Here is a 56,795-nt window from a genome sequence, read left to right on the forward strand (position 1 = left end):
GGTGCGGTGCATCGCAAGGCGGAGAATCGCCCTCGTACTGGATGTACTTGGGTGATGCGACAACGCGGCGAGGTGCCGTGCCGGGCGTCGCGAGCCGGTGAACCTTTCCGGTCGCAGCACTAGATGAACTTCTGGCTCGCGAGGAACTCGGCGAGCTGCTTGCCGCCCTCGCCCTCGTCCGTGACGATCGTGCCCTTGGTGCGCGCGGGGCGCTCGTCGGCCGAGTCGACCTTGGTCCAGGCGGCCTCCAGGCCGACCTCGTCGGCGTCGATGCCGAGGTCGTCCAGGTCCAGGGACTTCACCGGCTTCTTCTTGGCGGCCATGATGCCCTTGAAGGACGGGTAGCGGGCCTCGCCCGACTGGTCCGTCACGGAGACGACGGCCGGCAGCGAGGCCTGCAGCTGCTCGGAGGCGGTGTCGCCGTCACGGCGGCCGGTGACCGTACCGTTGGGGCCGCCCTCGACCTTGACCTCGGAGAGCAGGGTGACCTGCGGGACGCCCAGGCGCTCGGCCAGGATCGCCGGGAGGACACCCATGGTGCCGTCGGTGGAGGCCATGCCGGCGATGACGATGTCGTAGCCGGTCTCCTCGATCGCCTTGGCGAGCACCAGCGAGGTGCCCATGACGTCGCTGCCGTGCAGGTCGTCGTCCTCGACGTGGACGGCCTTGTCGGCACCCATGGACAGTGCCTTGCGCAGGGCGTCCTTGGCGTCCTCGGGACCGACCGTGAGGACGGTGACCTCGGCCTCGTCCGCCTCCTCGGCGATCTGGAGCGCCTGCTCGACCGCGTACTCGTCGAGCTCCGAAAGGAGACCGTCGACGTCCTCACGGTCGACCGTCAGGTCGTCGGCGAACTTCCGGTCGCCAGTGGCGTCCGGCACGTACTTCACACAGACAACGATCCTCAAGCTCACGCCGGCTCTCCTACTGCATCGTCATAACTGGGCTGCGGTTGTTGCTCGCAGCATAGGCGCCTGAAGGGCGGGTTTCCGGTCGGGGCGGCTGACGCCCCTGCCGGAATATTACTCGTCAGTACAGCCAGTCCGTTACCCGTGAGCAAGCGCTCACCCCTGTGAGCTTGCCAACGCCTCCGGACCGGCCCGTACGGGAACTCTCAGTCACGCAGCGCGTTGAAGCGCCCCCGGTGGTACAGGAGCGGACGGCCCGCGCCGGCGGGGTCGCCGGCGACGGCCTCGGCGATGACGATCCGGTGGTCCCCGGCCGGGATCTTCGCCCGCACCCGGCACACCAGCCAGGCGAGCACGCCGTCGAGGACCGGGACGTCCTCGGGGCCGTGGTGCCAGCGGGTGGGCGGGGCGAACCGGTCGGCGCCGCCGCGGGCGAAGGTGGCGGCCAGCTCCCCCTGGTGCTCGCCGAGTATGTGGACGCCGATGTACTCGGCCTCGGCGAGGACGGGCCAGCTGGAGGAGCCCGTACCGGCGCCGAAGGAGATCAGCGGCGGTTCGGCGGCTACGGAGTTGACCGAGGTGGCGGTGAAGCCGACGGGCCGGCCGTCCCCGTACGCGGTGACGACCGCGACGCCGGCGGCGTGCCGACGGAAGACCGCCTTCAGCAGCTCCGGCGAGCCCGGCCACGGTGCGGCGGGGGCGCCGGGGACGTCACCGGCGCCCGCCGGGGCGGGGAGGTCGTCGGCCGCGGCACGGGGCTCGGGAGCCGTCGGAAGCGTACGGAGCTGGGACGAGACCGTCATGGAGTTGTCCTTCTGCGGGGTGGCGGGCAGGGGGGTGCGGGGCGTCGAGGGTGCGTCAGACTCGGACACCCGGACCACACGCACGCGCCGTGCGGACCGGGCCTTGCGGGGCCTGACCGGGAAGAAGGAGTTCCGGCAGCATGCCGTCAGCCTGACGATCGCCACCGTGCGCAGTCAAGCGCGCACCGGCATCTGGGAGATGCGTCACCGCGTCACACCGCCTGCCCGAGCGCGGCGATGACGTCGGCTTTACGGGGCTGTCCGGAGGCTCTGCGCACGATCCGGCCGGCCCGGTCGAGGACCAGCACCGTGGGCGTACGGACCACGCCGAGCGCGCGGACGAGCTCCAGGCGCTCCTCGGCGTCGATCTCGACGTGCGCGACGCCGTCGACCAGGGCGGCCACTTCGGCGAGGACGCGGCGGGTGGCACGACAGGGCTGACAGAAGGCCGTGGAGAACTCCACCAGGGTGGCCCGCTCCCCCAGCTCCGCGCCCAGCGTCGCCGCGTCCAGGAACCCGGTCATCTCCCCTGCCTCCACTCGTCGGTCCACAAGGAATGCAGCAGCCCGGGGCGCCGATCGATTCCCGCCACGGCCGACTTCGACCACCCGGAGTGACGAGAATCTCCCCTCACGACGGCGTCTGGACTGGTCAGGGGCTCTCACATAGGGCACGATCTGCCCAAAGCCGAAAACCTACGGCCGCGTAACTTCGCCGGGAGAACCCTCCCCGGGCACACACGTAAGGGGTTCCTCCCAGATGGCAGAACTCGTCTATCGACCGGTCATCGGCGCCGCACTCACCATGTTCAAGGCGCTGGACCTGAAGATCGACACCCAGGGGTCGCACCACATCCCCCGCCAGGGCGGGGCCGTGCTGGTCAGCAACCACATCAGCTATCTGGACTTCATCTTCACCGGCCTGGCCGCACTGCCGCAGAAGCGCCTGGTGCGCTTCATGGCGAAGGAGTCGGTTTTCCGCCACAAGGTGTCGGGGCCCCTCATGCGCGCCATGAAGCACATCCCGGTGGACCGCGCGCAGGGCGAGCACGCCTACGAGCACGCGCTGAAGGCGCTGCGCTCGGGCGAGATCGTCGGCGTGTTCCCGGAGGCCACGATCTCCCAGTCGTTCACGCTCAAGGGCTTCAAGTCGGGCGCGGCGCGGCTGGCGCAGGAGGCCGGGGTGCCGCTGATCCCGATGGCGCTGTGGGGCACCCAGCGCGTCTGGACCAAGGGCCGGCCGCGCAACTTCAAGCGGGACCACATCCCGGTGACGATCCGGGTCGGCGAGCCGGTGGAGGCGCCGGCCGACCAGTACGCGGGCGCCATCACCCGGCGGCTGCGCGAGCGGGTCCAGGAGCTGCTCGAGGCGGCGCAGCGCGCGTATCCCGTACGCCCCAAGGACGCGGCGGACACCTGGTGGATGCCGGCGCACCTCGGCGGCACGGCCCCGACGCCGGAGGAGCTGAAGGCCGCCGGCAAGTAGGCGCGCGGCAGCCCGGCTTCCGTGACATCCCGCGGACCCCCGACGCGACAGGCGTCGGGGGTCCGTCGTGTTTCGTGGAGTTTTCGGAGGCCGATCCGTTTACAGGGAATTGACGCAGCCCTATCGTCCGGAGTGGGAGCGCTCCCATCCATTCACGTATGTCATGCCCACGCCAGACTACGGCCTCCGCTCGTCCCGAGGGCCGCGCTCCGGCTCCTCGGCATGACCGGCGAAAGGTCAGCGATCCATGGTCAGACACACCACGTCCGGAGCCGGCACGGCCGGACGCGTCAAAGCCGGCCTCGCCAAGGCCGGGCATGTGAAAACGGCGGTGCTCGCCGCCGCGGCGATGCTGGTCTCGGCACTGGGCCTGCTCTTCCTCGGCCAGGGCTCCGCCGAGGCGCACGGCGTCGCGATGACACCGGGCTCCCGTACCTACCTCTGCATGAAGGACGCCATCACCGACACCGGCGCGGTCTCCCCGACCAACGCCGCCTGCGCGGCGGCCATCGCGCAGAGCGGCGCCTCGTCCCTCTACAACTGGTTCGCGGTGCTCGACTCCAACGCCGGCGGCCGGGGCCAGGGGTACGTCCCCGACGGCACGATCTGCAGCGCCGGCGACCGCTCCCCGTACGACTTCCGGGGCTACAACCTGGCCCGTTCCGACTGGCCCCGGACCCACCTGACCTCGGGCTCCACGATCCAGATGAACTACAGCAACTGGGCCGCCCACCCGGGCGACTTCCGGGTGTACATCACCCGCCAGGGCTGGTCCCCGACCGCCCAGCTGAAGTGGTCCGACCTGGAGCAGGTCCACACGGTCACCAACCCGCCGCAGACCGGCTCGCCCGGCACCGACGGCGGCCACTACTACTGGAACACCCCGCTGCCCTCCGGCCGGTCCGGTGACGCGCTGCTGTTCGTCCAGTGGGTGCGGTCGGACAGCAACGAGAACTTCTTCTCCTGCTCCGACATCGTCTTCGACGGCGGTCACGGCGAGGTGACCGGCATCCGCGGCAGCGGCACCACGCCGCCCACGAACCCGCCGACCACACCTCCCACCACCCCGCCCACCACACCCCCGACCACGCCTCCGACCACTCCCCCGGCCGGGGACGGCAGCTGCATGGCGCAGTACAAGATCGTCGGCTCCTGGGGCGGCGGTTTCCAGGGCGAGGTCGAGGTCATGAACCACGGCACCAGCCCCCTGACCGGCTGGCGCGTCGGCTGGACCCCGGGCAGCGGCACCACGCTCACCAGCGTCTGGAACGGCACCCTGGGCGGCGGCTCGAACGGCGCGGTCACCGTGTCCAACGCCGCCTACAACGGCACCGTCCCCGCGAACGGATCCACCACCTTCGGCTTCACGGCCGACTCGACCGGCAACAACCTCCCGGTCGGATCCGTGTCCTGCACCGTCTCCTAGGCCGGCGCGCACAGGACACGGAAAGCGGCCGGAGGGAAAGTCGGCGACTTTCCCTCCGGCCGCACGTCCGTACAGCCGCCGAGTGGCTAGCGGGACATCTCTTCCTTCAGCGCCTGGAGGAACGCGTCGACGTCGTCCTCCGTCGTGTCGAAGGAGCACATCCAGCGCACGTCGCCGGCCGCCTCGTCCCAGAAGTAGAAGCGGAAGCGCTGCTGGAGCCGCCGGCTGACCTCGTGCGGCAGCCGCGCGAAGACCGCGTTGGCCTGCACCGGGTAGAGGATCTCCACCCCGTCCACGCCCTGGACGCCGTCCGCGAGGCGCCGGGCCATCGCGTTGGCGTGGCGGGCGTTGCGCAGCCACAGGTCCTTGGCGAGCAGCGCCTCCAGCTGCACCGACACGAAGCGCATCTTCGACGCGAGCTGCATGGACAGCTTGCGCAGGTGCTTCATGTGGCTGACGGCGTCCGGGTTGAGGACGACGACGGCCTCGCCGAAGAGCATGCCGTTCTTGGTACCGCCGTACGACAGGACGTCGACGCCCACCGCGTTGGTGAACGCCCGCATCGGGACGTCGAGCGAGGCCGCCGCGTTGGCTATCCGGGCGCCGTCGAGGTGGACCTTCATGCCCTTGGCGTGGGAGTGGTCCACGATGGCGCGGATCTCCTCGACCGTGTACACGGTGCCCAGCTCGGTGTTCTGGGTGATCGAGACGACCTGGGGCATGGCCCGGTGCTCGTCCTCCCAGCCCCAGGCCTGCCGGTCGATCAGCTCGGGGGTGAGCTTGCCGTCCGGGGTGGGCACGGTGAGCAGCTTGAGGCCGCCCATCCGCTCCGGGGCACCGCCCTCGTCCACGTTGATGTGCGCGGACTCGGCGCAGATCACCGCGCCCCAGCGGTCGGTGAGCGCCTGCAGGGCGGTCACGTTCGCGCCGGTCCCGTTGAAGACCGGGAACGCTTCGGCCGTGGGGCCGAAGTGGCTGTGCATGATCCGCTGGAGGTGCTCGGTGTACTGGTCCTCGCCGTAGGAGACCTGGTGGCCTCCGTTGGCGAGCGCGATGGCCGCGAGGATCTCCGGATGCGCTCCGGCGTAGTTGTCGCTGGCGAAGCCCCGGACCGACGGGTCGTGGTGACGACGGGCGTCGGTCCTGGGGCCCAGGGCCGCGGTCACGGCTTGGGGGTCAGCCACAGGCGCTGTCCATTCACTTCCTGTGCGGGCTGGTCCCAGAGTCCGGCGATGGCCTCGGCCAGGTCCTTGACGTCCGTGAAGCCCGCGAACTTCGCATTCGGGCGCTCGGCGCGCATCGCGTCGTGCACCAATGCCTTGATCACCAGGATGGCAGCAGCCGCCTGCGGGCCGTCGTCGCCCCCCAGCTTGCGGAAGGAGTCCGCCATGGCGAGGGTCCACGCCTCGGCGGCGGCCTTGCCGGCGTTGTACGCGGCGTTGTTGGCCACCGGCTTGTGCGCGCCCGACTGGCTGATCAGCACGTACCGGCCGCGGCCGTCGCCGCGCAGCAGCGCGTCGTGGAAGGCGAGCGAGGTGTGCTGGACCGTACGGACCAGGAGCTTCTCCAGGAAGTCCCAGTCCTTGAGGTCGGTGTCGGTGAAGGTCTTGCTGCCGCGCCAGCCGCCCACGAGGTGGACCAGGCCGTCGATCCGGCCGAACTCCTTCTCGGTCTTCTCCGCCCACTCGCGGGTGGCGCCGAGGTCGAGGAGGTCGACGGTGTCGCCGGTGACCGTGGCGCCGCCGTGCGCGTAGCGGGCGGCGTCGACCGCCTCCGCCAGGCGCTCCGGGTCGGCGTCGGCCGCGACGACGGTGGCGCCCGCCTCGGCCAGGCGCAGGAGGGCGGCCCGGCCCGCGGGGCCGGCCGCGCCCGCGACCGCGATGACGGCTCCGTCCAGGTTGCCGCCGTTCCCGTTGCCGATCATGGTCGTCTCCTCCTGCTCCGTCGCCTGTGCGGGCACGGTCGCCCCGGGGGCGGGGGCCGGACCGGCCCCCGCCGTCGTACCTGCCGTGTCGGTCACGCGGCGGCCTTGTCGGCCTGCGTGGTCCCTGCACGGCGAATGCCCTCGGTCGAGGCGATCACGCCCTTGAGCTTCTTGGCAAGGGCCTCATAAAACATGCTGAGCGGAAACTCGTCCGCAAGCACGTCGTCGACGAGCTTGCGCGGCGGCAGCGACAGGTCGAGGGCGTCGGGACCCTTGGCCCAGGTGGAGCCCGGGTGCGGGGCGAGGTAGGTGGAGACCAGCTCGTACGCCTTGAACCAGTGGACGAGCTTCGGACGGTCGATGCCGTCGCGGTACAGCTTCTCGATCTCGCCGCACAGCTGGTTGGTGATCTCGGGAGCGCGATCCCAGTCGATCTTCAGCTTGTTGTCGGTCCAGCGCACCACGTCGTGCTTGTGGAGGTACGCGAAGAGCAGCTGGCCGCCGAGACCGTCGTAGTTGCGGGTGCGGTCGCCGGAGACCGGGAAGCGGAACATCCGGTCGAACAGCACCGCGTACTGCATGTCACGGCCGTGCGGGTTGCCCTCGGCGTCGAGCTTCACGGCCTCCTTGAAGGCGGTGAGGTCGCAGCGCAGCTCCTCCAGGCCGTACATCCAGAACGGCTGGCGCTGCTTGATCATGAAGGGGTCGAACGGCAGGTCGCCGTGGCTGTGGGTGCGGTCGTGGACCATGTCCCACAGGACGAACGCCTTCTCACAGCGCTCCTGGTCCTGGACCATCGCGGCGATGTCCTCGGGCAGCTCGATGCCGAGGATGTCGACGGAGGCCTCGGTGACCTTGCGGAAGCGGGCCGCCTCGCGGTCGCAGAAGATGCCGCCCCAGGTGAAGCTCGCGGGGGCCTCGCGGACCGCGACGGTCTCAGGGAAGAGCACCGCCGAGTGCGTGTCGTAGCCGCCGGTGAAGTCCTCGAAGGTGATGCCGCAGAACAGCGGGTTGTCGTAGCGGGTCGCCTCCAGCTCGGAGAGCCACTCCGGCCACACCATGCGCAGCACGACCGCTTCGAGGTTGCGGTTCGGGTTGCCGTTCTGGGTGTACATCGGGAAGACGACGAGGTGCTGGCGGCCGTCCAGGCGCTCGGCGGCCGGCTGGAAGGCGAGCAGCGCGTCCAGGAAGTCGGGCACCTCGAAGCCGCCCTCGGCCCACGTACGCAGGTCGGCGACGAGCGCGCGGTGGTACGCGGCGTCGTGCGGGAGCAGCGGGGAGAGCCGCTCGATCGCGGCGACGATGCGCTCCACGGTCTGCCCGGCGTACGCACGGGACGGCGCGCCCTCGGCCTCGAAGTCGATGGAGCCGTCCGCGCTCTGCCAGGGGCGGAGCTCCTCCACGGCATTCTTGAGCTCGGGCCAGGCAGGGTGCTCGATCACACGAGCGTCGGCGGATATCCCCCCACCGGTCACATCCTGCACAAGAATTTCCGTCATGCCACTTCCTCCACAGGAGAACCTTTCGTACAGCCACCGTAACCATGGGCAGTTCGCCCCCACAAGAGGAGCGAGAGAAATTGTCCTGCGGACCCCGGGGTGGAACCGCGAATTTTCCTGTCGAGGTGGGGTAGGGGGCTGAGGAATACGTCCTTCCTTCGCCAACTCCCTGTTGCGGCCCCGCGATCGGGGCGGGCCGGAAGCGGCCGGGACGGAAGGCATCAGGCAGGTACAGGACGGTGCGGGAGGGTGCAAGCCGGGGCCTTACGGGGCGAGCCCTGCCCGTACGGGGCAAGCCGGGGTCGTCCGGGTTTCCACGGGGCAGGACGGGGCGAGTCCGGCCGGTCCGGGCGAAGCGGGTCGGTCCGGGCGAAGCGGGTCGGAGGCGGTCGGCCGGGCCCGGGTGGGGCAGGCTGACCGGGCCGGATGCCGTCGAAGGAAGCGAGAAGGTCTTGAGTCTGCTCACCATCGGTCACCGCGGGGTCATGGGCGTGGCGCCCGAGAACACCCTGCGTTCCTTCGTCCACGCCGAGAAGGCGGGCCTGGACGTCATCGAGCTCGACCTCCATCTGAGCGAGGACGGCGCGCTCGTCGTCATGCACGACGCCACCGTCGACCGCACGACGGACGGCACCGGGCCGATCTCCGGCAAGACCCTCGCGGAGCTGCGCACGCTCGACGCGGGCGACGGCGAACGGGTACCCGTCTTCGAAGAGGTCCTGGACGCGATCACGGCGCCGATCCAGGCCGAGATCAAGGACGTCCACGCGGCCCGGGCCCTGGCGTCCGTGCTCGACGAGCGGGATCTGACCCGGCGGGTGCAGGTGATCTCGTTCCACGACGAGGCCCTGGCGGAGGTACGCGAGCTGGTGCCGGGCGTACGCACCGCGCTCGTCGCCGACGAGCGGCAGGCCGACGTGGTGGAGCGCGCCCTCGTGGTGGGTGCGACGGCGCTGGTGCTCAATATCCGCCGGCTCACCCTGGACACCGTCGAGCGGGCGCACGCGGCGGGCCTGTGGGTGGGTGGCTGGGTGGTCAACACCCGGGAGGAGCTGCGGCTCGCACGGGCTCTGGGGCTCGACGGGGCGACGACGGACCGGCCGGAGATCCGGCTGACGGAGCACCCGGCGGACTGAGCGGGGCGGACCTGGGGATGCGCGGAGGCCCGAGCCGGGAGGGCTCGGGCCTGCGGGGCGGGGATGACGCCTGCGAGGCGGGCGTGCGGGCCGCCTGCGGGCATCGGGTCAGACGAGGTCCTTGACCAGGAGCTCGAACGCCAGGTCGTCGCGCTGGGGGACGCCGAAGCGCTCGTCGCCGTACGGGAAGGGGGTCATCTCGCCCGTACGTCGGTAGCCGCGCCGCTCGTACCAGGCGATCAGTTCCTCGCGGACGGAGATCACCGTCATGTGCATCTCGCGCACGTCCCACAGCTCGCGGACGCGGCGCTCGGCCTCCTCGATGATCTGCCGGCCGAGACCCTCGCCCTGGAACTGCGGGCGGACCGCGAACATGCCGAAGTAGGCGATGTCGCCGCGGTGTTCCAGCTGGCAGCAGGCGACGAGCTCGCCGTCCCGCTCGACCGTCATCAGCCGGCTGCCGGGGGCTGTGATGACCTCCCGGACGCCCTCCGGGTCGGTGCGCTGCCCGTGGAGCATGTCCGCCTCGCTGGTCCAGCCGGTCCGGCTGGAGTCGCCTCGATAGGCGGACTCGACGAGCGGTACCAGGGCCGGGACGTCGTCGAGGACGGCGTCACGATAGGTGAGCGGGGCGGTGTGCCGGGGTGCGGCGGTGTCCATGGTGGTGCGGTCTCCCCTCGGGCGGTGCGGATCGCTGGACGCGATCGGTCCGAGCCTAGCGCGCGCCCCGCACACCCCCCTCGTACATCCGTGCGCCCGCGTGGGCCCGGCGGGGCCGGGCATGGACCCGGAGGGGACGGGCGAGGACGGGCCGGAGGGGGTGGGCGGCGTGCACGGACCGACGGTGTCCGGGTGGCTGCTGGTCGTGCTGTGCGGGGCGAGCGGGGTCTACTGCCTGGCGCGGATGGCACGGATGACGCGGCTCTCCCGGGGGCGGGACGGGCACCCGGCGCGGGAACCGGCCGAGGCCGGGAGCGAGGCCCTGATGGGCTTCGGGATGGCGGCGATGGCGCTGCCCGCGGCCGTGCTCACCCCGCCGGCGTGGAGCTGGGCGGTGTACGCGGTGGTCTTCGGGCTGACGGCACTGTACGGGCTCGCGGCCGTGGCGTGGTGGGGCGGGACGCGCCGCCGACGCGACCGGCACGGCGGGTACGGCACGTACGGCGGCGGCTCCGGCCGGTTCTACGGTCACCATCTGCACCATCTGGTCGGGTCGTTGGCGATGGTCTACATGGCGGTGGCGATGGCCCCGGCCGCGGGAGCGGGCGCGCAGGGGGGCCACGGGGGGCATGGCGGGGGCCACGGCGACATGGCCGCCGTCGGCGGCATACCTCTGCTCACCGGCGTCCTGCTCGTGTACTTCGCCGGGTACGCGCTGCTTTCTGGCACGCGGCTGGTGCCGGTGCCAGTGGCGGCGCCGGCGGGCGGGGGCGGGGCAGGATCCGGGACGTTCGGGGCCGGAGGGTCCGGGTCCGGGGTCGCGGAGCTGATGCGGGTGTGCCGGCTGACGATGTCGCTCGCGATGCTGGCGATGCTCGTCGCCCTGTGAATCGCTCTGTGAATCGCTCTGCGAACCCCCGGGGACGCCCCTATCGGGCAACCAAACCGTGGCGTACGTCACTTGGCCCGCACGGGCATACCCCGGCGCGGTACCCCGCTTCTAGGCTGGCGGCATGTCGGTCTCCCTCACCCTGCTCGCGCTCGGCATCCTGACCGCCGCCGTCGCGCCACGCCTGCTGGCACGAGCCGACTGGGTGGAACGAGAACCGGTGGTCGCGCTGTGGGTGTGGCAATGCGTGGTGGCGGCGGTGCTGGTGAGCTTCGCGCTGTCGATGACCTTCAGCGCGGCGGCGGCCTGGAAGGCCGTCCGCGGTCAGGTGTTCGCGCCCGCGCCGAACGCGGTGGTCGAGGCCTACGAACTCGGCACCGGCCGGTCGTGGTCGGCGGCGCTCGCCGTACTGCTCGCGGCGGGCGGACTGTGGAGCGGGGCGATGCTGGGCCGGGAGATCGGCCGGGCACGCGCGCGCCGTAAGCAGCGCCGAGGCGAACTCCTGCTGCGGGCACCTCTGTTGCCGGGCGAGAAGCCGTCCGGCAGCGCCCGCCTGGTGGTGCTGGAGGGTGAGCGTCCGGGGGCCTGGTCGCTGCCGGGCGGGACGCCGCGCCTGGTCGTCACCACGGCCGCGCTGCGCCGGCTCAAGGGCCGTCAGCTCGACGCCGTACTCGCGCACGAGCAGGGTCACGCCCGGGCCCGGCACGACTGGCTGCTGCACTGCGCGACCGCGCTCGCGGCGGGCTTCCCGGGAGTGCCGGTGTTCGCGGCCTTCCGGGGCGAGATGCACCGCCTGGTGGAACTGGCGGCGGACGACGTGGCGTCCCGCCGGTTCGGCCGGCTGACGATCGCCCTCGCCCTGGTGGAACTCAACGAGGACCGGGGCGTTTTCGGCCCCGGCCAGGCCCCGGACGCCGACCTCCCCCAGCGCGTCAACCGCCTCCTCACCGCCACCCCGCGCCTGACGGCGGCCCGCCGGCTGCGCCTCACGGCCGCGGCGGCCATGGTCCCGGTGGTCCCGATCCTGATCGCGTTCGTTCCGGCTCTCCGGGCGCTCGGTTAGGGCGTTCTCCGCCTTCCGTCCGCGTCGCGGGGCGGGGACGAGGACCGCCTCGGACCGGTCTGTCGAGAGTCCGTCCGAGTCGGGTGGTGGTGACCCGCACCATCGGCCTGGCCTCGGCCGCGTGTCCCTTCTTCTGCTGCGTGATCCACTTCGTTCGGGGGATCATGAACTTCACGCGTTGTCGCAGACCGCTGCCGCGCATGCCCTTGGCCGTCACGACGCTCGTCGCCGGAGTCCCGGTCCTGTTGATCGGCAGCTTCGTCTCCGCGGTGTCCGGCGGCTCGGTCAAGGAGGTGGAGACCGCTTCGGCTCCCGGCCGCGACGACCGCGCCGGCTGGTCGTGACGCTGGGACACGATCTCGACCCCATCTGGTGCGTCGGCCTCCGCCAGGGGAACCCGCCGCTGGAACGCCAGTGGGCCGTCGGCTGCTTCAACGGCGACTCCGAGGACAGTTCACTCCGCGAGACCGTGTGGACGGCCCCCGACCGGATCCGCATGACCACCCGGGGAGGAATGGTCCACGAGGTGACCATCACCCCAGGCGGCCGGCCCGACCGGTCCGTCCGTGTCGGCCAGAATCCGAGCCGACTTGCTCCCCGCCCGCCGTGAACCCCATGGGGGTGGTCCGGGCGGCCGGGGGCTTCGGGCAGGATCAGGGGATGCGCATCTCCGCCGCCGTGTCCGGCGCCCTGGCCGTGCTGTTGCTCGTACTCGTGGCCGTGGGCTGGTCACCGTTGCTCTCCTTCGACCGGGACGTGGCCGAGGCGCTGCACCGCAGCGCCGTCGCGCATCCCGGGTTCACCCACCTCAACCGGGTCCTGACGGACTGGGTCTGGGACCCGTGGACCATGCGGGCCCTCACCCTGGTGGCGGTCGGGCTGCTGTGGTGGCGGCGCGAGCGGCGGCTCGCGCTGTGGGTGGTGGGCGCGTCCCTGGTCGCCTGGGGCCTGCAGCAGGGCCTGAAGGCCGTGGTGGACCGGCCGCGCCCGACGTGGCCGGATCCGGTCGACTCCGCGTCCTTCGCGTCCTTCCCGTCCGGCCACGCGATGACGGCGATGGTCACCTGCGGGCTGCTGCTCTGGGTGCTGACGCTGCACTGGCGAGCGACCTGGCGGGGCTGGGGGACGATCACGGGCGTGGCCGTCGTGTCGGTGCTCGGGGTCGGCTGGACGCGGCTCTATCTGGGCGTCCACTGGCCGTCGGACGTGCTGGCCGGCTGGCTGTTCGGCTGGTGCTGCGTGGCCGTGGCGATCGACGCGTACCGCCGGCTGGAGACCCGTACCCGTACCGCTCCCGCTGTCACCTCCGGGGCCGCGGGCGGCAAGGAAGGGGCGGCATAGTGCCGGCCGTCCTGGACGATCCCCCGTGTCGCCCAGGACGGACGACAGGTCCCGCCGCCGGCCACACGGGCAGGACGACAGGACACGCTGAGTATATTGGCTCCAAGCCAGTCAACGCAGGAGTCCAGCATGTCCCCGCGTAGCCCATCGGTCAATCAAGAGCTTCGGCGGCGCTCCCGCGAGCGCATCCTGCAAGCCACCGTGGACCTCGTCGACGAACGGGGCTACGAGGCGGCGACCCTCGGCGACATCGCCGCGCGGGCCGGTTCGGCGCGCGGGCTCGTCTCGTACTACTTCCCCGGCAAGCGCCAGCTGCTCCAGTCCGCGGTGCACCGGCTGATGCACCGCACCCTGGCGGCGGCGCTGGACCGCGAGCCGCGGACCGAGGACGGTCCGGAGCTCCTGGCGCGGGCGATCGACGCGGTGCTCGGGCTCGCCGGGGACCATCCGGTCCTCATGCGGACGCACATGGCCGGGATCCTCCAGGCGGAGGGTTTCGTGCGGTGCTCGGAGCAGCAGCGGCTCGCCGCGCTGCTGCGCGACACCGTGGCCCGTGCCGGCTCCGCGGACCCGGACACCGACTATCCGCTGCTGCGGGCCCAGCTCATGGGGACGGTGTTCGCGCTGCTGCTGCCCGGGGCGCCGATGCCGCTCGCCCCGCTGCGGGCCGAGCTGTTCCAGCGGTACGGACTCGCCTGGGAACGCGGCATGCCGCCGGACGGCGCTCCGCCCGGCGGCATGTCCCTGATGGTGCGTACGGCGTCAGGCGACACCGCGGCGCGGGTGGCTCCGGATCAGTCGTCCTCGCCCTGATCGTCCTGCGCGTCGCCGAAGTCGGCGAAGTAGTCGGGCTGCGTCTGGACGTTCAGCTCGTCCATCCGGACCCCGGCCGCCTTGTCGGTGCGCTTGTCGGAGAGCTTCAGGACGTCGAAGCCCTTGGCGATGTCGTTCGAGTAGATGTGGCCGTTGTAGTAGTACGCGGACCAGGAGCCGCCGATGTCGAGGGTGGTCGCGGAGAGCGGGCCGCGCTCGAAGTAGGCGATCTCCTTCGGCTTGCGGGAGTCGGTGAAGTCCCAGACGGAGACGCCGCCCTGGTACCAGGCCTGGACCATGAGGTCCTTGCCCTTGACCGGGATCAGCGAGCCGTTGTGGGCGACGCAGTTCTCGGTGTCGGCCTGGTGGCGCGGGATCTTGAAGTAGCTGCGGAAGACCAGCTTGCGCTTGTCGCCCTTGCCGGTGATGTCGTAGATGCCGTCGGCACCGCGGTTCGGGCCGACCTCGGCGTTGCAGGTGGGCGCGCCGCCGCCGCCGAGCTCGTCGGTGAAGACGACCTTGTCGGCCTTCTGGTTGAAGGTCGCGGAGTGCCAGAACGCGAAGTTGACGTTGTCCTGGACCCGGTCGATGACCCGGGGGTTCACCGGGTCCTTGATGTCGAAGAGGATGCCGTCGCCCATGCAGGCGCCGGCGGCCAGGTTCTCGCGCGGCAGCACGGTGATGTCGTGGCAGCCGGTGGTCTTGGAGACGCCCGGGTTGGTGGGCGCGCCCGGGTTGCCGCCGCCGTCGGGGCCCTCGCCCGGGAAGAGGACGGGGAAGTTCACGACCTTGGCCTGCTGCGGCGCCTTGCGCGGGACCTTGATCACGGAGATGCCGTCGTGCGGCGGCCGGCAGTCCGGGAAGGCCGCGCTGGGCGAGTACGAGGAGACGTAGACGTACACGTCGTCACGCTTGGGCACGAGGGTGTGGGTGTGGGAACCGCAGTTGGTCTCGACGGAGGCGACGTACTTCGGGTTGGTGACGTCGCTGATGTCGAAGACCTTCATGCCCTCCCAGGACTCCTTGACCGAGGCCGGCTGCGGCACGCTGGCGCACGAGTCGTCGCTGCGGGAGGAGTCGGTGGACAGGAAGAGGAGGTCGCCGGAGACCGACACGTCGTTCTGGGAGCCCGGGCAGAGCACCTGGGCCACGGACTTCGGGGACTTCGGGTTGCTGATGTCGAAGATCCGGAAGCCGTCGTAGTTGCCGGCGAAGGCGTACTTGCCCTGGAAGGCCAGATCGGTATTGAGGCTGGGGAGGGTGTCCTTGGGGATGTTGGCGAGCTGCTTGATGTTCGAGCTGTGGACGATCTCGTCCACGCCGGGTATCTCGCCCGCGGCGATGGCGGCGCGGGCGTCGGCCCGCTGCTCGGCCGTGACACCGCTTCGCGCCGGGGCGTCACCCGGATCGGGGGTGGCGGCCGCGGGGCCGGCGGCGACGAGCATGCCGAGCAGGAGGCCGGCCGCGGCGCCTGCCGCTCCCATGCCTCGGAACCGTCTGTGCGGGGTACTCGTGATGCGCAACGAAGTCACTCCGTCCTCTGCGAGGTCTGTCCAGGATTGAACGACGGATGGACTCCGGCAGTATGGTCCTCGACATGCTCATCTCAACAGATGGCAACAAGAAAGTCATGAGAATTCCTCGCATCGCAACACCGTCGTCATCCGAGTGACCGAGTGACCGAGTAGCCCAAGTTCTCGTGGAGGTCGTGTTGTTGATCAGCCGTGTCCGTGGAACCGCCGCCGTGGCCCTGTGCGCCGTCGCCGTACTCGCCCTGTCCGCCTGCGACTCGGGACAGGAGGAGGGGAAGGCGACGACCAAGTCCGAGCAGAGCGCCAGGGGTTCGGGCGGACTCGTGGTGGCCCCCGGAAGGCCGGGCGAACCCGCGAAGCGGGTCTCCCCCGAGGAGGCGGCCCGGATGCTGCCGGACGAGAAGCCCAACAGCGCCGACTTCCGGTACATACAGATGATGATCGAGCACCATCGGCAGGCCCTCACCATGACCGCGCTGGTGCCGGAGCGGGCCGCCTCCCCTCAGGTGAAGAAGGTCGCCGAGCGCATCTCCTCGGGGCAGGGGCCGGAGATCAGCGCGATGCAGGGCTGGCTGACGAAGAACGGCGGTCCGCGCCCGCAGACCGGGCACGACCACCACACCATGCCGGGCATGGCGACCGAGGCCCAGCTCGCCGAACTGAAGGCCGCCCGGGGCAAGGCCTTCGACGACCTCTTCCTGTCGCTGATGATCAGGCATCACGAGGGCGCGCTGACGATGGCGGGTGAGCTGCTGACCCAGGGCAACAACGTGCTGGTGGAGGAGATGGCGAACGACGTGATCGCCCAGCAGACGGCGGAGATCGAACGGATGCGGTCGCTCTAGCCGCACACCGCCGTACGCACCGGCCGGCCGGTCATGCCCGGGCCGTCCGGTGCGTCGGCGTGCCCGGGGTCAGCTGTCGCCGAGGCGGACGGCCTGGGAATCCGCCGCCGTGAGGACGGCGTCGAGGAGGCCGGGGAAGAGCGCGTCGAGGTCGTCGCGGCGCAGCGAGCTGAGCTTCGCGGTGCCCTGGTAGGTCTGCCGGATGACGCCGCTCTCGCGCAGCACGCGGAAGTGGTGCGTGGTGGTCGACTTGGTGACCGGGAGGTCGAAGTACGAGCAGCTGAAGCCCCCGCTTCCGCCACGGGCCATCTCCCGGACGATCCGGAGCCGTACGGCGTCGGACAGGGCGTGCAGCACGCCTTCGAGCCGGATCTCCTCGCGCGCGGGATGGGCCAGGGCGCGGGGGTTGGTCGCGGTCGTCACGGCTGCGGCTCCACGGCTCTCGGGGACGGGTCGGTGACCCCATTGTACGAGGATCCTCGTAGTTTGACAGACGTCGTACTACGACGAGTATCGTACGAAGCACGTCACCTCCCCGGCTGCCCCGAAACGGAGTCCGCATGAGCGCCGTCCCCGCCCTCTTCGAGCCGTACACCCTCCGGTCCGTCACGGTCCCGAACCGGGTCTGGATGGCCCCCATGTGCCAGTTCTGCGCGGAGCCGGCCGGCCCGGCCGCGGGCATGCCGACCGACTGGCACTTCGCCCACTACGCGTCCCGCGCCACCGGGGGCGCCGGGCTGATCCTGCTGGAGGCGACCGCGGTCACGCCCGAGGGCCGGATCAGCCCCTTCGACCTCGGACTCTGGGACGACGCGCAGATCGACGGCCTGCGCCGGATCGCCTCCTTCCTGGCGGCGCAGGGCACCGTTCCCGGCATCCAGATCGGGCACGGAGGGCGCAAGGCGTCGACCCAGCAGCCCTGGGTGGGCCGCGGCCCCGTCGCCCCCGAGAGCGGTCTCGCCTGGCAGCCGGCCGGGCCGAGCCCCGTCCCCTTCGCCGAGGGCTACCCCGTGCCGGCCGAGCTGACGGTGGCGGAGATCCACGAGCTCACCGCCCGCTTCGCCGACACGGCGCGGCGCGCGCTGGCCGCCGGCTTCCAGGTGGTCGAGGTGCACGGCGCCCACGGCTATCTGCTCGGCGAGTTCCTGTCCCCGCACAGCAACCGGCGCACCGACGCCTACGGCGGTTCCTTCGAGAACCGCGTCCGCTTCGCCCTGGAGGTCGTCGACGCCGTGCGCGCCGTCTGGCCCGAGGAGCTGCCGCTGTTCTTCCGGATCTCCGCCACCGACTGGCTGGAGGAGCAGGGCTGGACCGCCGACGAGACGGTCCGCCTCGCCGCCCTCCTCCACGCGCACGGGGTGGACCTGCTCGACGTCTCCACCGGCGGCAACGGCGGCCCGGCCGACATCCCGGTCGGCCCCGGCTACCAGGTGCCCTTCGCCGCCCGCGTCAAGGCGGAGACCGGGATGCCGGTCGCGACCGTCGGCCTGATCACCGAGAGCGCGCAGGCCGAGAAGATCCTCGCCAACGGGGAGGCGGACGCCGTGCTGCTCGGCCGCGAGCTGCTGCGGGACGCCTCGTGGCCGCGCCGCGCGGCCCGCGAGCTGGGCGCCGAGATCCCCGCCCCGGCCCCGTACTCCTGGGCCATCTGAGTCCGGCAACACGCCCCTGACCAGGGGCGCGGCGGCTCCCGGACGCTGTTGTCCGCGGTGCGGTGCAGACTGGCCCGTATCCGCGACAACGGCGTCCTGGAGGTGTCGGCATGACCGACGTGCTACTGACCGTGGGAACCCGTAAGGGTCTGTTCACCGCCCGCCGGCAGAACGGCCGGTGGAGTGCGTTCGACGCACCGCATTTCAACGCCCAGGCGATCTATTCGATCGGGATCGACACCCGCCGCGCCCGCCCCCGGATCCTCGTCGGCGGCGACAGCGCGCACTTCGGTCCCTCCGTCTTCCACTCCGACGACCTGGGCGCGACCTGGACCGAACCGCCCAGTCCGGCGGTCGGATTCCCCGAGGACACCGGGGCCTCGGTGGAACGGGTGTGGCAGCTGCACCCGGCGCCCGCCCACTCCCCCGACGTCGTGTACGCGGGGACCGAGCCGGCCGCGCTCTTCCGGTCGGCGGACGGCGGCGAGTCCTTCGAGCTCGTACGCCCCCTGTGGGAACACCCCACCCGCGACCAGTGGGTGCCGGGCGGAGGCGGCGAGGCGGTGCACACCGTGGTGACCGACGCGCGCGACCCCGACGCGGTGACGGTGGCGGTGTCCGCGGCCGGTGTCTTCCGGTCCCGCGACGGCGGCGCGAGCTGGGATCCCGCCAACCGGGGGGTGTCGGCGGTCTTCCTGCCGGACCAGTACCCCGAGTTCGGGCAGTGCGTGCACAAGGTCGCGCAGGACGCCGGCGACCTGGACCGGCTCTATCTGCAGAACCACTGGGGCGTGTTCCGCAGCGACGACGGCGGCACCGCGTGGACATCCATCGGCGACGGACTCCCCTCCGACTTCGGCTTCGCCGTCGTCGCCCACCCCCACCGGCCGGACACCGCCTACGTGTTCCCCATCAACGCCGACATCGACCGGGTCCCGGCCGGCCGGCGCTGCCGCGTCTACCGGACCTCCGACGCCGGGGCGACCTGGGAGCCGCTCACCCGGGGTCTGCCGGAGGGCGACCACTACGGCACGGTGCTGCGCGACGCGATGTGCGCCGACGGGGCCGATCCGGCGGGCCTCTACTTCGGCAACCGCAACGGCGAGGTGTACGCGAGCGCCGACGACGGCGACAGCTGGCAGCTGCTCGGCGAGCACCTGCCGGACGTGCTGTGCGTACGGGCCGCGGTCCTCGGCTGACCGTTCCGACGGCCGCCCGCCGGGACGGGACTCCGCTCCGTCGGGCGTGACTGTCGTACTGCGCCAGTAGAGTGACGCCGTGGCAGCACGACCGTTGAACGAAATCGTCGAGGCCGGGTGGGCGCACGCGCTCGCGCCGGTGGCCGAAAACATCGCCGCGATGGGCGACTTCCTCCGGCAGGAGATCGCCGCGGGGCGTACCTACCTGCCGTCGGGGGCGAACGTCCTGCGGGCGTTCCAGCAGCCCTTCGACGAGGTGAGGGTCCTCATCGTCGGCCAGGACCCCTATCCCACGCCCGGGCACGCCGTGGGCCTGAGCTTCTCGGTGGCCCCGGACGTGCGTCCGGTGCCGCCGAGCCTGGACAACATCTTCCTGGAGATGCACCGCGACCTGGGCCATCCGCGGCCCTCGAACGGTGACCTGACGCCGTGGACCCGGCAGGGCGTCCTGCTTCTCAACAGGGCGCTCACCACGGCCCCGCGCAAGCCCGGCGCGCACCGCGACAAGGGCTGGGAAGCGGTCACCGAGCAGGCCATCCGGGCCCTCGCCGCGCGCGGCAAGCCGCTGGTGTCGATCCTGTGGGGCCGCGACGCCCGCAATCTGCGGCCACTGCTCGGCGACCTGCCGGCCATCGAGTCCTCGCACCCCTCGCCGATGTCGGCGGACCGCGGCTTCTTCGGCTCCCGGCCGTTCAGCCGCGCCAACGACCTGCTGCTCCGGCAGGGTTCCCAGCCGGTGGACTGGCAGTTGCCGTGACGTCCCCGGCGTCCCCCGTCCCCCCGGCGCCGCCCGGCCGCCCCGGTCTCGTCGTCGGGGTCGACTCCGGCGGCTCCGGACTGCGGATCGCGCTCGCGGTCCGGCGGGACGACTCCGCCGAGACCGTGGAGACGACGGCCTCGGCGGAGCCGGTGCGCACCGGGGCGGGCGGGATCGACGCCGGACACCTGCTGGAACGGCTGATTCCGGCCGTCGACGCGATGCGGCGGCGGGCGGGTGACGGTCCGGTCGAGGCCGTCGCCGTCGGGGCGGCCGGCATGGCGACCCTCGGCGACCGGCTGCGGGCCGAACTGCCCGAGGCGCTCGCCCGGGCCTGGGGCGTGCGCCGGCTCGCGCTCGCGGCCGACGCCGTCACCGCGTACGCCGGGGCGCTCGGACAGCGGCCCGGCGCGGTGGTCGCCGGCGGCACCGGCCTCATCGCGCTCGGCACCGATCTGTCCGGCTGGCGCCGGGCCGACGGCTGGGGGCATCTGCTCGGCGACTGCGGCAGCGGCGCGTGGATCGGGCGGGCCGGACTCGAGGCCGCGATGCGCGCGTACGACGGCCGGCGCGGTGGTTCGGCCGCGCTGCTGGCGTACGCCGAGCGGCGGTTCGGCCCGGCGGCCGGGATCCCCGGAGTGCTCTACCCGCGTACGGACCGGCCCGCCGTCCTCGCCTCCTTCGCCCCGGACGTCGCGGCCTGCGCCGGTGCGGACGACCCGGTGGCGACCGGGATCCTGACGCGGGCCGCCCGGCGGATCGCGGAGGCCGCGGAGGCCGTCTGCCCCGCCGGCACCGCGGCGGAAGTCGCGCTGACGGGCGGACTGTTCCGGATGGGCGCACCGCTCCTCGGGCCGCTGCGCGCGGACTTGGAGACGCTCCTCCCCCAGGCGCGCGAAGTCCCCGCCTCGGGCGACCCGCTGACGGGTGCGGTGACCCTCGCGGCCGCCCTCGCGGCGGACGCGCTGCGGCTGCCGGAGGATCCGCTCCTGCTGCAACTCACCAGGTGAACGGCGGTCCGTCGATCGTTTCGGACATAGGGGGACAGATGACGCCCGCTCGTACCCTCGCCGAACGGACCGATGGTCAAAACCAGTAGCATGCGGCGACATGAGCTCCCCCACTGGGCCTACTCCCGGCCTGCCCGTACGAATGCCGCGTCCCCGCCAGTCCGGGCGGCACCGTCGCCCTGAACCCGTGGCGGCGCCCGAGGGCGCTCCCGCGCTGGTTCTCGCCGTTCCCGGCACGCCGACGCCCGCCATACGCTCGCTGGCCGAGGAGGTCCTGAGCATCACCCGCTCGGAGCTGCCCGGCCTGGAGGCCGTGGTCGGTTACCTGGACGGTGACGACGACGCGTACCCCACCCTGTCCACCGTCCTGACGAACGCGGACGCGCTGCGCACCCAGCGGTACGAGATCGCCGTGGCCGCCGGCCGCGAGGTCGCCGCCCCCGAGGGCCCGGCCGCCATCGTGGTCCCGCTGCTCGCGGGGCCCGACAGCGCGCTGATGCGCCTGGTCCGCCAGGCCGTCATGGACTCCGGCAACACCGCCGAACTGACCGAGGTGCTCGGCCCGCACCCGCTGCTCGCCGAGGCCCTGCACGTCCGGCTGTCCGAGGCCGGTCTGGCCCGCGCCGACCGCGCCCGGCTGTTCACGGTCGCCACGGCGGCCGACGGCATCATCCTGGCCACGGTCGGCGGCGAGGAGGCCGTGCAGGCCGCCGGGATCACCGGCATGCTGCTCGCGGCCCGCCTGGCGGTGCCGGTGATGGCGGCGGCGCTGGACCAGGAGGGTTCCATCGCCGCGATCGCCGAGCAGCTGCGCAACGCCGGCGCGGAGCAGCTGGCGCTCGCCCCGTACCTGATCGGTCCCGAGCTGGCCGAGGGGCTGCTCGACGTGGCCGCGAAGGAAGCGGACTGCGCGGCGGCCGAGCCGCTGGGCGCGTACCCGGCGATCGGCCGGCTGGCGCTCTCGCAGTACATGGCCACGCTGGGCATCACGCCGCAGCAGCAGGGGACGCCGGCCCGCTGACCCCAGGGTCGTGACGGGACGGGCCCGTACCGGACGCACTCCGGTACGGGCCCCTTCGCTTTCCCGCGTGCTGCCGGACGCTCGGGTCAGCCGAAGACGACGCAGGAGGCGGCGGGGGCGGGCACCGATCCGGCGCGGGCGGGCAGGCCGGTCGCGGCGTCGACGGTGAACCAGGTGACGTCGCCGGAACGCTCGTTGGCCACGTACAGGTGCCGGCCGGAGGGCGCGAGCGCGAGGTCGCGGGGCCAGCGGCCGCCGCACGGTACGGAGGCGACCAGCCGGGCGGTGTCGCCGCCGGTCTCCAGGGCGAGGACGGCGAGGGTGTCGGCGCCGCGGACGGCGGCCCACAGGTGACGGCCGTCGGGGGCGACGACGACCTCGGAGGGGTAGTCGGGCCCGGTGGCGTCCTCGGGGACGACTCGGGTCTCGCCGAGCGGGGTGAGGACCCCGGCCTCGGCGTCCCAGCGGCAGACGGTGAGCGTGGGCTCCAGCTCGTTCAGGACGTACGCGTGCGTACCGGCCGGATGGAAGGCGAGGTGCCGGGGACCGGTGCCGGGGCGCAGGACGGTGGTGCCGTGCGGGCGCAGCGCGCCGGTGGCGGGGTCGAGGACGCTCACGGTGACGGAGTCCGTACCGAGGTCGACGGCGAGCACCCAGCGGCCGGTGGGGTCGGGCAGCACCTGGTGGGCGTGCGGGCCCCGCTGCCGGTCGGCGACCGGGCCCGAGCCGTGGTGGCGCGCCTGGTCGGCGACCGGGCCGAGGCGGCCGTCGGCGGTGCGGGCGAGCGAGGTGACGCTGCCGGAGGTGTAGTTCGCGGTGAGCAGGAAGCCGCCCACGAGCGCGAGGTGGGTGGGCCCGGCGGCGTCGACGGGGACGGGGGCGCCGAGCGGCCGGGGCGCGGGGCCGGTGACGCCGAAGACGGCCACGGCGCCCGGGTCGGCCTCGGAGACGGCGTACAGCACGTCCCCGTCGAGCGCGAGGAACGAGGGGTCGGCGACGGCGTCGCTCGCCCCGGTGAGCGTCAGGGCGCCGCTGCCCGGCGCGACGGTGGCGGCGAGCACCCCGGGGCCGCCGGCCGCGGTGAACGACCCGATGAACGCCCGCGTGCCCCCGGCATCCCGGCCGCCGGCCCGCCCCTGCTCCGTACCGTCCCGCTCCGCCCGCATGCCGTCCACGACGCCCCTCCCCTGTCCGGTGCGGCCGGTCCGGGCGGACCGGCCGTCGCCCGGCCGACGTTAGCAGGCGGTCTAGACCAAGTCCGTACGGCTGCGGGGCTGCGGGGTGGGCCGGGTGGCGTCAGGCGGCGTCAGGCGGCCGGGATCAGCGGGGCGCTCGGGGCGGTGCGCAGCGGCGTGGCCAGATCGACGAGGGCGCGTTCGAGGCCGTGCAGGTGGGCGAGGGCCGCCTCCGCGCCCGGGTGGTGCGCGGGCACCCCGGCCGCCTTGGCGACGGGGCGGCGCGGCGCGACGACCGGGACGAGCGCGTGGACGGCGTCCTCGACGCGCCGGGCGGCGGCCGCGAGGCGGGCGTCGTGGGAGGCGTCCGGGTCGGCCGCGACCGCGGCGAGGCCCCGGATCTCGCGGGCGCAGTCGTCGAGCAGGGCGAGCACCCGGCGGGCCCGGGCCTTGCGGGCGCGCAGCGGGCTCAGCGGGTGGACCAGCGGGGCGAGGGTGAGCCGGGCGCGGGCCAGCAACAGGTCGAGGGCGGCGGCGTGGACGGCCGGGTCGGCGTCCGGGTCGCCCGCGAGCCGGCGGGCGGCGGCCGTGGTGCAGGCGTGCACACAGGCGACGGCGCGCTGGATCCAGGCGTTGGTGGCCGCGTGGGTGGTCACCGGCAGCAGGACCAGGCCGACGGCGGCGCCGAGCGCGCCGGCCGCGGTCTCCTCGAAGCGGAGCAGCAGCAGGTCCGGGTGCAGGACGCCGAGCAGCCCGTACAGGAGGGAGGCCAGGACGGTGACGAAGAACATCATCCAGCTGTACGAGAGCGGGGCGGTGTAGAAGAGGCCGAAGACGCACACGGCGACGAGGACGGCCGTCGGGGCGGGCGCGCCGCCGACCGGGAGCGCGACGAGCAGTCCGGCGACGATGCCGGTGACCGTGCCGAGGACCCGGCGGAAACCGCGGACCAGGGTCTCGCCGCGCGAGGCGGTGTTGACGAAGATCCACCAGGCGGTGGCCACGGCCCAGTACCAGCGCTCGGGGGACACCAGGTGTCCGGCGACGAGGGCCACGGCACAGGCGGCCGTGGCCTGGAACGCCTGCCGGGTGGTGGGCCGGGCGAGGCCGGTGCCGGGCAGCGGCGCGGGCGCGGCGGGCGGCGGGACGCGCCGTTCGACGCACCAGACGCCGAAGCGGACGGCGCCGGCCGCGGCGAGCGCCAGGAGCACGGCCGCGTACAGCTCCGGCAGCTGCGCGGGCAGCGCGTGCAGGAACTGGGTGACGAAGAACTGCATGAAGGCGAAGATCCCGAGCGCGTGGCCGCGCGGTCCCCAGCGGCGCGCGTACACGCCGGCGAAGACGACGAGCAGCCAGGACAGGTCGCGCGGGACCGGCAGGTCGTGCAGCGAGGCCGCGAGGGCGAGCACGGGGAAGCCGGCGAGCGGCAGCAGGGCGGTGGTGACGGCCTGGCCGCGGACGGTGGAGTCGCCCACGGTGAACAGGGCGAGCAGCGCGGCGAGGCCCGCGGTGAGGGAGGCCACCAGGGAGAACCCGGCCAGTCCGGTGAGCGTGACCGCCAGGCCGATGCCGACGACGGCGCGGGTGGCCACGCGCAGCCGCACCCGGCCCGGGTCGGGTGCCACGCACATCCGGCGCAGCGCGCCGCCGCAGGCCGATACTGCCTTCTTCATGACGGTCGTTCCGCCCCCGCTTCCGTACACGCACCCTCTTTCGCCGTGGATGGACTCGAAGCCCGTCCGGACCGGCCGGGCCGTGGACACGACGAAGGCGCCGCGGTCCGGGATCCGGCGTCCTCGCCGGTCCGGCGCTTGCGCGGCGCCTTCTGTCCAACTCTTCCGAAAGGAAAGCATCCCTGCGTACGACGGCTCAACCGAGGCTCGGATGACTGGGCCATTGGTACAGTCGATCCGTTGTCGGTACGGCCAGAAGGGAGCCAACGGACCATGGCGGTGGACACACTGGACACTCGCATCCTGCGCCTGCTGATCGAGCAGCCGCGGACCAGCGTCCGGGAGTACGCGCGGATCCTCGGGGTGGCCCGGGGCACGGTGCAGGCGCGGATCGACCGGCTGGAGCGGGACGGGGTGATCACGGCGACGGGGCCGGTGCTGTCCCCGGCCGCGCTGGGGCACCCGGTGCTCGCGTTCGTGCACATCGAGGTCACCCAGGGGCATCTGGTCGACGTCGGGGACGCGCTGGCGGCGGTCCCCGAGATCGTGGAGGCGTTCTCGATCACGGGCGGCGGCGATCTGCTGACCCGGGTGGTGGCGCGGGACGCGGGTCATCTGGAGGACGTGATCCAGCGGCTGATCCAGCTGCCCGGCGTGGTCCGTACGCGGACCGAGATCGCGCTCCGCGAGCGGGTGGCGCACCGGCTGCTGCCGCTGGTCGAGGCGGTGGGCCGCGGGGCCGGCCCGGCGGACGACCGGGCGGAGCGGGCGGGAGAGCCGGGGCAGCCGCGCGGGTGACCCGCAGATGCCAGGTACAAGATGCCAAGTGGATTGCAGATGAGATCACGTTCGGCCTAATGTGACGCACATGCAGTCCTACACCATCGGGCAGGCCGCGCGTCTGCTGGGCGTGAGCGCGGACACGGCGCGGCGCTGGGCCGACGCCGGACGGGTGCCCACCCACCGCGACGAGAGCGGCCGCCGGCTGATCGACGGCCGCGACCTCGCCGCCTTCTCCGTCGAGATCGCGCGCAGCGCCGCCACGGGCGGCGCGGGGGACGAGGAGGAGCCGTACACCTCGGCCCGCAACGCGTTCCCCGGCATCGTCACGGCGGTCAAGCTCGGTGACATCGCCGCCCAGGTCGAGATCCAGGCGGGCCCGCACCGGCTCGTCTCGCTGCTCACCCGCGAGGCGGTGGAGGAGCTGGGCCTGGAGGTCGGCGTGCGCGCGACCGCCCGGGTGAAGTCGACCAACGTACACATCGACCGCGCCTGAGCCCCCTCCCCCGCGGTCGCCCCGCGCACCGGCCGTCCCGCGCCGCCCTCGTCCCGCGCCGCCTTCGTCCCGCGCCGCCTTCGTCCCGTCATCCCGAGGAGTCCCGCCCATGTCGTCCCTCTTCTCCGCGCGCCCCGGGCGCCGTGCCCTCGTCGCGGCCGTGACGGCCGGACTGCTGCTGCCGCTGGCGGCCTGCTCCGGCGGCGGTTCCGACGCGGGTGACGGCGGCAAGGACGGCGGTGACGCGGCCGGCGGGAACCGTTCGGTGAAGATGACGGTCCTCGCCGCGGCCTCCCTGACCGACGTCTTCAAGACCGCGGGCGCCGCCTACGAGAAGGCCCACCCCGGTACGAAGATCACCTTCTCCTTCGCGGGCTCGCAGGAACTGGTCGCGCAGGTCGCCCAGGGCTCGCCCGCCGATGTCCTGGTCACCGCCGACACGGCGAGCATGGACAAGGTCAAGGCGGACACCGAGACCCCGTCGGTCATCGCGAAGAACCGGCTCGTCATCGCCACGGTCCCGGGCAACCCGCACAAGGTCGCCGCCCTGAAGGACCTCGCCGACCCGAAGCTCAAGGTCGTCCTCGCCGCGCCCGAGGTGCCCGCCGGCAAGTACAGCCGGAAGGTCCTCGACGCCCAGAAAAACACCGTGAAGCCGGTGTCCCTGGAGCCGAGCGTGCGCGCCGTGCTCAGCAAGGTCCAGCTGGGCGAGGCCGACGCCGGCCTCGTCTACAAGAGCGACGCCCAGAGCGCGGCCGGCAAGGTCGACGCCGTCGCCATCCCCGACGCGCAGAACGCCGTCGCCGCCTACCCGGCCGCCGCCCTGAAGCAGTCGCCGAACGCCAAGGACGCCGCCGCGTTCGTGGCGTGGCTGAGCACCCCGGAGGCGCAGAAGATCCTCCGGGACGCCGGCTTCCAGCAGCCGTAGGAACCGCGCGCGATGCCGAACCGGCCCCGTACCCCCCTCGCCCTCGCCGTCCCCGCGCTGCTCGCGGTCGCCCTCCTGCTGCTGCCGCTCGCCGGCATCCTCGCCCGCACCGAATGGGGCGAGATCGGGACGCACCTGAGCCGGCCGGGCACGGTCGAGGCGCTGAAGCTGTCGCTGGTCGTCTCGTTCTGGGCGCTCGGGCTGTCCCTGCTGCTCGGGGTGCCGCTGGCGTGGCTCCTGGCGCGGGTGCCGTTCCGGGGCAAGGCGTTCGTCCGCAGTCTGGTGCTGCTCCCGATGGTCCTGCCGCCCACCGTCGGCGGCGTGGCGCTGCTGCTCGCCTTCGGGCGGCGCGGACTGCTCGGACCCTGGCTGGAGGACACCTTCGGCATCATCCTGCCCTTCCACACCTCCGGCGCGGTGCTCTCCGCGACGTTCGTGGCCATGCCGTTTCTGGTGATCAGCCTGGAGGGCGCGCTCGCCGGACTGCGCCCCCGGTACGAGGAGACGGCGGCGTCGCTGGGCGCCTCGCCGCTGCGGGTGTTCGGGACGGTGACGCTGCCGATGGTGGCGCCCGGGCTGCTCGCGGGCGCGGCGCTGACCTGGGCGCGGGCGCTCGGCGAGTTCGGGGCCACGATCACCTTCGCGGGCAACCTGCCGGGCACCACCCAGACGCTGCCGCTGGAGGTCTATCTGCTGCTGCAGGACGACCCGGAGGCGGCGACCTCGGTCTCGCTGCTGTTGCTCGTCATCGCGATGACGGTGCTGGTCGCGCTGCGCGGACGCTTCGCCGCGGCTCCCCGGTCGGGCCGGGCGACCCCCGGGACCCCCGGCGCGGCCGACGTGCCCGGGGACCCGGCGGGCGCCGGGGTCGGAGCCGTACCCCTGCCGGACACTGCCCCGGCCCCGGACCCGGACCCTGCTCCGGAGCAGGAGGCCGCGGGACGCTGGGCGCTGCACGCCGAGGTCGACGGCTTCGTCCGGCTCGTCCTGGACGCCGAGCCCGGCACCACGATCGCCGTCGTCGGCCCCAACGGCGCCGGGAAGACCACCCTGCTGCGCGCCCTGCTCGGGCTGACTCCGCGCGCCCATGCCGCCCTCTCCCTCGGGGACACCGACGTCACCGCGCTGCCGCCGCACCGCCGGCAGGTGGCGTGGGTGCCGCAGGACGGCGCGCTGTTCCCGCGTCTGACGGCGCTCGCCAACACCGCGTACGGCCTGCGGGCCCGCGGGGTGCCGCGCGCCGAGGCCCGGCGTGCGGCCCGGATGTGGCTGGACCGGCTCGGCGTCGGCGCGCTCGCCGAACGACGTCCGGCGCAGCTGTCCGGCGGGCAGGCCCAGCGGGTCGCGCTGGCCCGGGCGCTGGCCGCCCGCCCCCGGCTGCTGCTGCTCGACGAGCCGCTGGCCGCCCTCGACCAGACCACCCGCGCGCAGGTACGGCACGCCCTGCGCGGGCATCTCGCCGGGTTCGGCGGGGTCTGTCTGATCGTCACCCACGACCCGGTCGAGGCGGTGTCGCTCGCCGACCGGGTGCTCGTCCTGGAGGACGGGCGGGCGCTCCAGGACGCCTCGCCCGCCGAGGTCACCCGGCATCCGCGCTCGCCGTGGGTGGCCCGGATGCTGGGCCGCAACGCCTGGCCGGGCACGGCGACCGGCGACGGGCTGGCACTCGCCGACGGCGGCACGCTGGTGGCCGCCGAACCGCTGCCGGCCGGGGCGGCGGCGCTGGCGGTCATCCCGCCCGAGGCGGTGGCCGTGCACCGCGAACGGCCGGGTGGCAGCCCCCGTAACGTCTGGCCGGGCACCGTACGGGAGATCACCGCGAGCGGCAGCCGGCTGCGGGTCCTGGTCACCTCGGACCGGGTGCCGCCGCTGGTCGCCGAGATCACCCCGCAGGCGGCCGCCGACCTGGGTCTCGCGGACGGCACGCCGGTGTGGACGGGCGTGAAGGCGACCGAGGTGACCGTCGTCCCGCTGTGACCGCGGCGGCTGCTGTGACTGACGACCGAGACCGACTACCGAGTCGGACCGCTGTGCCTCCGCGACACGGCCGATCCCCCGCCAGGCCCTCAAGGAACCTCCGGACCCGGTCACTTCGTTTCCCCACCGTCTTGATGAGTGGATCAGTGGGACGCGAAGATGCGGGTGGCATCGATACGAGGGGGTCCGGTGAGTCTGGGAACGGTGGCGGTGACAGGAGCCGCGGGCACGATCGGTTCCGCGGTGCGGGAGGCGTTGCGGCACGAGGCGGACCGGCTGGTCCTGCTCGACCGCGTACCGCTCACTCCGGAGACCGAGAACGAGGACGTGCGCACGGTGGACCTGCGGGACGCCGACGCGGTGGAGTCGGCCCTCGCGGGTGTCGACCGGGTGCTCCACCTGGGCGGCGTGCCCGACGAGGCGCCCCTGCCGGAGCTGCTCGAAGCCAACGTGCTGGGCACCCACCACGTCCTGGAGGCGGCGCGGCGGCTCGGGATCGCGCGCGTGGTGGTGGCGAGCAGCAACCGGGTGACCGGCTTCCACCCCGCCGGACATCCCACCGGCCCGCGGGAGCCGGTGCGTCCCGACGGCCTCTACGGGGTGAGCAAGGTGGCCGTCGAGGCGCTCGGACAGCTGTACGCCGACAAGTTCGGGCTGTCCGTGATCTGTCTGCGCATCGGCAGCTTCGAGCGCGTCCCGACCGAGCCCCGGCATCTGTCGACGTGGCTGAGCCCGCGTGACGCCGTCGGCTACATCCGGGCCGCGCTGGCCGCGCCGCCCACCACCCGCTTCGCCACGGTCTACGCCGTCTCGGCCAACACCCGCCGTTTCTGGGAACTTCCCGACCCCTCGGAGCTGGCGTACACCCCTGTCGACGACGCCGAACTCCACTCCGCCGGCATCCCCGGGTCGGATCTCCCGGTCGACGTGACCGCGCCGCAGGCCGGCCCGTACGCCGACCCCGAGTTCACCCTCAAGCACCTGCGGCGCTGACCTGCCCCGCTCTCCTTCCTTTCCCTTCTCCATAGGATGCGCCATGGTGACCCCGCCCCGACTCGTCCCGCTCCTCGCGCAGTTCGACTTCGCGCGCGAGCGGCTGCTGAACCGGCTGACCGGGCCGGTACGGGACAGCGGGAACGGGATCGAGGTCCCGGTCGCCGGGCTGACCGACGAGGAGTACCGGTGGGAGCCGGCACCCGGCTGCTGGTCGGTGCGCCGGCGCACGAGCGGTCCGGGGCCCCGGGCCACGCTGCTGACCGGCGACCGTACGGGCGACTGGGGCCGGGACGCGACGCCGCCGCCGCATCCCGAGCCGGCGCCGTTCACCACGATCGCCTGGCGGCTGAGCCATCTGATCGAGATGTTCGAGCTGCGGACGGACCACACCGCCGGCAGCCGTACGCGCACCCGGGACGACGTGCGCGTGCACGGGGACGCCGACTCGGCCGTGACGGCGTTCGCCGCCGCTTCGGCGGCCTGGCGCGCGATGCTGACGACGGTGAGCGACACCGATCTGGACACGGTGGGCTACAGCAGTTACCCGCACGGCAGCGACCCGGAGGACGTGTTCATGGACGTCGTCTGGTGGCTGAACCAGGAGCTTCTGCATCACGGCGCGGAGATCGCGCTGCTGCGGGACCTGCACCGGGCGCGCGTGGGACGATGAGAAAGGAACCCTCCCTCCTCACGCACAGCAAGGAGGCGACATGTCCAGGATCGACGCCTCCGTCGACATCTCCCGCCGCCCCGACGAGGTCTTCTCGTACGTGACCGATCCCGCTCATCTGGCCGAGTGGCAGGAGAGCGTGGTCACGGCCCGTACGACGCGGGGCACCCCCGGCAGCGTGGGCTCGCAGGCCACGATCACCCGTCACCTGGGGAAGCGGGATGTCACCACGACCATGCGGATGACGGAAGCGGACCCGCCGCACAGCTGGCACCTCCGCGGCGTCGACGGGCCGGTGCGCGGCGACGTCCGGGGCACCGTCGAACCGCTCGACGGCGGCGCTCGCTCGCGGCTGACGCTCTCCGTCGGCTTCGAGAGTCACGGCCTCGGCAAGGTGATCGCGCCGCTGGTCGTCCGGCCCGCGGCCCGCAAGGAGATGCCGCGCAACGAACAGCATCTGAAGGACATCCTGGAGCACGGCACCCGCCCCACGGACACCTGACCCGGCCCCTTGACCTACCGGTCCCCCGGCGCCCTGACCGACCGTTCCGCCGGCGCGCGGACCGTCACTCCGGCGTGCGCGGCGCGTCGGTCGTCGTACGGGCGAGCAGCATGGCCACGTCGTCCTGCCCCGGGCCCTCGGGCAGTCCGGCCAGCAGGCCCGCGCACAGGGCGTCCAGGGGACGGGCCGGATCGCTCAGTGTGCGGGCGATCCGGGCCATGCCCTGGTCGAGGTCGCGCTCGCGGGACTCGATGAGACCGTCCGTGTAGAGGACGAGCAGCCCGCCCGCGGGCAGGGCCACCTCCTCCGTACCGAACTCGTGCGCTCCGGTGCCGAGCGGCGTGCCCGGCGGGCCGTCGAGGAAGGTGACGGTGCCGTCCGGGGTGACGACGGCGGGCGGCGGATGACCGGCCCGGGCGATGGTCCAGCCGGCGCAGGCCGGGTCGTGGACGGCGTACACGCAGGTCGCCATCTCGTCCTCGCCCAGGTCGGCGACGACCGCGTCGAGGGAGCGCAGCATGTGCGTCGGCGGGATGTCGTGCCGGGCCAGGGCGCGGACGGCGGTGCGCAGCTGGCCCATGACGGCCGCCGCGTGGATGCCGTGGCCCATGACGTCGCCGATGACGAGGCCGGTGCGGCCGCCGGGCAGGGCGACCACGTCGAACCAGTCGCCGCCGACGTCGTGGACGCTGGCGGGGAGGTAGCGGCCGGTGAGTTCCAGGCCGGGGACCTTGGGCAGCGCGTTGTTGGTGAGGCTGCGCTGGAGGGTGCGGGCGGCCTGGCGCTGGGTGGTGTAGAGGCGGGCGTTGTCGATGTTGAGGGCGGCACGGGCCACGACCTCGTCGATGAGGACGCGTTCCTCGTCGTCGAAGGGCTCGCGGGTGCGCAGCCGGGTGACGGTGACGGTGCCGAGCACCGTGCCGCGGGCGACGAGCGGGATGAGCCGGGCGGAGCCGATTCGGGTGGCGAGGTATCCGCGGAGGGTGTCGAGCCGGGGATCGCGAACGAGGGCGGGGATGTCCGCGCGGTGCAGGTCCATGGCACGGGCGTCGGTGATGACCCGCTCGTACACGGAGTCGTACGGGATCTGGAAGGTGCGGCCGACGGCGAGCGGCTGCACGGGGGCGCCCGGATCGGGGAAGGATCCGGCGAGGCGGCGCAGGACGTTGCGGGTGGCGGCGGTGGACTCGTCGGGCTCCAGGATCGCTTCGAGGAGCTGGAGGTCGGCGGAGTCGGCGAGCTGCGGAACGAGGAAGGACACCACTTCCTCGGCGGTCTGCCGCAGGTCGAGGGTGGTGCCGATGCGTTCGCCGGCCTCCGCGAGCAGGCTGAAGCGGTGCCGGGCGCGTTCCATCTCGATGTGCGCCTGCTGGCTGTCGGTGATGTCGATGACGGAGGCGATGAGACCGAGGGCGTGACCGGTGTGGTCGCGCAGCGGGGCGTAGGAGCTGGACCAGATGTGGTCGTGCTCGGGGTCGGCGGGGGTACGGCCGACCCGGCGGGCGTCGACGACGGCGGTGCCGCTGTCGAGGACGCCACGCATGAGGTTTTCGAGGGCGCCGGCGTTGACGCCCGGCAGGACCTGGGAGAGCCGGCGGCCGACGTGGGCGGAGCGCGCGACGCCGTTCATCCGGGCGAGGGCGTCGTTGACGCGGACGAAGCGCAGGTCGAGGCCGAGAGTGGCGAGTCCGATGGGCGACTGGGTGAAGAGGGATTCGAGGGTGGCGAGGGATTCGCGCATCGTGAGGACTTGGGAGGTCTCGAAGGCGATGAGCATGGCGCCGGGGCGGCCCTCCGGGTCGGCGGCGGGCACGATCCACATCTCCATGGTGATCGGGTGCCCGTCGCGGCGCAGGACGGGGAGGGTGCCGACCACGGTCTCGCCGGCGTGGACCTTGCGGGTCAGTTCGTCGGCGAGGCCCCGGTTGGCGGGCGGGACGAGCAGCGTGCCCGCCGCCTGGCCGAGGGCCTCCTCGGGGCGGAATCCGAGCAGGTCCTGGGCGGCCAGCGACCATTCGACGATCCGGCCGTGGGTGTCCTCGCGCCACAGCGCGATGGGCAGCAGGTCGTTGAGCACGCCCGCGTACCCGAGCGCCGCCCCGGGCGGCGGCGCGCTGCTCGGCGACTGGTGAGTGTCCAACGCATCGACCTACGCATCGACCGGGCCCCGAGGGGCGCATTCCGCGCTACTTACCGAATCACCCTATACGAGACATAAAGGACAGGTAGGGCGAGGGTGGCGGACCACCGCCGGGCGGGCCACCGGGTGAACCGGCGCCGAGGAAGGAGCCACCCGGCGGCGGGCCCGGCGGCGGGGTCAGGCTCCGGCCGGGTCGGGACCGGCGGCCGGCGCGCTCTCCGCGACCGCCGCGGCGGCCGCCATCCGGGCGTCACCGTCGGCGCGGGAGCGCTTGGCGGTGCGGATGGTCCACAGGGCGAGCAGGCCGAGGGTGCCGTAGATGAGGAAGGGACTGACGACCACCATCGTGTCGATGGAGAGCAGGTACGACAGGACGATGCGGACGATCGCCTCGACGACGTAGGCGACACCCCACACGACGGTCATGCGCCGCATGACGGCCCGGAAGCCCTCGAACCGCCACAGCCCGTTCCACCAGGCGGCACCCTCGGGCGTGCCGTCGGTGGCGAACCGGCGGCCGAAGTAGAACATCATCGGCTTGGACGCGAGCAGACTGCCGAGGAAGACCGCGCCGGACAGTCCGGTCACGGCGGAGTCCTTGACGATCAGGGCGCGGGCGGAGTGGGCGCCCACGAGCGAGACGACGGCCGTGAGGGCGAGGAAGATCAGGGTGACGATGGCGAACTCGTCGAGCTTGCGGTGCCAGACGAGACTGATGACGGTGTCGAGGACCGGCCACGCCCCGCTCAGGAGCAGGGCCGAGAACTCGGTCCAGCCATGGTCCGTGAGCGTGTTGTACGTGAGGATGGGCGCGAAGATGTTGAGGCCGATCGTGAGCACCCAGCCGATCGCGGCGGCGGATCTGGAGCGGGCCGGGGCGCCGGGCTGCGGCTGTGGAGCGGACATGACTTCCCCCTGATTGTTGCGGATCACCGCTGGTCGGCGCGCTGGTCGCGGCCTTTCGCGGTGTGGTGCGGTTTCGCAAGCTAGGGCCGGGGCGCCGGAGCCACAAGGGACGTTCGACAAAATGATCTTCAAGCGTCCCCAAAAGCGCGATCCGGCGACGCGCCCCCTTAGCCGCGAGCCGTCACTCAAACAGCACACCTGATGCACACCGAGTCATATCGGCAGGTCGAATGCTTCCCGCGCCGGGCCGTACGCCCTGGCGAACGGTGATCATCCACGCGCACCCTGGGGAAATGCCGGACGGCCGGACCACGCCGGATCCGTCCGGCACGCCATAGGCCGCCGTCGCTGTCGCTGTGGGGAAGTGGGCCGTATGCCGGATGTGGACGTGTGTGTGGTCGGAGCGGGGCCGGTCGGCCTCACCCTGGCGATCGCCCTGCGCGGGCTCGGGCTCGGGGTGCGGATCGTCGACCGCGCCCCGGCCGCCAAGCGTGAGGCGCGCGCCCTCGTCCTCTGGCCGCGGGCGCTCGAGGCCCTGGACTCCCTCGGGGTCGCCGGGATCCTGCGCCGCAACGCGGTGGAACTGGCCCGGGTCACCATCCACGGGCGCGGCCGGCGGCTCGGGGAGCTGACCACCGGCTGGCACCGCTCCGCGCACAACCGCCCCGTCAACATCGAGCAGCACGACATCGAGCGGCTGTTGTGCGCGGAACTGGCCGGCCGCGGCACCGAGGTCGAGTGGGACACCGAGGTCACGGACGTCAAGGTGCACGAGGACCGGGCCGAGTTCACCCTGACCCGGCCCGACGGCACCGCAGAGTCGGGCACCGCCGCCTGGATCGTCGGCTGCGAGGGCACCGCGAGCGTGGTCCGCGACCGGCTGGGCATCCCCTTCGAGGGCCGGCGGCGCACCGGGCTCCAGGTCGTCCAGGGCAACGCGCACCCCGAATGGCCTCTCGGCGAACAGCAGGGCCACGGGCACATCTTCCTGGCCCCGCGCCGCTCCCTCCTCGCCTTCCCGCTGCCCGACGGGGCGTACCGCTTCTTCTGCTTCCGCGACGACCCCGACCCCGCGCTGACCGCGCCGCCCACCCTGGACGAACTGCGCGACCTGGTGGCCGACACCGCGCGGATGCCGCGGCTGCGCCTCACACCCCCCGAGCGGCCCTGGCTGAACCGCGCCCGGTTCAGCGACCGGATCGCCACCCGGCTGCGGCACGGCCGCGGACTGCTCGCCGGGGACGCCGCGCACGCCTGGGCGCCCGTCGGCGGCCACGGCATGAACGTGGGCATGCTCGGGGCGCACAACCTCGCCTGGAAGCTGGCCGCCGTGCACCGCGGCGAGGCCGACGACCGGATCCTCGACACGTACGACACCGAACAGCGGGCCCTCGCCGTGCGCTACGTCCGCGAGATGCGGCTCAACTTCATGGAACTGCCGCTGCCTCCACTGGGCTACCGGGCCTTCTCCGCCACCGTGCCCGTCGTGCTCGCCCTGCGCGGCTTCCAGCGCCGGCTCGACCGTCAGCTGAGCGACCTCGGCCGCAACCACCGCCACAGCGCCCTGTCCTGGCAGCGCTCCACGCCCGGACTCGTCCGGGAGCGCGGCCCCCGGGCCGGCGACCGGATGCCCGACATCCGGGTGCGGTCGGGCGGGCCGGCCGCGGGGCCCGTACGGCTGCACACGCTGCTGCGGTACGACGCGTGGACACTGCTCGTCGACGCGGCGCGGGCCGCCGACCCGGCCGTACGGCGCTCGCTGGAGGAACGGTGCCGGCGCGGCCCCGTCCCCCTCCGGCTGCTGCCCGTCACCCCCGCCGACGCCGCCGAGGCCCGGCTGTTCGGCCGCCCCGGCGACCTGCGGCTCGTCCGGCCGGACGGGTACGTGGGGCTGGTGGCGCCGGTGGCCCGGCCCGAGGCGCTCGACGCGTACCTGGTCACGCTCGCGCCCCGGCGCCCCGACGCCCATCCCCCCTCGGCCCCGTCCGCCCCCGGCGCCTCGTCCCCCCAGTCGTTCTCGTCGCCCTCGCCTTCCTCCCCACCCCCCTCCGACACCGCTCAGTGACGGGAGTCAGCCCATGTCCCAGCAACGGACGCGCACCCGCGGCACCGTCACCGTCATCGGCGCGGGGATGGCCGGCCTGGTCGCCGCGTACGAACTCGAACGCCTCGGCCACCGCGTGGAGATACTGGAGGGCAGCCGCCGGCTCGGCGGCCGCGTCCGCACCCACCGCTTCGGCGCGCACGAGGGTGCCCCTTTCGTCGAACTCGGCGCCATGCGGGTCCCCACCGCCCACCACCGCACCATGGACTACATAGACCGGCTGGGGCTCGGCGACCAGGTGCGGCCGTTCGTCACCCTGCTGTCCGAGGAGAACGCCCTGCTCGCCACGAGCGGCGGCCACGTCCGGCTGCGGGACGCGCCCCGCCGGCTCATCGCGGACGTCCGCGCCTCGCTCGCCCGCGACGACTACCGGGACGAGACCGTGGTGTTCGGCGCCTGGCTGGCGGCCGTCGTCGACGCCATCGCGCCGCCCGCCCTGCGCACCGGGCTGCGCGCCGACCTCGCGCGCGACCTCCTCGACCGCGTCGAGCGGATCGACCTGACGCCCCATCTGCGCGGCGACCACAAGGACCGCATCGACGTGCACGGCCTGTTCGCCGCCCATCCGGACATCCGCTCCGCGTGCGGCACCCGGCTGAACGGCTTCCTCGACGACATCCTCACCGAGACCAGCCCCGAGCTGATCCGGCTCGCCTGCGGCATGGACCAGCTGGTGCAGCGGCTCGCCGCCCGGATACGCGGTCCGATCTGGCTCGGCCAGGAGGTCACCGGCGTGGAGGTGTCCGGCGACCAGGTGCGGCTGCGCATAGGGCGCGGCCCGCTGGCCGTCGTGCGCCCCGCCGACCTGGTGCTGTGCACGGTGCCGTTCTCGGTGCTCCGCGGGATGGTCCTGCGCGGCTTCGACGAGGACAAGCTGTCCGTCGTCCGGGAGGTCGTCTACTGCCCGGCGACCAAGGTGGCCGTGCACGTCCGCGAGCCGTTCTGGGAGCGGGAGGGCATCCGGGGCGGCGCCTCCTTCAGCGGCGGGCTGATCCGGCAGACGTACTATCCCGCCGCCCCGGAGGACGGCGCGCACGACGCCGGGGAGCGGGGCGCCGCGCTGCTCGCCAGCTACACCATCGGGGAGGACGCCGACATCCTCGGGCGGATGCCGGTCCGCCGGCGGCACCGCGTAGTGCTCGACGAACTCGCCCGGATGCACCCGCAGTTGCTGCGCCGCGGGATGGTCCGGGGGGTGACCGGGGTGGCGTGGGGCGAGCATCCGTGGACGGTCGGCGGCTGCACCATCCGCTGGGGGCGGGACGCGGCGGCCTGCGAGGAGGAGCGGCTGCGGGCGACGCGCCCGCAGGGGCGGCTGTTCTTCGCGGGCGAGCACTGTTCGTCGGAGCCCGCCTGGATCGAGGGTGCGGTGGAGTCGGCCCTGGTGGCGGTCCGGGCGATCGAGGGGCGTACCGGCGCCCGGTTCGCGTCCGGCCAGGGCCCGGAGATGTGGGAGGCGGCGGCGTGAGCGTCTTCGACACCCCCCGGCTGTACTTCGCCGGCACCGCGCTCACCCGGCTGCCCACCGGTCCGCGCGGGGCGGCCGGGGCCGGTCTGCTCGATCTGGCCACGAACACGGTCCTGGTGCCGGACGGCCCGGCCGCGGACTGCCACGCGCTGCTGGCCGAACGGGGGGCGCGCGGCGGCCACTTCTCCGGCAACGGCCACTTCTCGGTGGACGCCCGGATCACGGCCGTGGAGGGGCCGGAGGGCCGCCCGGCGGACCCGGCGGACCCCGGCGGCGGTCCGGCCGGGGGCACGGCGGGGGCGGCCGATCCGCTGGTGGGGCGGGCCGTGGACCTGTGGGGGCACTACAACCCGTATCTGGGCACGACCGCGAACCGGGCGCGGGTCTTCGACGTCGACCCGGCCTCGGCCTGGACGACGACGCTGATGGCCGGCCGGTTCGCGCTCGGCCGGGAGGGCCGGTCGCACGACTCGGGGTACGTGTGCCTGGGCGACGTGACGGGGTTCCAGCCGCCGCGCTGGCAGTCCTTCGCCCCGGTGCCGTCCGTACTTCACCAGTTCGCCGTGCCGGCGGGGCCCGCCCTCGACTGGCCGGACGGGCCGGCCGCCGGCTCCCCCGCGGCCGTCGCGCTGCGCGCCGCCGCCGGGCGACACGGCGGGCTCCTGGTGCAGTTCACACTGGCCGCGGACGGGGAGCCGGGGACGCCCGGGCACGGGCACACGGGTCCCGGCGACGCCCCGCAGCGCTGGCGGCTGCACGGGGTGATCGCCCCCTGGCGCCCCGAGGAGCCGCGCACCCATCCGGCGGGCCGGCTGCTCGTCCCGTACGGCTGCGCGGGCTCGTCGGGTTCCGAGGGGGCCCCGGATCGCCCGGGCTCTTCGGGCTCTTCGGGCGGGGGCGCGCGGGGGCGGCGGGCGGGGATCTGCTCGGTGTGGGTGACATCCGACCGGGCCGTGCTCAACCTGCCGTTCGGCCGGCCCGGGACCGGTGACCTGGAACTGCGGACGACGGTGACGGACCGGCTGGTCGCGGTGGTGCGGGACACCGGCGCCCGGGGCCCCGGGGTGGTGACGGTGCCGGTCGCCGGGGCGGGCGCGGCCCGGGCGGACGACGAGGGGCTGTGCCTGGTCGGCGCGGACGGGACGGGGAGCGGCCGGGTGGTGTGGCTGCGGGAGCGCGAGACGGTCGTGGTCGCGGACGACGCCGCGCTGTTCGTCGAGCACCCGGACCGGGAGCGGGGCGAGGACCACGCCGTGGAGGTGGCGGTCCGGGCGTTCGTCCGGGGCCGGCCGGCGGCCGGACGGACGGTCGTCGTCCGGCAGTTCGCCAACCCCCGGGCCCTGCCCCGCGATCCGGTGGCCTCCGCGCCGGACGCGCGCAGTGGCCGGCTGCGGATCGTCGAGCTGCGTCCGGGGCGGCTCGCGGAGGGGGAGGCCGCGCCGGGGGCGGAGCCTGAGGCGGGACCTGAGGCGGGAACTGAAGGAGCGGAGGGTGCCGGGGCCGGCGAGACCTCCGGGACTCCTGAGACCCCTGGGACTTCTGGGGCCGCTGAGGCTCCTGAGATTTCCGGGGTTCCTGAGACTGCCGACGCCCCCGGCGCGTCCGACACCACCGACGCCGCCGACGCCTTCGGCGAGCGGTGCCGGGTGGTGACCGACGAGCAGGGGTGCGGCTGGTTCACGCTGCGCGGGGCGCGGGCCGGGACGGCCCGGCTGCTGCTCGCGGCCGACACCGAGGACACCCCGCCCTGCCCGCTGGACGCCCCCGGTTCGGCCGCCGCCGCGTACGACGACGCGGACGCGCTGGGCTGGTGGGCGGGCGCGGGCGGGGCGCACGTCCGGGTACTCGCCGACGACTGGCACCTGGACGCCGTACCGAACGAGCAGGTGTCCTTCGAGCTGCTGCACCGGGAGGTCTTCGCCTGCTACGAGCAGCTGTATCCGTTCATGCGCGACGAGGTGTTCAGCCTTGAGGACCGGTGCAAGGTCGAGACGTACGCGAAGCTGATCTGGCAGATGTGCGATCCGGCGAACCGGGACCGCACGTACTACATGCCGCAGTCCCGGGACCTGACGCTGCCGAAGGCCCGGCTGCTCCTGACGTATCTGCGGACGCGGGCCGCCGCCGACGCGGTGCTCCCGGTCAGTACGCCCGCGGCGGCCTCGGCGGCGCCGCGGATCACCACCCGGGCGCAGTTGCGGACGGCGCTGTGGCTGGCGGTCTCGGTGGAGCTGGCGACCTCGCTCCAGTACCTGTACGCGGGGTACTCGCTGCCGACGCACGCGGCCGGGTTCGCGTACGTGCGGCGCGGGGTGTGGACGCCCCGGCAGCTCCGGCTGGCCTGCGGCGACGGTGGGGAGACGCTGCGCAAGGGGATCCGGGACAGCGTGTTCGAGGTGGCCCGCGAGGAGATGATCCACTTTCTCGTCGTCAACAACATCCTGACGGCGATGGGCGAGCCGTTCCATGTGCCGGCGATCGACTTCGGCGCGCCGGGACGGCTGCCGATGCCGCTGGACTTCGCCCTGGAGCCGCTGGACCTGGCGAGTGTGCAGCGGTTCATCGCCATCGAGCGGCCCGAGCGGCTGGCGGGCGGTGCCCAGGGTGCCGGCCCGGCGGAGGAGAGCGTATGGCCCGGCGGCTCGTCCGGCCCGGCCGGGCTCCTCGGCTCCGCCGGATCCGCGGGTACGGGAGGCCGTGCCGTCTCCGCCAAGGAGGCGACGGCGACGCCCTTCGGTTCGCCGAGCGAGCTGTACACGGCGATCCGCGACGGGCTGACCCGGGTCCCGGACCTGTTCCTGGTGGACCGGGGCCGGGGCGGCGGCGAGCACCATCTCTTCCTCGGCCGGACGGTGGACGCCCGGCACCCCGACTACCAGCTGGAGGTCGACGACCTGCCGAGCGCCCTGTTCGCGGTGGACTTCGTCACCGAGCAGGGCGAGGGCGGGGTGCTCGACGCGCCGGGTCCGGTGCCCGAGTCCCACCACGACACCTTCGTCCGGCTCGGCGAACTCCTCATGAGCGAGCGGGCGGACGGCCCCGGCGGGCAGGGCGCGCCGTGGAGTCCGGCGTATCCGGCGCTGCGCAACCCGACGCTGGACCCGACCCATCCGGGCCGGGCGACGATCCGCGATCCGCACGCCCGCGAGGTGACGCTGCTGTTCAACCGCTGCTACTTCCTGATGCTCCAGCTGATGGTGCAGCACTTCGCGGAGAGCCCGGACGCGAGTCTGCGGCGCTCGCCGCTGATGAACACGGCGATCGACGTGATGACCGGCATGATGCGCCCGCTGGCCGAGCTGCTCGTGACGCTGGACTCGGGCTGGCGGGGGCGTACGGCCGGTCCGTCCTTCGAACTGGAGGAGCCCCCGGTGGCCCTCCCCCGGCCCGACGTGGCCCGCCGGGCGTTCGCGATGCGCTTCGGGCATCTGGCCCGGATGGCGCGGGCGTGCGCCGGGGTGCCCGACCGGGTCCCCGAGTTGATGGCCTTCTACGCCGAGCGGTTCCGTGCGGAAGGAGAACGGTGAGGCGATGAACACGTACACGTACCGCAGGCCGGGTGAGCGCGGCGGCTGGGAGACGGACGTCCTGGTCGTGGGCGGCGGTCCGGTCGGTCTGGCGCTCGCGCTCGATCTCGCCCACCGCGGGGTGGACTTCACCCTGATCGAGGCGGGCGACGGCGTCCCGGCCGATCCCCGGGTCACCACGGTCGGACCACGTGCCATGGAGATGTTCCGCCGCTGGGGCGTGTCCGGCACGCTGCGCGCCGCGGGCTGGCCGGACGACCACTGTCTGGACGTGGCCTGGGTGACGGCGATCGGCGGACACGAGATCCACCGGCTGCCGTTCGGCACGGTCGCCACCCGCCCGCTGCCCGAGCACACCCCGGAGCCGGAGGCGATCTGCCCGCAGCACTGGATGGCGCCGCTGCTCCTCGACCGGCTGGGCCACTACCCGGCCGGGCCGGTGCGCACCCGCTGCCGGCTGCTCGGGTTCACCACCGCGCCCGGCGGGGTGACGGCGACGGTGGCCCGGGCGGACGGCACCCGCTCCGAGGTGCGCGCGCGGTATCTGGTCGGCTGCGACGGGGCGGGGTCGTCCGTGCGGAAGATCTGCGGGATCGACGTGCCCGAGCTGTATCCGCCCCGGATGCTGCGCAACATCGTGTTCCGGGCGCCCGAACTGCCGCGCCTGCTCGGCCCGGACGCCCCGCTGCTGTACTTCCTCACCTCGCCGACCGGGCTGCGCTATCCGCTGCGCGTGATCGACGGCCGGGGGACGTACCGGCTGACCGCCCCGGTGACCGCCGAGTCCGCGCTGACCATGGTGCGGCGGGCGGTGGGCCTCGACACCCCGCTGACGGTGGAGGCCGACGGGGCCTGGCATCTGACGCACCGGGTGGCCGACCACTACCGCTCCGGCCGGGTGTTCCTGGCCGGGGACGCGGCGCACACGCTGTCGCCGTCGGGCGGCTTCGGCATGAGTACGGGGGTGTGCGACGCGGCCGACCTCGGCTGGAAGCTGGCCGCGGCGCTGGCCGGCTGGGCGGGGCCGGGGCTGCTCGACTCGTACGAGACCGAGCGGCGCCCGGTGGCCGTGGCCGGGATCACGGAGGCCAACGTGAACCTGCGCCGCACCCAGGAACGGCGGCTGTCGCCCGCGCTCCTCGACGACACTCCGATGGGCGAGCGGGCGCGGGCCGCGCTCCGCCGGGAACTGGCCGCCTCCGATGTGGGGCGCGAGTTCGACCGGCCGGAGATGCACTTCGCGTACCGGTACGTCTCGCCGGTCGTCGCGGCCGAGTCCGCCGACGGGGCGGGGCCCTCATCCGGGGCCGGGGTGAACGCGTCGGCCCTGCCCGGGGCGCGGGCCCCGCACGCGTGGCTGGCGCCGGGGCGCTCCACCCTCGATCTGTACGGGCGGGACTTCGTCCTGCTGGCGTTCACGGACGCCGTCGCGGAGGGCGTGGGCGCGGCGGCGGGTGAACCGTACGGGCTGGCACGGGCGTTCGCGGAGCGGCGGGTCCCGCTCCATGTGGTCCGCTGCACGGTCCCGGAGGTCGCGCGGCGCTACGAGCTGCCGTACGTCCTGGTCCGCCCGGACGGGCATGTGGCCTGGCGGGGCACCCGCCCGCCACGCGACCCCGGCGCGCTGGTCGATCTGGTGCGGGGAGCGGGCCGGTGAGCGCCGGGCCCGCCGAGGGAGGACTGCCGGCCTTCGATCCGGCCCGGCTGGACCTGGCCGACCCGTACCCCGTCTACCGGCGCTACCGGGAGGCCGGGCCGGTGCACGCGGTCCGCCCGGCGGTGGTCCCGTGCGGCACGCGCGGGCCGACGACCCGGTACGTCTTCGGGTACGCGGAGGTGGCGCGGGTCCTCGCCCGGCGGGAGTTCGGCAGGACGGCGCCGGGCGCCGGCTCGGCGGCGCCGCTGCCACCCGGGTACGCGGTGCTGCGCGCGGTCGTCGAGAACTGGCTGGTGTTCCTCGACCCGCCCCGGCACACGGCGCTGCGGTCGCTGGTGGCGCCCGCCCTCGCGGCCGGTCCGGTGGCGGCGCTGCGGCCCGCGATCCGGCGGACCGCGGGGCGGCTCGTCGACCGGCTGATGACACGCGAGAGCGTCGATCTCGTGGGGGAGTTCGCGGCACCGTTCCCGCTCCTGGTCATATCGGGCGTGCTCGGGGTGCCGGAGGAGCGGCAGGGCTGGTTCCGGGAACGGGCGCTCGCGCTGCAACGGGCGGGCGGGGCGCGGGTGGACCGGACCCTGGCGGGCATGGTGGAGGCGGACCGGGCGGCGGCCGAGCTCACCGCGTACTTCCGGCGCGAACTGGACGCCCGGCGCGGGCCGGGCCGGGACCGGGGGGATCTGCTGTCGGCGCTGGTGCGGGCCGCCGACGAGGAGACCTCGCTGTCGCCCGAGGAACAGACGGCGACCTGTGTGCATCTGCTGACGGCGGGACACGAGACCACCACGGGGCTGCTGGGCAAGGCGGTGCTCGCCCTGCTCGGCCGGCCGGAGCTGCGGGGCGAACTCCGGGCGGATCCGGGGATGTTGCCGGGGGCGGTGGACGAGTTCCTGCGTCACGACCCGCCGGTGCAGATGGTCACCCGGTGGGCACTGCGCGACACCGAACTCGCGGGTCACGCGATCCCCTCGGGCGACCGGATGGTCCTGGTCCTCGGCGCGGCGAACCGGGACCCGGCGTACTTCCCCGACCCGGACCGGCTCGACGTCCGCCGGGACACGGTGCGGCACTGCGCGTTCGGGCTGGGCATCCACTACTGCGCCGGGGCCGGCCTGGCCCGCGCGGAGGCCGAGGCCGGGCTGGCGGAACTCCTCGCCCGGCTGCCCGCTCTCCAACCGGGCGTACGGCCGGAAGTGTCCGTGCGCTACGCGCCGGACTGGGTGTTCCACGGGCCCGAGCGGCTCACCGTGACCATGCCGCAGGCGGGCCAGGCTACCCTGCGCCCCATGGCGCGGGACGCACCGCGCGCCCACTGGCAGCGCATCTACCAGGAGAATCCCGGCATGTACGGGGAGGAGCCGTCGGCGCCCGCGCGGTACGCGGCCGACGTGTTCGCGGCGGCCGGCGCCCGGGACGTGCTGGAGCTGGGCGCGGGTCACGGGCGTGACGCGCTGTACTTCGCCAGGCGGGGCTTCACGGTGCGGGCCGCCGACTTCAGCACGGTGGCCCTGGGGCAGCTCGCCGCGCGTGCCGAGGCCGCGGGGCCGGCCGGGCGGGTGACCACCGCCGTGGTGGACGTACGCGAGCCGCTGCCGTTCGCCACCGGGTCGGAGGACGCCGTCTTCGCGCACATGCTGATGTGCATGGATCTGTCGACGCGGCACATCGAGGAGCTGGCCGGCGAGGTCCGCCGGGTGCTCCGGCCGGGCGGCACGTTCGTCTACACCGTGCGGCACACCGGCGACGCCCACTACGGCACGGGGGTCGCGCGCGGCGACGACATCCACGAGCACGGCGGCTTCGCGGTGCACTTCTTCCCGCGCGAGCTGGTGGAGCGGCTGGCCGAGGGCTGGGAGCTGCGGGAGGTCCACGCCTTCGAGGAGGGCGAGCTGCCGCGCCGGCTGTGGCGGGTCACGATGAGCGTGCCGGCCGCGTCCGCCGGCTGACCCCTGCCCGACACCCGGCGGACACCTGGTGGACGCCGCTCCTCACGCCGCCCGGACCGCCGTCGTCCCCTCCAGCGCCGCCGCCGCTTGACCGGCGAGGTCGACGGCGACCAGGCGCGATTCCAGGGACGGCGGCGGGGAGCCGGGGGCGGGGGTGAGAAGGAAGCGGCCCTGGTAGTGCCCGCCCGCGACGGCCCGGAGTTCGACGGGGCCGTCCGGCCAGCCCTGCCGTTCCAGGTCCCAGATCCACCCGTCGACCTGGACGGTGCCGTCGGGGCGGAGCCGGGGCGGCCGACCGAGGAGCGTCCCGTACTCGAAGCGGCAGTCGGCGAGTCCGAGGAGCTCGACGAGCTGGGAGCGGACGACCCGGACCAGGTCGTCGGGCGAGCGGCTGGATTCGGCCAGCCGGGTGGTGGTGTGCAGCCGCTCCAGATGGCGGGCGTCGCGGAGCGCGACGGTGCCGAGCAACCGGCCGCGGGCGCCGAGCCGGGAGACGATCAGCCCGACGAGCAGCAGCAGGACGGCGGTCTCGACGTCGGCCCGGCCGCGGATGTCGAGGCTCTGGTAGGGCGCCGTGAGGAAGAAGTCGAACCAGAAGGCCGCCGACAGCGCGGCGAGCGCGCCGGCCGGCCGGTGGCCGAGCGCGGCGACGGCGACGACCACGACGACCAGCAGCAGGGCCAGGTTGGTGGAGGTGAGGCCGGTGCGGACCGGTACGAGCGCGAGCGCGACGAGGAAGGGCGCGAGAACGGCGGCCGCGAGCGCGGCCACGTCCCGGAGCGGCATCCGCATGATCCACCTCCGACGGGCCGGAGTCCCGCGCGCCGGAGCGCACGGGCACGTACGCCCTCAGGTTGCGCCGGTTGTGAGCAGCGCAACGCCCGGCGGGGGGATCTTGACGGTTTCCTGACGCCAACGGCCGGGTTCCTTACGTGACCCTTGCATACGCTGACTCGGCCGCCGTCCGCGTGATGGCCGAATTCCGACCCCCCACCGCCACAGCGGACAGCAGGAGCCTGGATGTCCACCCCTCCCCCCACCCGTACCGACCGCCTCCGTGCCTGGATGCTGGAAGGGCTGTCCGACATGGGCAAGGGGCGGCCCGGCACCGCCCCGCCTCCCCCGGGCGGCCCGGCACCCTCCGAGCCTTCGGGAGCGAAGGAGGGCACCACGAGCGCGGAGAGCGCGACGGAGGGAACGACCGAGGGTGCCGGCGCGGCGTCCGGAACCGGCCACCAGGGCCAGCCCTGGTGGCGGGTGATGTGCCTGACCGGTGTCGACTACTTCTCCACCCTCGGCTACCAGCCGGGCATCGCCGCCCTCGCGGCCGGACTGCTCTCCCCCATCGCGACGGTCGTGCTGGTCGTCGTCACCCTCGTGGGCGCGCTGCCGGTCTACCGCCGGGTCGCGGAGGAGAGCCCGCACGGCGAGGGATCGATCGCGATGCTGGAGCGGCTGCTGTCGTTCTGGAAGGGCAAGCTGTTCGTCCTGACCCTGCTGGGCTTCGCCGCGACGGACTTCCTCATCACCATCACCCTGTCGGCCGCCGACGCCTCCACCCACCTCGTGGAGAACCCGCACCTGTCGGCCACCCTCCACGACAAGCAGATGGTGATCACGCTCGTGCTCATCGCGCTGCTCGGCGCGGTGTTCATGAAGGGCTTCCTGGAGGCCATCGGCGTCGCGGTGGCCCTGGTCGGCGTCTATCTCGCGCTCAACCTGGTGGTCGTGACGACCGGCATGTGGCACGTCCTGACCGAACGGCACGTGGTCACGGACTGGACGACGGCCCTGACCGCGCAGCACTCCAATGTCTTCGCGATGGTCGGCGTGGCGCTGCTCGTCTTCCCGAAGCTGGCGCTCGGTCTGTCCGGCTTCGAGACCGGCGTGGCGGTGATGCCGCACGTCAAGGGCGATCCGGACGACACCGAGGCCCGCCCGACCGGCCGGATCCGCGGCGCGAAGAAGCTGCTGACGACGGCCGCGCTGATCATGAGCGTGTTCCTCATCTGCACCAGCTTCGTGACCACGGTCCTCATCCCGCACCAGGAGTTCGAGGCCGGCGGCCAGGCCAACGGCCGTGCGCTCGCCTATCTCGCCCACGAGTACCTCGGCAACACCTTCGGCACCGTCTACGACGTGTCGACGATCGCGATCCTGTGGTTCGCGGGCGCCTCGGCGATGGCCGGACTGCTCAACCTGATGCCGCGCTATCTGCCCCGCTACGGCATGGCCCCGCACTGGGCCCGCGCCGTGCGCCCCATGGTGCTGGTCTTCACCCTGGTCGCCTTCCTCGTGACGTGGATCTTCGACGCGAACGTGGACGCGCAGGGCGGCGCGTACGCGACCGGTGTGCTCGTGCTGATCTGCTCGGCGGCCATCGCCGTGACGATCGCGGCGCGCAAGGCCGGCCAGCGCCGCTGGACGATCGGCTTCGGCGCCATCTCGGCCGTGTTCCTCTACACCACCGTCGTCAACGTGATCGAGCGGCCCGACGGCGTGAAGATCGGTGCCTGCTTCATCGCCGGCATCATCCTCATCTCGCTGGCCTCCCGGCTGGCCCGCGCCTTCGAGCTGCGCGTCACCGACATGGACCTCGACCCCATGGCGGAACGATTCGTCCGGGATGTCTCGCACCGGACGGCGCGGTTCATCGCCAACAAGCCGGGCCGCCGGGACGCGGCCGAGTACCGGGAGAAGACCGAGCAGATCCGCGCCGACAACGACATCCCCGAGCACGAGGACCTCGTCTTCGTGGAGGTGACGGTCACCGACCCGTCGGAGTTCGAGGCGAGCCTGACGGTACGGGGCGAGGTGCTGCACGGCCGCTACCGGGTGCTCACCGTGGAGAGCGCGTCGGTCCCCAACGCCCTCGCGGCCCTGCTGCTGCACGTCCGGGATGCCACCGGCATCCGCCCGCACATCTACTTCGAGTGGACGGAGGGCAGCCCCTTCGCCAACTTCCTGCGCTTCTTCCTCTTCGGGCAGGGCGAGGTCGCGCCGGTGACGCGCGAGGTGCTGCGCGAGGCGGAGCCGGACCGGTCCCGGCGGCCCCGGGTGCACGTGGGCTGACCGCCGCGCGCCGCCGCGTGGCCCGTCCTGCCGCGCAGCCCGTACGACGGTGCGCCCGGTCGTACGGGCTACGCGCGCGTACGGGCCGCGTGGCCTCCGCGCGCGTACGGGCCGGCCGGCACCGCCCGCGTACGGTCACGTCACACCGCGTGGACCCGGACCCCGCCGACGAAGGTCTGCTCCACGCGGGCCCCGGCGATCTCCCCGGGCGGCCCGGTGAGGATGTCGCGGTCGAGGACGACCAGGTCGGCGAGGTACCCCGGGCGCAGACTGCCCGCGTCGTCGTGGCCGTTCGCGTGCGCGGAGCCCGCCGTGTAGGCGGCGAGGGCGGTGGGGGGATCGAGGCGCTGCTCGGGCAGGAAGACCCGGTCGTCGGCCGCGTCGGGCTGGACACGGTTGACGGCGACGTGCAGCCCGGCGAGTGGGTCGGGGCTGCTGACCGGCCAGTCGCTGCCCGCGACCAGGGTGGCCCCGGCCCGTACGAGCGCGCCGAACGGGTACTGCCAGGCGGCGCGTTCCGGCCCCAGGAAGGGGATGGTCAGCGCGTCCATCTGCGGCTCGTGGGCGGCCCACAGGGGCTGGATGTTGGCGAGCGCGCCGAGCCGGGCGAAGCGGGTGAGGTCGTCGGGGTGGACGACCTGGAGGTGGGCCAGGTGGTGCCGGTTGCCGCGCCGTCCGTTGGCGGCGACGGCTGCCTCGATCGCGTCCAGGGCCTCGCGTACGGCCCGGTCGCCGAGCGCGTGGAAGTGCACCTGGAAGTCGAGGGCGTCCAGCCGGGTGACGTGCGCGCGCAGGGCTTCGGGGTCGACGAAGCTGAGTCCGGCGTTGGCGGTGGCGCAGCCGCAGGCGTCGAGATAGGGGCTGGTCATCGCGGCGGTGAAGTTCTCGGCGATGCCGTCCTGCATGATCTTCACCGACCCGGCCCGGAACCGGCCGTGACTCAGGGCCGCGCGCCGGGCCACCAGTTCGGGAATCTGCTCGGCGTCCCGCGCCCGGTCCCACCACAGCGCGCCGGTGACCCGGGCGGTGAGGCTGCCGTCCCGGGCGGCGGCGAGGTAGGCGTCCGAGGGGTCGGGCCGGCCGCTGAACTCGCCCAGGATCGCGTCCTGCCAGCCGGTGATGCCGAAGGCGTGCAGCAGTCGCTGGGCCCGCAGCAGTCCGGCGAGCCGGTCGGCGGGCGTGGTGGGCGGAACGAGCCGGGCGACGAGGGCGGTGGCGCCTTCCTGAAGCATGCCGGTGGGGACGCCGCCGGCGTCGCGTTCGATCCGCCCGTCGGCGGGGTCGGGGGTGTCGGCGGTGATCCCGGCGAGTTCCAGGGCCCGGGTGTTGGCCCAGGCGCCGTGGTGGTCGCGGTTGACCAGGAGGACGGGCCGGTCGGCGACCACGGAGTCCAGTTGACGGCGGGAGGGCAGGCCACCCTCGAAGCTGTCCATCGACCAGCCGCCGCCGGTGATCCACGGCTCGTCGGGGTGGGCGGCGGCGTACGCGGCGACGGCGCGCAGATATCCGTCGGCGTCGCCGGCTCCGGTGAGATCGCACTCGGCCAGTTCCATGCCGCCGAACACCGCGTGGATGTGCGCGTCCTGGAAGCCGGGGATCAGCAGCCGGCCGCCGAGGTCGACGACCTCGGTGCGGGGCCCGATGAGTTCCCTGACCTCGTCGTGGCCGACGGCGGTGATCCGCTCGCCGGTGACCGCGAGGGAGGAGGCCCGGGTGCGGGCCGGATCGCCGGTGAAGACGGGACCACCGGTGAAGACCAGGTCGGCCGTGCTCATCTGGTGCTCCTGGAGGGGCTGGGGGCGGCCCGCGCGTACGGGCCCGCCGGGGCGGAACCGTACGGGACGCGTCATGCAACCGGCGCCGCCGGCCGGACGTCAAGAGCGTGGGCGTAACAGGCGAACGGAGGGAACGAAGGGTCCGCCCGAGCCCGCCCCGGTCTCCGCACGGTCAGGGACGCAGTTCCCTGGCCTCGAAGCGGCCCTCCCCCAGTACCAGGACGAAGGAGACCTGCTGCCCCTCGGAGAGCCCCTCGCCCTCGACGTCCTCGGCGCGGAAGTAGACCGGTTCCTCGGAGCCGATGGCGAGGACGAATCCGTAGCCGGCGCCGCGGTCGAAGGACTGGACGAAGCCGACGCTCCTGTCCGTATCCATGGGGGGGAATCCTTCCGTCGCGCGGGGGTGGGTGTCTTCTCCTCGCTACCCCTCGCGGCGGCCGGGATCCCGCCGGTGCGCGGGATGCCACCGGAGTGCCCCGCGGATCACCCGCGGGGCGGAACCCCGGTCGCGGACGTCAGATCCCCGGGATCTGACGCGCCCGGAAGGCGGCGCGGACGGCGTCCGCCGCGCTCGTGCCGTACATGCGCTGCGCCGTCGTCACGGTCTGCCGTGCCGCGTCCTCGAAGGAGGTGCCGGGCGCGAAGCCGAACTGGGCGTTCACGATGATCCGGTCGGCGGTCCTGGCCCCGAGCGCGCCGCGGATGTCCCACAGGGCGCGGGACCAGATCTCGCCGTCGGCGTGGACCTCGCCGACCCGGTCGGCGTACACCTTGGTGCCGTCGAGCCGGCGCAGACAGTGCGGGGTGCCGCTGTACGGGGTGGAGTCCCAGTCGGCGACGCAGGCGGCTTCGGTCTTGACGGCCCAGCCGTAGCGGCCGGCGGCGTGCGCGCCGACCTCGACGGCCAGGTAGTCGCCGAAGGCCTCGCCGATCGCGCCGGCCTCCGGGGAGGTGCCGAAGCCGGGGACCTGGGCGTTGTGCACGGCGTGGCCGTACTCGTGGACGATCACCTCGGCGTCCTCGGCGTCGTCGACGCCGCCCTTGCCGAAGCGGATCTCGTTCTTCTTGTCGGTGAAGAAGGAGTTGTCCGCGCCCCACTGGTTGATCCGGATGGCCTGCGGGCGGTCGTTGGCGCCGGGCAGGTCGGAGCCGAAACCGAGGCCCTGGAGGTACTCCTGGGCCTCGTTGACCCAGAAGTACGCCATGACCTGCTCGAACTGGTCGTCGCTCCGGTTGTACGAGCCGGCCGCGGCGAGCTTGGCGGCGGGGCCCGTCTCGGACTTCACGGAGGCCCAGCGGCCGGTGAGCGTGCCGCTGCCGTCGAGGTTGCGCAGCTCGGCGAGCGCGTACGCGGACGCGGGCACCGCGTCGGCGGCGTCCTTGGCGTCGGTGAGCGTCTGGTCTCCGGTGGCCTGGACCGGGTTGACCATGAAGATGCGGGCCTGCGGGCCGGTCGCCGCCGGGGCGGCGGGGGCCGGACCGGCCGCGGTGGCGGCACCGGCCGGGGCGATCAGCGCCACGGCGGCGGTGGCCGCGGCGATCAGGCCGCGGGATATGCGGCGTGCCATCAACGTCCTCCCGTTGGGGATGCGAGGGTCGAGCGGGGGGTGGCGTGGTGCGGGCGTGATCATCGCGCAGGGGCGTGCCCCGCGTCGAGGGCCTCGGCATCACGGTTTCACCGCCGCTTCCCGCCGGGTGGGAGGGGCGCGGTCAGCTCTGCCGACTGCTGTCGTCCCGGAGCCAGGTGTCGAAGTCGCCGGACCGGATCGCGCGGCGCGCGGCGCGGCGGGCGACGAGGGCGGCGGTGAGGAAGACGACGAGGGCGGGCAGCAGGGTGGGGTCGGCGCGCAGCAGGGCGCGCAGGTCGCCGAGGCCGGTGCGGGCGGAGGGCGCGTCGGACGACCGTCCGGCGTCCGACTCCCTTTGTCTCCGCTCCAGTTGGGCGGTGGAGGTGGCCGCGCGGATCCGGCGGCGGATGAGGTCGCGCCAGGTGCGGGGCGGGCGGACGACGACCCGGGCGGTACGGACCACGGTCCGCTCGCCGTCGGCGAAGGCGAGGGACGCGGCGAGGTCGTCGGCCATCAGGGGCGGCAGGGCGGCGATCCGGGCGTGGCCGGTGCCGGACACGGCGATCACCCCGCGGCCGAACAGGCCGCCTTGGACGGCGGGGAGCCGTTGCCAGACCCGGTAGTAGGCGCGGACGGGCCAGCTGCAGCCCGTCATCGGCAGGTGCCGTTCGGGCGCGGCGGCCAGGACCGGGTCCGGTCCGGTGAGGGCCGCGGCGAGGGCCCGTACGTCGGCGGCGCCGAGTTCGACGTCGGCGTCCACGTAGATCCGCGGGAAGCCGCGGGCATGCGTGTCGCCCAGGCGCAGCGCCTGGTGCTTGGACGGGACGGGGGTCTCGACGACGCGGACGCGCGGGCCGTGGGCGGCGGCGACGGCGGCGGTGCCGTCCGTGCAGCCGTTGCAGACCACGAGGATGTCGAACTCGTCCTCGGCCGTGCCGCGCAGGAGTGTGGCGAGGAGCCGGCCGAGGGTGCGTTCCTCGTTGTGCGCGGGGATCACGATGCTGGGCACGGCGTCAGTATGACCGTCCTGTCCCTCTCCCGCGTTTCTTTCGCGTATCTCCGGGACTTTTCCACAACTCCTGGATGGGCTGCCCGAGTTGGTCTAGATTGAGCGCTGCCGGATCCGCCTGGGTCGCGACATCTCTCTCGTCCTGGGCGGTTTCTGCGTTCTGTGCGGGCCTGGCCGCGGCTGGGGAGACTTGTGACCGGTCCGCACCGTTCAGTTCAGGCGGAAGAGCCGCGTACCCTCATCGGCCGCCGCCGTCCTTCCCCTGCCCGCGAACCGTCGCGTCCGTGGGCCGACCAAGGGGGATGGGGCGCGGCGGTGTCGGGGGTGCGCGCGAAGCGCCCTTGGGGGGAATGGATGACCGTCCTGCCGGTCACGCATGAGCGGCACCGTGTCGAATCCTCGTATGCCGACCACTCCGGATCCGGCTTCCACCGGCCGCGGTGGAAACGGAGACATCAACTCGTCCTGCTGGCCACGGACACCGTCGCGGCCGTCGTCGCCGCGCTCCTGGTGCTGCGCACCGGCGGCCACTGGCCGGCGGTGCTCTGCCTGCCGCCGGCCTGGACCGGCTCGCTCGCGGCGCACCACGCCTACGCGCCGGCCTCGTTCGGGTCCGGCGGCGGGCTGTACCGGCAGGTGCTGCGGGCCGCGCTCGTCGTGCCCGCGCTCGCCGCGGTACTCGGCTGGGGACTGACGGGCGAGGCGGAGCTGCCGCGCGAGATGATGCTCGCGCTGCCGGCCGCCGCCGCCCTGTCGCTGGCCGTCCGGTACGCGCTCCGGCGGCGACTGCGCGGCCTGTGGGCGCGCGGGCGGCACCGGACCACCGCCGTGCTCGTCGGCCCGGCCGCCGGGATAGGGCAACTCCTCGCCGCGCTCTTACGGGACAGCCGCGCCGGAGCTCCGGCCGCGGCCGTGTTCCAGGGCATGAACCTGGCCGGGGTGTGCCTGACCGACTCCGAGGACCCGCAGGCGGTGGACGTCTGCGGGGTCCCGATACTCGGCGGGGTCGGTGAAGTCCAGAGCGCGTTACGGACGTTCGGGGGCGACTGCGCCGTCGTGGTGCTGCCGTCGCCCGACCTCGACCCGGCGCAGATGCGCCGTCTGTCCTGGAGCACCGCCGCCGCCGGGGGCGACTTCCTCATCGCGCCCGGGTACGGCGACGTGTCGGCCGCGCGGCTGGCGGTACGGCCGGTCGGCGGGGTGCCACTGATACAGGTCCGGGCCCCCCGGCTGTCCCGCTGGGCCCGGCTCCCGAAGGACATGGCGGAGCGTCTGATCGCCGCCCTGCTCCTGCTGTTGCTGTCGCCGCTGCTCGGCGCGGTGGCGCTGGCGGTACGGCTCGGCAGCCGCGGCCCGACCCTGTTCCGGCAGGTCCGGGTGGGCCTGCACGGCAAGCCGTTCACCATGCTGAAGTTCCGTACGATGCGGACCGACGCGGAGGACCGCCGCGCCGAACTCGCGCACGCCAACCACAACAGCGACGGCCTGCTGTTCAAGGTCCGCGACGACCCCCGGGTGACCCGGGTCGGCACCACGCTGCGCCGCTACTCCCTCGACGAACTCCCGCAGCTCCTCAATGTGGTGACGGGTCGCATGTCGCTGATCGGGCCGCGGCCCCCGCTGCCCGAGGAGGTCGCCGGCTACAGCCACGAGGTGCGCCGGCGGCTGCTCGTGAAGCCCGGGCTCACCGGTCTGTGGCAGGTCAGCGGCCGCTCCGACCTGCCCTGGGAAGAGGCGGTACGGCTCGACCTGGCGTACGTGGACAACTGGTCGCTCACCCTCGACACGGTGATCCTGCTGCGCACCGGTCCCGCCGTCCTGCGCGGCACGGGCGCGTACTGACGTGGCCGCCGCACCGCCCCGCCGCCCCCGTCCGGCCCGCCCCGACCCCGTGTCCGTACGCCGTCCCGACCCCGCGCACCGCTCCGGTCCACCGGACCGCTCCGATCCGTCTCACCGCCCCGGCACGCCCACCGACCTGGAGGGAAACACGTTGAACGACGCCGACCGACCCGACGAGCGGCTGGGGGTCGCCGTCATAGGCGCCGGCTACTGGGGCCCCAATCTCGTCCGCAACTTCCAGGCCAGCGACCGGTTCCGGCTGCGCTGGCTGTGCGATCTGGACGCCGCCCGCGCCCGGCACGTCCTCGGCGGCTACTCCACGGTGCGGGCCACCGACGACTACGCGGGGGTGCTCGCCGACCCCGAGGTGCACGCGGTCGCCGTCGCCACCCCGGCCGGCACCCATCTGGACGTGGCGCTCGCGGCGCTGCGCGCGGGCAAGCACGTCCTGGTCGAGAAGCCGCTGGCCACCACGTACGCCGACGGGCTGCGGCTGGTCGCGGAGGCCGAGGACCGCGGCCTGACCCTGATGTGCGACCACACCTACTGCTACACCCCGGCCGTGTCGAAGATCCGCGAGCTGGTGCACGAGGGCGCGCTCGGCGACATCCACTACGTCGACTCGGTACGGATCAACCTGGGCCTGGTGCAGCGGGACATCGACGTGCTGTGGGACCTGGCCCCGCACGATCTGTCCATCCTCGACTTCATCCTGCCCGAGCACGTCCAGCCGGTGGCGGTCGCGGCGCACGGCGCGGACCCGATCGGGGCGGGCCGGGACTGCATCACGTATCTGACCCTCCAGCTCAGCACGGGGGCCATCGCGCACGTGCACGTCAACTGGCTCTCCCCCACCAAGGTCCGCACCACCATGGTCGGCGGCGCCAAGCGGACGCTGATCTGGGACGACCTGAACCCGGCGCAGCGCATCGCGGTCTTCGACCGCGGGGTGGACCTGGCGACGCCGCGGGACCTGGGCGCGGACGAGCGTCGCCAGGCCCTCATCTCGTACCGCAGCGGCGACATGGTCGCCCCCGCCCTCGGGGAGCGGGAGGCCCTGCGCGCCATGGTCGACGAGTTCGCGGCGGCGATCACCGAGCGGCGGGCGCCGCTGACCGACGGCCGGGCGGGCCTGCGGGTGCTGGACATCCTGGAGGCGGCCTCGCGGAGCCTGGAGTTCCGCGGCGCGGTCGTCGGGCTGCGGACCGGGCCGGACCGGTCCGCGAAGAGCGTGCACACGCACCTGAACGAGACGGCGGGAGCAGGACGTTGAACGACTTCCAGGGCAAGCGGATCCTGGTCACCGGCGGGGCCGGCACCATCGGCTCCCATGTGACGGACCTCCTGGTCGAGGGCGGGGCGCGCGAGGTCGTCGTGCTCGACAACCTGGTGCGCGGACGGCGGGCCAACCTGGCGGGGGCGCTGGCGAGCGGGCGGGTCGACCTCGTCGAGGGCGACATCCGCGACGCGGCGACCGTGCGGCGGGTGACGGCGGGCGCCGATCTCGTCTTCCATCTGGCGGCGATCCGCATCACCCAGTGCGCGGAGGAGCCGCGGCTGGCCAACGAGGTGATGGTGGACGGCACGTTCAACGTCCTGGAGGCCGCGGCCGCCGCCGGGGCGGGCAAGGTGATCGCCTCGTCCTCGGCGTCGGTCTACGGCCTGGCCGAGTCCTTCCCGACCACCGAGCGCCACCACCCGTACAACAACGACACGTTCTACGGGGCGGCGAAGGCCTTCAACGAGGGGATGCTGCGCAGTTTCCACGCCATGTACGGCCTGGACTACGTGGCCCTGCGCTACTTCAACGTCTATGGGCCGCGGATGGACATCCACGGGCTGTACACGGAGGTGCTGATCCGCTGGATGGAGCGGATCGAGGCGGGCGAGCCGCCGCTGATCCTGGGCGATGGCACCCAGACGATGGACTTCGTGCACGTCCGCGACATCGCCCGGGCGAACATCCTGGCGGCGCGCGCGGACGTCACGGACGAGGTGTTCAACGTGGCGAGCGCGACCGAGACCTCGCTGCGCGAACTCGCCGACGCGCTCCTGGAGGCCATGGACTCCGATCTGGAGCCGGTGCACGGCCCGGCCCGCGCGGTCAACGGGGTGACGCGGCGGCTCGCCGACACCGCGCTGGCGGAGGAACGGATCGGGTTCAAGGCCGAGATCGATCTGCGCGGCGGGCTGCGGGACCTGGTGGAGTGGTGGCGCGGAGAGCGGACCGCCGCCACGGCGGAGTCCGCCGCGCCGGCGCCCGCGCGGATCCCGGTCATGGTGCCCTGGCTGGGCGAGGAGGAGGCGCGGGCCGCCGCCGAGACGGTGCGGTCCGGCTGGGTCGCGCAGGGTCCGCGGGTGGCCGCCTTCGAGGAGGCGTTCGCGGAGCGGGTCGGGGCCCGGCACGGCGTGGCCGTCAGTTCCTGTACGACCGCCCTGCACCTGTCGCTGGTCGCGCTGGGCCTCGGGCCCGGCGACGAGGTGGTGGTGCCGTCGCTGTCCTTCATCGCCACCGCCAACGCCGTACGGTACGTGGGCGCCGTGCCGGTCTTCGCCGATGTCGACCTCGCCACCGGCAACGTGACCCCGGCCACCGTCGACGCGGTCCGCACCGCCCGCAC

Annotated in this window: 49 protein-coding genes (1 of these 49 running past the window's edge); 31 read left to right on the forward strand and 18 right to left on the reverse strand. The window is 73.6% G+C overall.

All coding sequences use genetic code 11. From position 1 onward, the window contains the following. Window positions 1–119: 119 nt before the first annotated feature. The 3 genes from ABZ693_RS11775 to ABZ693_RS11785 form a co-directional block, all read right to left on the reverse strand. On the reverse strand, window positions 120–914 hold the full coding sequence (locus ABZ693_RS11775; protein WP_359875696.1) for an electron transfer flavoprotein subunit beta/FixA family protein: 795 nt from the start codon (window positions 912–914) through the stop codon (window positions 120–122). 200 nt (window positions 915–1,114) lie between these two features. Beyond that, entirely contained in the window at window positions 1,115–1,711 is a 597-nt protein-coding gene (locus tag ABZ693_RS11780) for a flavin reductase family protein (protein WP_359875697.1), read from the reverse strand. A 212-nt stretch (window positions 1,712–1,923) separates the two neighbouring features. Then, window positions 1,924–2,235, reverse strand: coding sequence for a TlpA family protein disulfide reductase (locus ABZ693_RS11785; RefSeq protein ID WP_359875698.1), 312 nt, complete (start codon window positions 2,233–2,235; stop codon window positions 1,924–1,926). Window positions 2,236–2,470: 235 nt separating this feature from the next. Between ABZ693_RS11785 and ABZ693_RS11790 the strand changes: the two genes are divergently transcribed. Both ABZ693_RS11790 and ABZ693_RS11795 read left to right on the forward strand, forming a co-directional pair. Next, complete coding sequence (locus ABZ693_RS11790) at window positions 2,471–3,196, forward strand: lysophospholipid acyltransferase family protein (RefSeq protein WP_359875699.1); 726 nt, start codon at window positions 2,471–2,473, stop codon at window positions 3,194–3,196. A gap of 349 nt (window positions 3,197–3,545) precedes the next feature. Continuing rightward, window positions 3,546–4,622 carry a lytic polysaccharide monooxygenase gene (locus ABZ693_RS11795; protein WP_359875793.1) on the forward strand — a complete coding sequence of 359 codons (1,077 nt, stop codon included), beginning with the start codon at window positions 3,546–3,548 and terminating at the stop codon, window positions 4,620–4,622. 86 nt (window positions 4,623–4,708) lie between these two features. Here the strand turns inward: ABZ693_RS11795 and ABZ693_RS11800 are convergent, their stop codons facing one another. The 3 genes from ABZ693_RS11800 to ABZ693_RS11810 form a co-directional block, all read right to left on the reverse strand. Beyond that, window positions 4,709–5,788 carry a threonine aldolase family protein gene (locus ABZ693_RS11800; protein ID WP_359875794.1) on the reverse strand — a complete coding sequence of 360 codons (1,080 nt, stop codon included), beginning with the start codon at window positions 5,786–5,788 and terminating at the stop codon, window positions 4,709–4,711. Continuing rightward, window positions 5,785–6,546: an SDR family NAD(P)-dependent oxidoreductase gene (locus ABZ693_RS11805; protein WP_359875795.1), complete on the reverse strand. Its 762-nt coding sequence runs from the start codon at window positions 6,544–6,546 to the stop codon at window positions 5,785–5,787. Before ABZ693_RS11805 ends, ABZ693_RS11800 begins: the two co-directional genes overlap by 4 nt. A gap of 92 nt (window positions 6,547–6,638) precedes the next feature. Beyond that, window positions 6,639–8,045, reverse strand: coding sequence for a DUF6421 family protein (locus ABZ693_RS11810; RefSeq protein ID WP_359875700.1), 1,407 nt, complete (start codon window positions 8,043–8,045; stop codon window positions 6,639–6,641). Between the two features lie 452 nt (window positions 8,046–8,497). Between ABZ693_RS11810 and ABZ693_RS11815 the strand changes: the two genes are divergently transcribed. Further along, the gene (locus tag ABZ693_RS11815) at window positions 8,498–9,181 is read left to right on the forward strand and encodes a glycerophosphodiester phosphodiesterase (RefSeq protein ID WP_359875701.1); all 684 of its coding nucleotides are present in this window, start codon (window positions 8,498–8,500) and stop codon (window positions 9,179–9,181) included. A gap of 108 nt (window positions 9,182–9,289) precedes the next feature. On the opposite strand, the gene ABZ693_RS11820 is transcribed toward ABZ693_RS11815, so the two are convergent. Continuing rightward, window positions 9,290–9,841 (reverse strand): GNAT family N-acetyltransferase, encoded by a 552-nt coding sequence (locus tag ABZ693_RS11820; protein ID WP_359875702.1) that lies wholly within the window; start codon window positions 9,839–9,841, stop codon window positions 9,290–9,292. 169 nt (window positions 9,842–10,010) lie between these two features. Between ABZ693_RS11820 and ABZ693_RS11825 the strand changes: the two genes are divergently transcribed. From ABZ693_RS11825 to ABZ693_RS11850, 6 genes are all read left to right on the forward strand, one after another. Beyond that, a complete protein-coding gene (locus tag ABZ693_RS11825; protein WP_359875796.1) occupies window positions 10,011–10,730 on the forward strand; it encodes a DUF5134 domain-containing protein in 720 nt (239 codons plus the stop codon). A 124-nt stretch (window positions 10,731–10,854) separates the two neighbouring features. Continuing rightward, window positions 10,855–11,793: a M56 family metallopeptidase gene (locus ABZ693_RS11830; RefSeq protein ID WP_359875703.1), complete on the forward strand. Its 939-nt coding sequence runs from the start codon at window positions 10,855–10,857 to the stop codon at window positions 11,791–11,793. Window positions 11,794–11,882: 89 nt separating this feature from the next. Then, window positions 11,883–12,137, forward strand: a complete 255-nt coding sequence (locus tag ABZ693_RS11835; protein ID WP_359875704.1) for a hypothetical protein — start codon at window positions 11,883–11,885, stop codon at window positions 12,135–12,137. Next, window positions 12,134–12,403, forward strand: coding sequence for a hypothetical protein (locus ABZ693_RS11840; RefSeq protein WP_359875705.1), 270 nt, complete (start codon window positions 12,134–12,136; stop codon window positions 12,401–12,403). The genes ABZ693_RS11835 and ABZ693_RS11840 overlap by 4 nt, the downstream gene beginning before the upstream one ends. A 50-nt stretch (window positions 12,404–12,453) precedes the next feature. After that, window positions 12,454–13,134 carry a phosphatase PAP2 family protein gene (locus tag ABZ693_RS11845; RefSeq protein ID WP_359875706.1) on the forward strand — a complete coding sequence of 227 codons (681 nt, stop codon included), beginning with the start codon at window positions 12,454–12,456 and terminating at the stop codon, window positions 13,132–13,134. Window positions 13,135–13,263: 129 nt separating this feature from the next. Then, complete coding sequence (locus ABZ693_RS11850; protein ID WP_359875707.1) at window positions 13,264–13,947, forward strand: TetR/AcrR family transcriptional regulator; 684 nt, start codon at window positions 13,264–13,266, stop codon at window positions 13,945–13,947. Here the strand turns inward: ABZ693_RS11850 and ABZ693_RS11855 are convergent. Then, window positions 13,929–15,431 (reverse strand): LVIVD repeat-containing protein, encoded by a 1,503-nt coding sequence (locus ABZ693_RS11855; RefSeq protein WP_359875708.1) that lies wholly within the window; start codon window positions 15,429–15,431, stop codon window positions 13,929–13,931. The two genes, ABZ693_RS11850 and ABZ693_RS11855, sit on opposite strands and share 19 nt — an antisense overlap. Window positions 15,432–15,658: 227 nt before the next feature. On the opposite strand from ABZ693_RS11855, the gene ABZ693_RS11860 reads away from it, so the two are divergent. Continuing rightward, window positions 15,659–16,324: a DUF305 domain-containing protein gene (locus tag ABZ693_RS11860; RefSeq protein ID WP_359875709.1), complete on the forward strand. Its 666-nt coding sequence runs from the start codon at window positions 15,659–15,661 to the stop codon at window positions 16,322–16,324. A 69-nt stretch (window positions 16,325–16,393) separates the two neighbouring features. Here the strand turns inward: ABZ693_RS11860 and ABZ693_RS11865 are convergent, their stop codons facing one another. After that, window positions 16,394–16,747, reverse strand: coding sequence for an ArsR/SmtB family transcription factor (locus ABZ693_RS11865; RefSeq protein WP_359875710.1), 354 nt, complete (start codon window positions 16,745–16,747; stop codon window positions 16,394–16,396). A gap of 137 nt (window positions 16,748–16,884) precedes the next feature. Here ABZ693_RS11865 and ABZ693_RS11870 point away from each other — a divergent pair, with 137 nt between their 5' ends. The 5 genes from ABZ693_RS11870 (at window position 16,885) to ABZ693_RS11890 (ending at window position 21,963) form a co-directional block, all read left to right on the forward strand. Further along, a complete protein-coding gene (locus ABZ693_RS11870; protein ID WP_359875711.1) occupies window positions 16,885–17,976 on the forward strand; it encodes an NADH:flavin oxidoreductase/NADH oxidase in 1,092 nt (363 codons plus the stop codon). A 110-nt stretch (window positions 17,977–18,086) separates the two neighbouring features. Next, window positions 18,087–19,175, forward strand: coding sequence for a WD40/YVTN/BNR-like repeat-containing protein (locus ABZ693_RS11875; protein WP_359875712.1), 1,089 nt, complete (start codon window positions 18,087–18,089; stop codon window positions 19,173–19,175). A gap of 79 nt (window positions 19,176–19,254) precedes the next feature. Then, window positions 19,255–19,932, forward strand: coding sequence for a uracil-DNA glycosylase (locus tag ABZ693_RS11880; RefSeq protein WP_359875713.1), 678 nt, complete (start codon window positions 19,255–19,257; stop codon window positions 19,930–19,932). Then, on the forward strand, window positions 19,929–20,942 hold the full coding sequence (locus ABZ693_RS11885; protein WP_359875714.1) for an N-acetylglucosamine kinase: 1,014 nt from the start codon (window positions 19,929–19,931) through the stop codon (window positions 20,940–20,942). Before ABZ693_RS11880 ends, ABZ693_RS11885 begins: the two co-directional genes overlap by 4 nt. A gap of 100 nt (window positions 20,943–21,042) precedes the next feature. Next, on the forward strand, window positions 21,043–21,963 hold the full coding sequence (locus tag ABZ693_RS11890) for a sirohydrochlorin chelatase (RefSeq protein ID WP_359875715.1): 921 nt from the start codon (window positions 21,043–21,045) through the stop codon (window positions 21,961–21,963). A gap of 86 nt (window positions 21,964–22,049) precedes the next feature. Here the strand turns inward: ABZ693_RS11890 and ABZ693_RS11895 are convergent, their stop codons facing one another. Further along, complete coding sequence (locus ABZ693_RS11895; protein WP_359875797.1) at window positions 22,050–23,129, reverse strand: lactonase family protein; 1,080 nt, start codon at window positions 23,127–23,129, stop codon at window positions 22,050–22,052. A 140-nt stretch (window positions 23,130–23,269) separates the two neighbouring features. Beyond that, window positions 23,270–24,811, reverse strand: coding sequence for an FUSC family protein (locus ABZ693_RS11900; protein ID WP_359875716.1), 1,542 nt, complete (start codon window positions 24,809–24,811; stop codon window positions 23,270–23,272). Between the two features lie 273 nt (window positions 24,812–25,084). Here ABZ693_RS11900 and ABZ693_RS11905 point away from each other — a divergent pair, with 273 nt between their 5' ends. The 7 genes from ABZ693_RS11905 (at window position 25,085) to ABZ693_RS11935 (ending at window position 31,160) form a co-directional block, all read left to right on the forward strand. After that, window positions 25,085–25,609 (forward strand): Lrp/AsnC family transcriptional regulator, encoded by a 525-nt coding sequence (locus tag ABZ693_RS11905; RefSeq protein WP_359875717.1) that lies wholly within the window; start codon window positions 25,085–25,087, stop codon window positions 25,607–25,609. Between the two features lie 70 nt (window positions 25,610–25,679). Next, on the forward strand, window positions 25,680–26,087 hold the full coding sequence (locus tag ABZ693_RS11910; protein WP_359875718.1) for a TOBE domain-containing protein: 408 nt from the start codon (window positions 25,680–25,682) through the stop codon (window positions 26,085–26,087). A gap of 109 nt (window positions 26,088–26,196) precedes the next feature. Continuing rightward, window positions 26,197–27,015 carry a molybdate ABC transporter substrate-binding protein gene (gene modA, locus ABZ693_RS11915; protein WP_359875719.1) on the forward strand — a complete coding sequence of 273 codons (819 nt, stop codon included), beginning with the start codon at window positions 26,197–26,199 and terminating at the stop codon, window positions 27,013–27,015. A 12-nt stretch (window positions 27,016–27,027) separates the two neighbouring features. Beyond that, the gene (locus ABZ693_RS11920; RefSeq protein ID WP_359875720.1) at window positions 27,028–28,992 is read left to right on the forward strand and encodes an ABC transporter permease; all 1,965 of its coding nucleotides are present in this window, start codon (window positions 27,028–27,030) and stop codon (window positions 28,990–28,992) included. Window positions 28,993–29,181: 189 nt separating this feature from the next. Beyond that, window positions 29,182–29,985: an NAD-dependent epimerase/dehydratase family protein gene (locus ABZ693_RS11925; RefSeq protein WP_359875721.1), complete on the forward strand. Its 804-nt coding sequence runs from the start codon at window positions 29,182–29,184 to the stop codon at window positions 29,983–29,985. Window positions 29,986–30,028: 43 nt separating this feature from the next. After that, on the forward strand, window positions 30,029–30,658 hold the full coding sequence (locus ABZ693_RS11930; protein ID WP_359875722.1) for a DinB family protein: 630 nt from the start codon (window positions 30,029–30,031) through the stop codon (window positions 30,656–30,658). Window positions 30,659–30,698: 40 nt separating this feature from the next. Continuing rightward, window positions 30,699–31,160 (forward strand): SRPBCC family protein, encoded by a 462-nt coding sequence (locus ABZ693_RS11935; protein WP_359875723.1) that lies wholly within the window; start codon window positions 30,699–30,701, stop codon window positions 31,158–31,160. A 64-nt stretch (window positions 31,161–31,224) separates the two neighbouring features. Here ABZ693_RS11935 and ABZ693_RS11940 read toward each other — a convergent pair whose 3' ends face one another. After that, window positions 31,225–33,300, reverse strand: a complete 2,076-nt coding sequence (locus ABZ693_RS11940) for a SpoIIE family protein phosphatase (protein ID WP_359875724.1) — start codon at window positions 33,298–33,300, stop codon at window positions 31,225–31,227. Between the two features lie 177 nt (window positions 33,301–33,477). Further along, on the reverse strand, window positions 33,478–34,206 hold the full coding sequence (locus tag ABZ693_RS11945) for a VC0807 family protein (protein WP_359875725.1): 729 nt from the start codon (window positions 34,204–34,206) through the stop codon (window positions 33,478–33,480). A 373-nt stretch (window positions 34,207–34,579) separates the two neighbouring features. Between ABZ693_RS11945 and ABZ693_RS11950 the strand changes: the two genes are divergently transcribed. From ABZ693_RS11950 to ABZ693_RS11970, 5 genes are read left to right on the forward strand one after another with little or no spacing between them, the layout of a single operon-like run. Further along, the gene (locus ABZ693_RS11950; protein WP_359875726.1) at window positions 34,580–36,271 is read left to right on the forward strand and encodes an FAD-dependent monooxygenase; all 1,692 of its coding nucleotides are present in this window, start codon (window positions 34,580–34,582) and stop codon (window positions 36,269–36,271) included. A gap of 13 nt (window positions 36,272–36,284) precedes the next feature. Continuing rightward, window positions 36,285–37,778, forward strand: coding sequence for a flavin monoamine oxidase family protein (locus ABZ693_RS11955; protein WP_359875727.1), 1,494 nt, complete (start codon window positions 36,285–36,287; stop codon window positions 37,776–37,778). Next, entirely contained in the window at window positions 37,775–41,305 is a 3,531-nt protein-coding gene (locus ABZ693_RS11960) for a ferritin-like domain-containing protein (RefSeq protein ID WP_359875728.1), read from the forward strand. Before ABZ693_RS11955 ends, ABZ693_RS11960 begins: the two co-directional genes overlap by 4 nt. Window positions 41,306–41,309: 4 nt before the next feature. Then, complete coding sequence (locus ABZ693_RS11965) at window positions 41,310–42,962, forward strand: FAD-dependent monooxygenase (protein WP_359875729.1); 1,653 nt, start codon at window positions 41,310–41,312, stop codon at window positions 42,960–42,962. Further along, a complete protein-coding gene (locus ABZ693_RS11970; RefSeq protein WP_359875730.1) occupies window positions 42,959–44,908 on the forward strand; it encodes a cytochrome P450 in 1,950 nt (649 codons plus the stop codon). The genes ABZ693_RS11965 and ABZ693_RS11970 overlap by 4 nt, the downstream gene beginning before the upstream one ends. A gap of 42 nt (window positions 44,909–44,950) precedes the next feature. Here the strand turns inward: ABZ693_RS11970 and ABZ693_RS11975 are convergent, their stop codons facing one another. After that, a complete protein-coding gene (locus ABZ693_RS11975) occupies window positions 44,951–45,700 on the reverse strand; it encodes a DUF4118 domain-containing protein (protein WP_359875731.1) in 750 nt (249 codons plus the stop codon). Between the two features lie 228 nt (window positions 45,701–45,928). Between ABZ693_RS11975 and ABZ693_RS11980 the strand changes: the two genes are divergently transcribed. Then, entirely contained in the window at window positions 45,929–47,980 is a 2,052-nt protein-coding gene (locus ABZ693_RS11980) for an APC family permease (protein ID WP_359875732.1), read from the forward strand. 140 nt (window positions 47,981–48,120) lie between these two features. Here the strand turns inward: ABZ693_RS11980 and ABZ693_RS11985 are convergent, their stop codons facing one another. The 4 genes from ABZ693_RS11985 to ABZ693_RS12000 all read right to left on the reverse strand — a co-directional run bounded on the left by ABZ693_RS11985 (window position 48,121) and on the right by ABZ693_RS12000 (window position 52,332). Continuing rightward, on the reverse strand, window positions 48,121–49,755 hold the full coding sequence (locus ABZ693_RS11985) for an amidohydrolase (RefSeq protein ID WP_359875733.1): 1,635 nt from the start codon (window positions 49,753–49,755) through the stop codon (window positions 48,121–48,123). Window positions 49,756–49,927: 172 nt separating this feature from the next. Then, window positions 49,928–50,131, reverse strand: a complete 204-nt coding sequence (locus ABZ693_RS11990) for a cold-shock protein (RefSeq protein ID WP_359875734.1) — start codon at window positions 50,129–50,131, stop codon at window positions 49,928–49,930. A gap of 139 nt (window positions 50,132–50,270) precedes the next feature. Next, complete coding sequence (locus ABZ693_RS11995) at window positions 50,271–51,323, reverse strand: M4 family metallopeptidase (RefSeq protein WP_359875735.1); 1,053 nt, start codon at window positions 51,321–51,323, stop codon at window positions 50,271–50,273. A 142-nt stretch (window positions 51,324–51,465) separates the two neighbouring features. Next, a complete protein-coding gene (locus tag ABZ693_RS12000) occupies window positions 51,466–52,332 on the reverse strand; it encodes a glycosyltransferase family 2 protein (RefSeq protein WP_359875736.1) in 867 nt (288 codons plus the stop codon). A gap of 354 nt (window positions 52,333–52,686) precedes the next feature. Between ABZ693_RS12000 and ABZ693_RS12005 the strand changes: the two genes are divergently transcribed. From ABZ693_RS12005 to ABZ693_RS12015, 3 genes are all read left to right on the forward strand, one after another. Beyond that, on the forward strand, window positions 52,687–54,174 hold the full coding sequence (locus ABZ693_RS12005; protein WP_359875737.1) for a sugar transferase: 1,488 nt from the start codon (window positions 52,687–52,689) through the stop codon (window positions 54,172–54,174). A gap of 151 nt (window positions 54,175–54,325) precedes the next feature. Continuing rightward, complete coding sequence (locus ABZ693_RS12010; RefSeq protein ID WP_359875738.1) at window positions 54,326–55,447, forward strand: Gfo/Idh/MocA family protein; 1,122 nt, start codon at window positions 54,326–54,328, stop codon at window positions 55,445–55,447. After that, on the forward strand, window positions 55,444–56,795 hold the 5' portion of the coding sequence (locus ABZ693_RS12015) for an aminotransferase class I/II-fold pyridoxal phosphate-dependent enzyme (RefSeq protein WP_359875739.1). The gene runs 775 nt beyond the window's last position; 1,352 of the gene's 2,127 nt are visible here — the first part of the coding sequence; the start codon lies at window positions 55,444–55,446; the stop codon falls past the right edge of the window. Before ABZ693_RS12010 ends, ABZ693_RS12015 begins: the two co-directional genes overlap by 4 nt.

The sequence above is a fragment of the Streptomyces laurentii genome (assembly GCF_040635425.1).
Lineage (GTDB): Bacteria > Actinomycetota > Actinomycetes > Streptomycetales > Streptomycetaceae > Streptomyces > Streptomyces laurentii.

What these genes read in the sequence shown, in the direction of transcription:
- ABZ693_RS11780 (WP_359875697.1), bottom strand. Translation starts at nt 1,711, where the DNA reads ATGACGGTCTCGTCCCAGCTCCGTACGCTTCCGACGGCTCCCGAGCCC.
- ABZ693_RS11785 (WP_359875698.1), bottom strand. Translation starts at nt 2,235, where the DNA reads ATGACCGGGTTCCTGGACGCGGCGACGCTGGGCGCGGAGCTGGGGGAG.
- ABZ693_RS11790 (WP_359875699.1), top strand. Translation starts at nt 2,471, where the DNA reads ATGGCAGAACTCGTCTATCGACCGGTCATCGGCGCCGCACTCACCATG.
- ABZ693_RS11795 (WP_359875793.1), top strand. Translation starts at nt 3,546, where the DNA reads ATGCTGGTCTCGGCACTGGGCCTGCTCTTCCTCGGCCAGGGCTCCGCC.
- ABZ693_RS11805 (WP_359875795.1), bottom strand. Translation starts at nt 6,546, where the DNA reads ATGATCGGCAACGGGAACGGCGGCAACCTGGACGGAGCCGTCATCGCG.
- ABZ693_RS11810 (WP_359875700.1), bottom strand. Translation starts at nt 8,045, where the DNA reads ATGACGGAAATTCTTGTGCAGGATGTGACCGGTGGGGGGATATCCGCC.
- ABZ693_RS11820 (WP_359875702.1), bottom strand. Translation starts at nt 9,841, where the DNA reads ATGGACACCGCCGCACCCCGGCACACCGCCCCGCTCACCTATCGTGAC.
- ABZ693_RS11830 (WP_359875703.1), top strand. Translation starts at nt 10,855, where the DNA reads ATGTCGGTCTCCCTCACCCTGCTCGCGCTCGGCATCCTGACCGCCGCC.
- ABZ693_RS11845 (WP_359875706.1), top strand. Translation starts at nt 12,454, where the DNA reads ATGCGCATCTCCGCCGCCGTGTCCGGCGCCCTGGCCGTGCTGTTGCTC.
- ABZ693_RS11850 (WP_359875707.1), top strand. Translation starts at nt 13,264, where the DNA reads ATGTCCCCGCGTAGCCCATCGGTCAATCAAGAGCTTCGGCGGCGCTCC.
- ABZ693_RS11855 (WP_359875708.1), bottom strand. Translation starts at nt 15,431, where the DNA reads ATGGGAGCGGCAGGCGCCGCGGCCGGCCTCCTGCTCGGCATGCTCGTC.
- ABZ693_RS11870 (WP_359875711.1), top strand. Translation starts at nt 16,885, where the DNA reads ATGAGCGCCGTCCCCGCCCTCTTCGAGCCGTACACCCTCCGGTCCGTC.
- ABZ693_RS11875 (WP_359875712.1), top strand. Translation starts at nt 18,087, where the DNA reads ATGACCGACGTGCTACTGACCGTGGGAACCCGTAAGGGTCTGTTCACC.
- ABZ693_RS11890 (WP_359875715.1), top strand. Translation starts at nt 21,043, where the DNA reads ATGAGCTCCCCCACTGGGCCTACTCCCGGCCTGCCCGTACGAATGCCG.
- ABZ693_RS11895 (WP_359875797.1), bottom strand. Translation starts at nt 23,129, where the DNA reads ATGCGGGCGGAGCGGGACGGTACGGAGCAGGGGCGGGCCGGCGGCCGG.
- ABZ693_RS11900 (WP_359875716.1), bottom strand. Translation starts at nt 24,811, where the DNA reads ATGAAGAAGGCAGTATCGGCCTGCGGCGGCGCGCTGCGCCGGATGTGC.
- ABZ693_RS11905 (WP_359875717.1), top strand. Translation starts at nt 25,085, where the DNA reads ATGGCGGTGGACACACTGGACACTCGCATCCTGCGCCTGCTGATCGAG.
- ABZ693_RS11910 (WP_359875718.1), top strand. Translation starts at nt 25,680, where the DNA reads ATGCAGTCCTACACCATCGGGCAGGCCGCGCGTCTGCTGGGCGTGAGC.
- modA (WP_359875719.1), top strand. Translation starts at nt 26,197, where the DNA reads ATGTCGTCCCTCTTCTCCGCGCGCCCCGGGCGCCGTGCCCTCGTCGCG.
- ABZ693_RS11920 (WP_359875720.1), top strand. Translation starts at nt 27,028, where the DNA reads ATGCCGAACCGGCCCCGTACCCCCCTCGCCCTCGCCGTCCCCGCGCTG.
- ABZ693_RS11930 (WP_359875722.1), top strand. Translation starts at nt 30,029, where the DNA reads ATGGTGACCCCGCCCCGACTCGTCCCGCTCCTCGCGCAGTTCGACTTC.
- ABZ693_RS11935 (WP_359875723.1), top strand. Translation starts at nt 30,699, where the DNA reads ATGTCCAGGATCGACGCCTCCGTCGACATCTCCCGCCGCCCCGACGAG.
- ABZ693_RS11945 (WP_359875725.1), bottom strand. Translation starts at nt 34,206, where the DNA reads ATGTCCGCTCCACAGCCGCAGCCCGGCGCCCCGGCCCGCTCCAGATCC.
- ABZ693_RS11950 (WP_359875726.1), top strand. Translation starts at nt 34,580, where the DNA reads ATGCCGGATGTGGACGTGTGTGTGGTCGGAGCGGGGCCGGTCGGCCTC.
- ABZ693_RS11955 (WP_359875727.1), top strand. Translation starts at nt 36,285, where the DNA reads ATGTCCCAGCAACGGACGCGCACCCGCGGCACCGTCACCGTCATCGGC.
- ABZ693_RS11965 (WP_359875729.1), top strand. Translation starts at nt 41,310, where the DNA reads ATGAACACGTACACGTACCGCAGGCCGGGTGAGCGCGGCGGCTGGGAG.
- ABZ693_RS11975 (WP_359875731.1), bottom strand. Translation starts at nt 45,700, where the DNA reads ATGCGGATGCCGCTCCGGGACGTGGCCGCGCTCGCGGCCGCCGTTCTC.
- ABZ693_RS11980 (WP_359875732.1), top strand. Translation starts at nt 45,929, where the DNA reads ATGTCCACCCCTCCCCCCACCCGTACCGACCGCCTCCGTGCCTGGATG.
- ABZ693_RS11985 (WP_359875733.1), bottom strand. Translation starts at nt 49,755, where the DNA reads ATGAGCACGGCCGACCTGGTCTTCACCGGTGGTCCCGTCTTCACCGGC.
- ABZ693_RS11990 (WP_359875734.1), bottom strand. Translation starts at nt 50,131, where the DNA reads ATGGATACGGACAGGAGCGTCGGCTTCGTCCAGTCCTTCGACCGCGGC.
- ABZ693_RS11995 (WP_359875735.1), bottom strand. Translation starts at nt 51,323, where the DNA reads ATGGCACGCCGCATATCCCGCGGCCTGATCGCCGCGGCCACCGCCGCC.
- ABZ693_RS12005 (WP_359875737.1), top strand. Translation starts at nt 52,687, where the DNA reads ATGACCGTCCTGCCGGTCACGCATGAGCGGCACCGTGTCGAATCCTCG.